Origin of the sequence: Sphingomonas baiyangensis, assembly GCF_005144715.1 — a bacterium.
Lineage (GTDB): Bacteria > Pseudomonadota > Alphaproteobacteria > Sphingomonadales > Sphingomonadaceae > Sphingomonas > Sphingomonas baiyangensis.
The window spans coordinates 1998355-2055371 of record NZ_SWKR01000002.1; the positions used below are offsets into that span (position 1 = coordinate 1998355).

55 protein-coding genes and 4 pseudogenes (2 of these 59 only partly in view) are annotated in these 57017 nt (G+C 64.5%); 36 read left to right on the forward strand and 23 right to left on the reverse strand.

Annotation, left to right across the window (positions count from 1 at the left end; genetic code table 11):
* The 11 genes and pseudogenes from FBR43_RS12975 to FBR43_RS13025 all read left to right on the forward strand — a co-directional run.
* On the forward strand, positions 1–651 hold the 3' portion of the coding sequence (locus FBR43_RS12975) for a 2-hydroxyacyl-CoA dehydratase subunit D (protein ID WP_169542606.1). It extends 495 nt beyond the left edge of the window; only the last 651 of its 1146 coding nucleotides appear in the window; its start codon lies off the left edge, out of view; its stop codon occupies positions 649–651.
* Positions 648–1928, forward strand: a complete 1281-nt coding sequence (locus FBR43_RS12980; protein ID WP_136943504.1) for a 2-hydroxyacyl-CoA dehydratase family protein — start codon at positions 648–650, stop codon at positions 1926–1928. Before FBR43_RS12975 ends, FBR43_RS12980 begins: the two co-directional genes overlap by 4 nt.
* A gap of 5 nt (positions 1929–1933) precedes the next feature.
* Complete coding sequence (locus tag FBR43_RS12985; protein WP_212611927.1) at positions 1934–2431, forward strand: MarR family winged helix-turn-helix transcriptional regulator; 498 nt, start codon at positions 1934–1936, stop codon at positions 2429–2431.
* Positions 2432–2443: 12 nt separating this feature from the next.
* Entirely contained in the window at positions 2444–3421 is a 978-nt protein-coding gene (locus tag FBR43_RS12990; protein ID WP_136943506.1) for a ketopantoate reductase family protein, read from the forward strand.
* 45 nt (positions 3422–3466) lie between these two features.
* A pseudogene (locus tag FBR43_RS16670) lies at positions 3467–4053 on the forward strand (IS6 family transposase); the annotation flags it as partial.
* A gap of 168 nt (positions 4054–4221) precedes the next feature.
* Entirely contained in the window at positions 4222–5010 is a 789-nt protein-coding gene (locus FBR43_RS13000; protein ID WP_136944216.1) for a phytanoyl-CoA dioxygenase family protein, read from the forward strand.
* A gap of 107 nt (positions 5011–5117) precedes the next feature.
* On the forward strand, positions 5118–6323 hold the full coding sequence (locus tag FBR43_RS13005) for a 2OG-Fe(II) oxygenase family protein (RefSeq protein ID WP_136943507.1): 1206 nt from the start codon (positions 5118–5120) through the stop codon (positions 6321–6323).
* Positions 6320–7225 (forward strand): hypothetical protein, encoded by a 906-nt coding sequence (locus FBR43_RS13010; protein WP_136943508.1) that lies wholly within the window; start codon positions 6320–6322, stop codon positions 7223–7225. The genes FBR43_RS13005 and FBR43_RS13010 overlap by 4 nt, the downstream gene beginning before the upstream one ends.
* Positions 7174–7443 (forward strand): PqqD family protein, encoded by a 270-nt coding sequence (locus tag FBR43_RS13015; protein ID WP_136943509.1) that lies wholly within the window; start codon positions 7174–7176, stop codon positions 7441–7443. The genes FBR43_RS13010 and FBR43_RS13015 overlap by 52 nt, the downstream gene beginning before the upstream one ends.
* Entirely contained in the window at positions 7444–8349 is a 906-nt protein-coding gene (locus tag FBR43_RS13020; RefSeq protein WP_136943510.1) for a phosphoenolpyruvate carboxykinase (ATP), read from the forward strand.
* A complete protein-coding gene (locus FBR43_RS13025; protein WP_136943511.1) occupies positions 8346–9257 on the forward strand; it encodes a hypothetical protein in 912 nt (303 codons plus the stop codon). Before FBR43_RS13020 ends, FBR43_RS13025 begins: the two co-directional genes overlap by 4 nt.
* Here FBR43_RS13025 and FBR43_RS13030 read toward each other — a convergent pair.
* The gene (locus FBR43_RS13030) at positions 9252–9887 is read right to left on the reverse strand and encodes a class I SAM-dependent methyltransferase (protein WP_169542608.1); all 636 of its coding nucleotides are present in this window, start codon (positions 9885–9887) and stop codon (positions 9252–9254) included. The two genes, FBR43_RS13025 and FBR43_RS13030, sit on opposite strands and share 6 nt — an antisense overlap.
* An 86-nt stretch (positions 9888–9973) precedes the next feature.
* A complete protein-coding gene (locus FBR43_RS13035) occupies positions 9974–10993 on the reverse strand; it encodes an SAM-dependent methyltransferase (protein WP_136943513.1) in 1020 nt (339 codons plus the stop codon).
* Positions 10994–11209: 216 nt separating this feature from the next.
* Between FBR43_RS13035 and FBR43_RS16230 the strand changes: the two genes are divergently transcribed.
* Positions 11210–11356, forward strand: coding sequence for a hypothetical protein (locus FBR43_RS16230; RefSeq protein WP_169542609.1), 147 nt, complete (start codon positions 11210–11212; stop codon positions 11354–11356).
* Positions 11357–11360: 4 nt separating this feature from the next.
* On the opposite strand, the gene FBR43_RS13040 is transcribed toward FBR43_RS16230, so the two are convergent.
* Both FBR43_RS13040 and FBR43_RS13045 read right to left on the reverse strand, forming a co-directional pair.
* Complete coding sequence (locus FBR43_RS13040) at positions 11361–13124, reverse strand: asparagine synthase-related protein (protein ID WP_136943514.1); 1764 nt, start codon at positions 13122–13124, stop codon at positions 11361–11363.
* On the reverse strand, positions 13121–13720 hold the full coding sequence (locus FBR43_RS13045) for a 2OG-Fe(II) oxygenase (protein ID WP_136943515.1): 600 nt from the start codon (positions 13718–13720) through the stop codon (positions 13121–13123). Before FBR43_RS13045 ends, FBR43_RS13040 begins: the two co-directional genes overlap by 4 nt.
* Positions 13721–14288: 568 nt before the next feature.
* Between FBR43_RS13045 and FBR43_RS13050 the strand changes: the two genes are divergently transcribed.
* Complete coding sequence (locus FBR43_RS13050; protein ID WP_169542610.1) at positions 14289–15965, forward strand: ATP-binding cassette domain-containing protein; 1677 nt, start codon at positions 14289–14291, stop codon at positions 15963–15965.
* A 138-nt stretch (positions 15966–16103) separates the two neighbouring features.
* A pseudogene (locus FBR43_RS16630) lies at positions 16104–16226 on the forward strand (IS6 family transposase); the annotation flags it as partial.
* Positions 16227–16351: 125 nt separating this feature from the next.
* Here FBR43_RS16630 and FBR43_RS13060 read toward each other — a convergent pair.
* A pseudogene (locus FBR43_RS13060) lies at positions 16352–16528 on the reverse strand (transposase); the annotation flags it as partial.
* Between the two features lie 216 nt (positions 16529–16744).
* Between FBR43_RS13060 and FBR43_RS13065 the strand changes: the two are divergent.
* Genes FBR43_RS13065 through FBR43_RS13125 form a run of 13 tightly spaced genes read left to right on the forward strand, consistent with a single transcriptional unit; the run spans position 16745 to position 28565 of the window.
* Positions 16745–18277 (forward strand): globin-coupled sensor protein, encoded by a 1533-nt coding sequence (locus FBR43_RS13065; RefSeq protein WP_136943518.1) that lies wholly within the window; start codon positions 16745–16747, stop codon positions 18275–18277.
* A 23-nt stretch (positions 18278–18300) separates the two neighbouring features.
* The gene (locus tag FBR43_RS13070; RefSeq protein WP_136943519.1) at positions 18301–18597 is read left to right on the forward strand and encodes an STAS domain-containing protein; all 297 of its coding nucleotides are present in this window, start codon (positions 18301–18303) and stop codon (positions 18595–18597) included.
* Positions 18594–20645 carry a chemotaxis protein CheA gene (locus tag FBR43_RS13075; protein ID WP_136943520.1) on the forward strand — a complete coding sequence of 684 codons (2052 nt, stop codon included), beginning with the start codon at positions 18594–18596 and terminating at the stop codon, positions 20643–20645. The genes FBR43_RS13070 and FBR43_RS13075 overlap by 4 nt, the downstream gene beginning before the upstream one ends.
* Complete coding sequence (locus tag FBR43_RS13080; RefSeq protein WP_136943521.1) at positions 20642–21496, forward strand: CheR family methyltransferase; 855 nt, start codon at positions 20642–20644, stop codon at positions 21494–21496. Before FBR43_RS13075 ends, FBR43_RS13080 begins: the two co-directional genes overlap by 4 nt.
* The gene (locus FBR43_RS13085; RefSeq protein ID WP_169542611.1) at positions 21493–22515 is read left to right on the forward strand and encodes a protein-glutamate methylesterase/protein-glutamine glutaminase; all 1023 of its coding nucleotides are present in this window, start codon (positions 21493–21495) and stop codon (positions 22513–22515) included. The genes FBR43_RS13080 and FBR43_RS13085 overlap by 4 nt, the downstream gene beginning before the upstream one ends.
* Entirely contained in the window at positions 22515–23063 is a 549-nt protein-coding gene (locus FBR43_RS13090; protein WP_136943523.1) for a chemotaxis protein CheD, read from the forward strand. The genes FBR43_RS13085 and FBR43_RS13090 overlap by 1 nt, the downstream gene beginning before the upstream one ends.
* Before the next feature lie 15 nt (positions 23064–23078).
* Positions 23079–23444 carry a response regulator gene (locus FBR43_RS13095; RefSeq protein WP_136943524.1) on the forward strand — a complete coding sequence of 122 codons (366 nt, stop codon included), beginning with the start codon at positions 23079–23081 and terminating at the stop codon, positions 23442–23444.
* 20 nt (positions 23445–23464) lie between these two features.
* Positions 23465–23917, forward strand: coding sequence for a chemotaxis protein CheW (locus tag FBR43_RS13100; protein WP_136943525.1), 453 nt, complete (start codon positions 23465–23467; stop codon positions 23915–23917).
* Positions 23918–23950: 33 nt separating this feature from the next.
* Positions 23951–24991, forward strand: a complete 1041-nt coding sequence (locus FBR43_RS13105) for a chemotaxis protein CheB (RefSeq protein WP_249276591.1) — start codon at positions 23951–23953, stop codon at positions 24989–24991.
* Positions 24988–25272 carry a hypothetical protein gene (locus tag FBR43_RS13110; RefSeq protein WP_136943526.1) on the forward strand — a complete coding sequence of 95 codons (285 nt, stop codon included), beginning with the start codon at positions 24988–24990 and terminating at the stop codon, positions 25270–25272. Before FBR43_RS13105 ends, FBR43_RS13110 begins: the two co-directional genes overlap by 4 nt.
* On the forward strand, positions 25259–25690 hold the full coding sequence (locus FBR43_RS13115) for a response regulator (protein ID WP_136943527.1): 432 nt from the start codon (positions 25259–25261) through the stop codon (positions 25688–25690). Before FBR43_RS13110 ends, FBR43_RS13115 begins: the two co-directional genes overlap by 14 nt.
* A complete protein-coding gene (locus FBR43_RS13120) occupies positions 25684–27912 on the forward strand; it encodes an ATP-binding protein (RefSeq protein WP_136943528.1) in 2229 nt (742 codons plus the stop codon). The genes FBR43_RS13115 and FBR43_RS13120 overlap by 7 nt, the downstream gene beginning before the upstream one ends.
* Positions 27909–28565: a response regulator transcription factor gene (locus FBR43_RS13125; RefSeq protein WP_136943529.1), complete on the forward strand. Its 657-nt coding sequence runs from the start codon at positions 27909–27911 to the stop codon at positions 28563–28565. Before FBR43_RS13120 ends, FBR43_RS13125 begins: the two co-directional genes overlap by 4 nt.
* 9 nt (positions 28566–28574) lie before the next feature.
* Here FBR43_RS13125 and FBR43_RS13130 read toward each other — a convergent pair whose 3' ends face one another.
* Positions 28575–30464: a putative bifunctional diguanylate cyclase/phosphodiesterase gene (locus FBR43_RS13130; RefSeq protein WP_249276592.1), complete on the reverse strand. Its 1890-nt coding sequence runs from the start codon at positions 30462–30464 to the stop codon at positions 28575–28577.
* 52 nt (positions 30465–30516) lie between these two features.
* On the opposite strand from FBR43_RS13130, the gene FBR43_RS13135 reads away from it, so the two are divergent.
* A complete protein-coding gene (locus tag FBR43_RS13135) occupies positions 30517–31053 on the forward strand; it encodes a PilZ domain-containing protein (RefSeq protein WP_136943530.1) in 537 nt (178 codons plus the stop codon).
* A 74-nt stretch (positions 31054–31127) separates the two neighbouring features.
* Here the strand turns inward: FBR43_RS13135 and FBR43_RS13140 are convergent, their stop codons facing one another.
* Genes FBR43_RS13140 through ectA form a run of 7 tightly spaced genes read right to left on the reverse strand, consistent with a single transcriptional unit; the run spans position 31128 to position 38492 of the window.
* On the reverse strand, positions 31128–32528 hold the full coding sequence (locus FBR43_RS13140) for an MFS transporter (protein WP_136943531.1): 1401 nt from the start codon (positions 32526–32528) through the stop codon (positions 31128–31130).
* On the reverse strand, positions 32525–33766 hold the full coding sequence (locus FBR43_RS13145; RefSeq protein ID WP_136943532.1) for an MFS transporter: 1242 nt from the start codon (positions 33764–33766) through the stop codon (positions 32525–32527). Before FBR43_RS13145 ends, FBR43_RS13140 begins: the two co-directional genes overlap by 4 nt.
* Before the next feature lie 34 nt (positions 33767–33800).
* Positions 33801–35240: an aspartate kinase gene (locus FBR43_RS13150; RefSeq protein ID WP_136943533.1), complete on the reverse strand. Its 1440-nt coding sequence runs from the start codon at positions 35238–35240 to the stop codon at positions 33801–33803.
* Positions 35237–36154: an ectoine hydroxylase gene (gene thpD, locus FBR43_RS13155; protein WP_136943534.1), complete on the reverse strand. Its 918-nt coding sequence runs from the start codon at positions 36152–36154 to the stop codon at positions 35237–35239. Before thpD ends, FBR43_RS13150 begins: the two co-directional genes overlap by 4 nt.
* 16 nt (positions 36155–36170) lie before the next feature.
* Positions 36171–36578 carry an ectoine synthase gene (locus FBR43_RS13160; protein WP_136943535.1) on the reverse strand — a complete coding sequence of 136 codons (408 nt, stop codon included), beginning with the start codon at positions 36576–36578 and terminating at the stop codon, positions 36171–36173.
* A 22-nt stretch (positions 36579–36600) separates the two neighbouring features.
* A complete protein-coding gene (ectB, locus tag FBR43_RS13165; RefSeq protein WP_136943536.1) occupies positions 36601–37902 on the reverse strand; it encodes a diaminobutyrate--2-oxoglutarate transaminase in 1302 nt (433 codons plus the stop codon).
* Positions 37899–38492, reverse strand: coding sequence for a diaminobutyrate acetyltransferase (gene ectA, locus FBR43_RS13170; RefSeq protein ID WP_317128328.1), 594 nt, complete (start codon positions 38490–38492; stop codon positions 37899–37901). The genes ectB and ectA overlap by 4 nt, the downstream gene beginning before the upstream one ends.
* A 194-nt stretch (positions 38493–38686) precedes the next feature.
* Between ectA and FBR43_RS13175 the strand changes: the two genes are divergently transcribed.
* Entirely contained in the window at positions 38687–39166 is a 480-nt protein-coding gene (locus FBR43_RS13175) for a MarR family winged helix-turn-helix transcriptional regulator (RefSeq protein ID WP_136943537.1), read from the forward strand.
* Positions 39167–39369: 203 nt separating this feature from the next.
* Here the strand turns inward: FBR43_RS13175 and FBR43_RS13180 are convergent, their stop codons facing one another.
* From FBR43_RS13180 to FBR43_RS13190, 3 genes are read right to left on the reverse strand one after another with little or no spacing between them, the layout of a single operon-like run.
* Complete coding sequence (locus FBR43_RS13180) at positions 39370–39687, reverse strand: hypothetical protein (protein WP_136943538.1); 318 nt, start codon at positions 39685–39687, stop codon at positions 39370–39372.
* Positions 39684–42140: a cytochrome c oxidase subunit I gene (gene ctaD, locus FBR43_RS13185; RefSeq protein ID WP_136943539.1), complete on the reverse strand. Its 2457-nt coding sequence runs from the start codon at positions 42138–42140 to the stop codon at positions 39684–39686. Before ctaD ends, FBR43_RS13180 begins: the two co-directional genes overlap by 4 nt.
* Positions 42137–42688 (reverse strand): cytochrome c oxidase subunit II, encoded by a 552-nt coding sequence (locus tag FBR43_RS13190; RefSeq protein ID WP_212611929.1) that lies wholly within the window; start codon positions 42686–42688, stop codon positions 42137–42139. Before FBR43_RS13190 ends, ctaD begins: the two co-directional genes overlap by 4 nt.
* Before the next feature lie 135 nt (positions 42689–42823).
* Between FBR43_RS13190 and FBR43_RS13195 the strand changes: the two genes are divergently transcribed.
* Entirely contained in the window at positions 42824–43339 is a 516-nt protein-coding gene (locus FBR43_RS13195) for a DUF2231 domain-containing protein (protein ID WP_249276593.1), read from the forward strand.
* Here FBR43_RS13195 and FBR43_RS13200 read toward each other — a convergent pair.
* The 5 genes and pseudogenes from FBR43_RS13200 to FBR43_RS13220 form a co-directional block, all read right to left on the reverse strand.
* The gene (locus tag FBR43_RS13200) at positions 43306–43836 is read right to left on the reverse strand and encodes a CopD family protein (RefSeq protein WP_249276594.1); all 531 of its coding nucleotides are present in this window, start codon (positions 43834–43836) and stop codon (positions 43306–43308) included. The two genes, FBR43_RS13195 and FBR43_RS13200, sit on opposite strands and share 34 nt — an antisense overlap.
* A complete protein-coding gene (locus FBR43_RS13205) occupies positions 43803–44564 on the reverse strand; it encodes a cytochrome c oxidase assembly protein (protein WP_249276595.1) in 762 nt (253 codons plus the stop codon). The genes FBR43_RS13200 and FBR43_RS13205 overlap by 34 nt, the downstream gene beginning before the upstream one ends.
* 165 nt (positions 44565–44729) lie before the next feature.
* A pseudogene (locus FBR43_RS13210) lies at positions 44730–45851 on the reverse strand (NAD-dependent epimerase/dehydratase family protein); the annotation flags it as partial.
* On the reverse strand, positions 45847–46866 hold the full coding sequence (locus FBR43_RS13215) for an SDR family oxidoreductase (RefSeq protein ID WP_136943543.1): 1020 nt from the start codon (positions 46864–46866) through the stop codon (positions 45847–45849). The gene FBR43_RS13215 and the pseudogene FBR43_RS13210, both read right to left, overlap by 5 nt.
* Positions 46867–47247: 381 nt before the next feature.
* Complete coding sequence (locus FBR43_RS13220; protein ID WP_136943544.1) at positions 47248–49020, reverse strand: DUF885 domain-containing protein; 1773 nt, start codon at positions 49018–49020, stop codon at positions 47248–47250.
* 105 nt (positions 49021–49125) lie between these two features.
* Between FBR43_RS13220 and FBR43_RS13225 the strand changes: the two genes are divergently transcribed.
* Complete coding sequence (locus FBR43_RS13225) at positions 49126–50142, forward strand: Ldh family oxidoreductase (RefSeq protein WP_394344036.1); 1017 nt, start codon at positions 49126–49128, stop codon at positions 50140–50142.
* A gap of 62 nt (positions 50143–50204) precedes the next feature.
* Here FBR43_RS13225 and FBR43_RS13230 read toward each other — a convergent pair whose 3' ends face one another.
* Positions 50205–51470 (reverse strand): NAD(P)/FAD-dependent oxidoreductase, encoded by a 1266-nt coding sequence (locus FBR43_RS13230; RefSeq protein ID WP_249276596.1) that lies wholly within the window; start codon positions 51468–51470, stop codon positions 50205–50207.
* A gap of 61 nt (positions 51471–51531) precedes the next feature.
* Between FBR43_RS13230 and FBR43_RS13235 the strand changes: the two genes are divergently transcribed.
* The 5 genes from FBR43_RS13235 to FBR43_RS13255 all read left to right on the forward strand — a co-directional run bounded on the left by FBR43_RS13235 (position 51532) and on the right by FBR43_RS13255 (position 56544).
* Positions 51532–52434: a dihydrodipicolinate synthase family protein gene (locus FBR43_RS13235; protein WP_394344053.1), complete on the forward strand. Its 903-nt coding sequence runs from the start codon at positions 51532–51534 to the stop codon at positions 52432–52434.
* An 11-nt stretch (positions 52435–52445) separates the two neighbouring features.
* On the forward strand, positions 52446–53444 hold the full coding sequence (locus FBR43_RS13240; RefSeq protein WP_136943547.1) for a 4-hydroxyproline epimerase: 999 nt from the start codon (positions 52446–52448) through the stop codon (positions 53442–53444).
* Positions 53445–53487: 43 nt separating this feature from the next.
* Complete coding sequence (locus tag FBR43_RS13245; RefSeq protein ID WP_136943548.1) at positions 53488–54138, forward strand: GntR family transcriptional regulator; 651 nt, start codon at positions 53488–53490, stop codon at positions 54136–54138.
* 51 nt (positions 54139–54189) lie between these two features.
* Positions 54190–55629 carry an amino acid permease gene (locus FBR43_RS13250; protein WP_136943549.1) on the forward strand — a complete coding sequence of 480 codons (1440 nt, stop codon included), beginning with the start codon at positions 54190–54192 and terminating at the stop codon, positions 55627–55629.
* Positions 55630–55845: 216 nt separating this feature from the next.
* Positions 55846–56544, forward strand: a complete 699-nt coding sequence (locus FBR43_RS13255; protein ID WP_136943550.1) for a glutathione S-transferase family protein — start codon at positions 55846–55848, stop codon at positions 56542–56544.
* A gap of 66 nt (positions 56545–56610) precedes the next feature.
* Here FBR43_RS13255 and FBR43_RS13260 read toward each other — a convergent pair whose 3' ends face one another.
* A protein-coding gene (locus FBR43_RS13260; RefSeq protein WP_136943551.1) for a xanthine dehydrogenase family protein molybdopterin-binding subunit crosses the window boundary here: on the reverse strand, positions 56611–57017 show its end. Its footprint extends 1750 nt past the window's final position; only the last 407 of its 2157 coding nucleotides appear in the window; its start codon lies beyond the right edge, outside the window; the stop codon is at positions 56611–56613.

Genomic DNA, 57017 nt, shown 5'->3' on the forward strand with positions numbered 1-57017 from the left:
CTGGCAGGCGGCATCGCGCTCGCCAATCGCCTTCGCGCTGCGGTGACGGCGGCGAGCACACTTTGGCACGGCGAAGCTCCGCGACTGAGCGGGGCCGATGCACTGCACGTCATCGCCGCCGCGCAGATCCTGCACCCCGACGAAGCCATCGCCGTGCTTGAGGCACTGGTCGGCAATCCCCCCGCGCCGATCCAGCGCAGCGGCCCCCGGCTGATGGTGAAGGGCAGCCCGCAGCATCATACGCGCTTCACCATGCTGGTGGAGGATTGCGGCGCCCGCGTCGTCGCGCACGATCATATCGCGGGCGATCGAATCTTCGAGCGGCCCGTCCGCGAGAGCGGCGATCCGTGGGAAGCGCTGGCGCTCCATTATCAGCGTGAGATACCGGGGCCTCGCGCCTATCCGCAAGCGCGCGAGGACGCGCGGTTCCTTGCCTTGGCCGAGGCAGCGGCGGTCGATGGGGTCGTCATCATCCACGACGAGTGGGACGACACGCTCGGCTGGGAATATCCCGACCAGAAGCGGGCGATGGATGCACGCGGATTGCCGTCGCTGTTCCTCAAGCGCCAGTCTTGGTTCGCCCCGCCCGAGGCCGCGCAGCGCGCCGCGATCGGCGGCTTCATCGACCAGATCGAACGGGGCCGCGCATGACCGATCCGCAGGATAAGATGGTCGCGACGGTCGCGGCGCAGGCGCACCAGAAGGCGACGCAGGCGCGGTTCCGCGAGGAAGTGATCGAAGGCGGCGGCGACTATGTGATCGCCGACGCCGTGACGCCGCACGAGATATTCCACACGATGGACATCCCGGTGATCTCGCTCGCCTGGTATTCGGCGGTGATCGCGGCGAAGCGGCTTTCGCCCTATTATTTCGATCTGATGGACCGGCTCGGCTATCATGACGGCCTGCCGCGCTACGGCAGCCTTCCCTTCATGACCACGCTCGACGGCGATCCCGAGCGCGCGCCCTATGGCGGGCTGCCGCGACCGATGCTCATCCTGGAGCGGCTGCGCGGCGATGTCGGGCAAAAGATCGGCGAGCAATGGGCCGGCGCGTTCGACGGCGTGCCATTGGTCGCGCTCGACAGCTCGTCGGTGAGCGAGCTTCGTTCCGGCTGGCACAAGCGCGCGCAGCACGACTGGGAGGAACTCTACGAAACGCCGCGCCTCGATTTCCAGACCGAGCAGCTGCGCGACCTGATCGCCGTCACCGAGACATTGTCGCACCGCACGTTTGATGCGGCCGAGTTCCGCGCGGTGATGCACCGCGTGAACCGCGCGGGCGAACTCGTCGACCGCGCCAAGCGGATCATCGCACGCACGCGCCCGGCGCCGGTCGCGCTGCCCGAACAGCTCACCAACATCATGGCGGCCACCTGGTCGCGCGGCAGCCAGTGGGCGATCGACCATCTCGAAGCCTATTGCGCGGAGCTCGAAGCGCGCGCGGCCGCCGGCGTGGCGGCGTGCCCCAACGAGCGCGTGCGGCTGCTGTGGGTGAACAACGGCCTGTGGTTCAACACCGGCTTCTACCGCGCGTTCGAGGAGCGCTATGGCGCGGTGTTCGTGTGGTCGATGTATTCGAACTTCTTCTCCGACGGATACCGTAAGTATTTCGATGACGGCGTCGATCCGCTGCGCGCGCTCGCGGCGCGGCATATCTCGATGAACGAGCAATTGCATCTGCCCGGCTGGATGTCCGAATGGATCATCGAGCAGGCGCGCGACTATCAGTGCGACGCCGCGGTCATGCTGGTGCCGGTGGGCGACCGGCTGGCAGCGTTCGGCACCAAGCTATGCGCCATGGCGCTGGAGCGGGCGGGTATTCCGGTGCTGACGCTGACCGCCAGCATGGTCGACGCGCGGCTGTGGGACAATGATGCAATGATTGCTAAGGTCGGCCAGTTTCTGGAGGACCGCGTACTCACATGACACGAATGCCGCCGCGCGATGTGCAACCCGAAATCTCGCCCCCCAGCGCATCGGTTCGGGGTGTCGCGGGCAATTTTTCGATGGGGGTCCTCGACGATCTGCTCAATTTCCGGTTGCGGCGCATCCGCAACCATTTGACCGAAAAGTATCGCCTCGAGACTCTAAAGCTCGGACAGCGCGCAGGCGCCTTCAGTGTTCTGGCCTTGATCGACGCCAATCCCGGCATCTCGCAGATCGATCTCGCGCGGTTCGGGGGATATGACCAGACTGCGCTGGTTGGCATCATCGACGACATGGAAAAGCGCGGCTGGGCAACGCGTGCGCGCGATCCCTCTGACCGACGGCGCCATATGGTCAACATCACCGACCAAGGGCGGGAAGCACTGGCCGAGTTGTTCGCCGCTGCGCAGGAGAATGAGCGCGAAGCACGCGAGGCGCTAACGCCTGAGGAACTGGAGGTATTCCGCGTCTGGCTCGACAAGATCTATCGTCAGTTGCTGTGAGCGGCTGACATCATGCGCATCTGCATGTTCGGAGCGGGCGCAGTCGGCGGCAACCTCGGGGTTCGTCTGGCCGCTGCAGGATACCCGCTCTCCGTAGTTGCTCGTGGTCCCACGCTCGATGCAATTCGGCAGCACGGATGGCGCCTGATTGCGGGGGATCAGCAACTGACGGCCCGCGTAGCTGCGTCGGATGATCCTGCCGAACTTGGCGTTCATGACGTGGTTATTGTAACGGTGAAGGCCCATCAGCTAGACAGCTTTGCCGCGATTGCACCGCCGCTGCTCGGGCCGGCCACATTGGTGGTGTTCGCGCAGAACGGCATCCCATGGTGGTATTCCGCAGACACGGCAGGCAGCATTCTCGATCCTGATGGCGTGATCGAACACACCGTTGGGCGGGCGCGTAGCATCGGTGCGGTCGTTTACTCGGCCAATAGTGTGGAAGCACCAGGCTTGGTCCGAAACGATTCGGTCGGGCGAAACCGGTTATTGTTAGGCGCAATAGGCTTTGGCGCGTCTGAAAGGCTAACCGCGCTCCAAGCAGCGCTAGCGACAGCAAGCATCGAATCCCCCGCAACAGCGGATTTGCGTGCGGCAGTTTGGCGCAAACTGATTGCCAATGTGACCGTTTCGGTTCCCGCGCTTTTGGCTGGTCGAAGTTCACGTGAGGTCTTTGACGATCCGGTTCTTGGCCCTGAGGGCGCTGCTATTGCGGCCGAGCTGGTGCAGGTCGCACAGGCCGACGGCGTCACCATAGACGCCTCTCGTCCGCGACCAGCGGCAGGCCATTCGAGCTCGTTGTTGCAGGATGCGCGCGCTGGTCGGCCGCTTGAAACCGCCGCGCTGCTCGACGCGCCGCAAGCCATCGCGCGCGCGCGCGGTATTTCTACCCCGCGCTTCGATCAGTTGTGTGAGCGAGTTCGACAACGCGTTCAAGCGAATGCGCGAGGGACGAGTTCACCGGCGGGGACGCTGTCAGAGGCTCTGTGAAACCAAACGCACCCCTCCTTAGCGGCCAATCGATAGTGTGGTTGCATGCCCCGTCTGCGCAAACCTGATAGCCCGTTCCGGTATTTCAATTCATCGCCGTGAGGTAATCCGTCTGGTGGTCGTTATGTACGTCCGCTTCCCATTGTGGCTGCGGAATATCGAAGACCTGCTGTTCGAGCGCGGATCGATATCAGCCATGAGACGGTGGGGGTGTGGTGGAACCGGTTCGGGCCGATGTTCGCCGGCGATATCCGGCGGCAGCGGGTATCAGTGATGCGAGGGTTCCGTCACTGGCGATAGTATCTCGATGAGATGTACGTGAAGCTCAATGCCGAGATGGTCTACCTGTGGCGCGCGGTCGTCAAAAAAGGCGATATCCTCGAAAGCTACGCCACCAGGAGCCAAGACAAGGACGCAGCGCTGCGCTTCATGAAGCGGGCGCTCGAGCGACACGGTGCCACTGAAGCCATCACCACCGACGGCCTGCGCTCCTACCGCGCGGCAATGAACGAGCTCGGGAACGCCGGGAAGCAGGAGATTGGCCGCTGGGTCAATAACCGGGTGGAGAACAGCCACCTGCCCTTCGACGACGAGAGCGAGCAATTCTACGGTTCCAGCGGACTCGCAAGCTAGACTCCAGCCCTCAAAGACCGAGTGCTTTCCTGGGAGGGGCGGTTCGCATTAGACTGAGAGCACCCCCGCCAGCTTCATCTTCGCACGGCACGATTTGCAAATGCCAGTTGTGCGGGCAATGTGCACGAGGCGCGGAGTCTGCGCCATCTGCCGGGCAAGGGGTTGCGATGCACGATCATAATCGCGTTTCCTTCGCGTCGACAGCCGACCATGGGTGCGCGGTGGCGGCTGCGGTGGCCCACCTCCGCCGCGATGGCGTCGTGGTGCTCGACGATCTGATCGACCGAAATCTTCTTGCCGAATGCAGCGAGATGGTGACAGCGCGCCACCCTGACATGGCTCTTCCTGACCGCGCGCAGTATTTCGGCCCCTATGTCGGGCGCCACACCATTCCATTGCAGATCGATGGCGCGTTGGCCGATCCCGCCGTCCTGTTGCCAAAGCCGGTTGCTCGCATTGCCGCCACGTTGCTGGACGACACGTTCAAGATCGATTCGGTCGGACTACTGGTTGCGGTTCCTGGCGCTCCCGATCAGACCGCGCACCGTGATGCCTGGCTCTACCCAAGGCAGGGGGTCGACCATCTACTACCTGCGTTCGCGCTAGCCTTCGCGGTGCCGCTGGTCAGAATGGACGAGGCCAGTGGGCGCACCGCCTTCTGGCGTGGGAGTCATCGCACACCTGGCGCCACGCCGGCTACCTTACATGATCTTGCGCCGACACTCGATCCCGGTTCGGCCATCATGTGGGACTACCGAATTCACCATCGCGGACTGGCGAACAACCGCGATGTGCCTAGACCGGTTATCTTCAGCGCGCTGTCGCGCGAGTGGTGGGTCGAGATCGACCCACCAGAAGCAAAGCACTATCGGAAGCTGAAGATTTCCCGCAGTGCTTTCGAAGCGTTCGGTTCAAGGTGGCAGGCGCGGCTGAGCCGTGCAAGCATCGAGAACTGACTTGCTGCAGCCGACCAAGCCGCGCCCACCATACAGGGCACAAGGCGACGTGTTTGGAGATTGCCGGGGCAATTTGAACAGGGCGTTGTTATGAGTTCACGGGAGCAATGACAAACTATCAACGCATCCTCGTCGAGCACGCGGCTCCGATAACCCGTGCGCAGGAACGCGCATTGTTGCGAACCGCGTTCGCCACGAATCCTGGTTCTTTGGTAATACGTCGCAAGCTCGCATTCATGGGAATGGCAGCCGATGCGTTCGACGAAGTGATTCAATTGCTGAGCGCGATTGCGCTCGATGAACGGCAGTACAACGATAATCTCATCCTTGCCGAGGCTCATCTCGCGCGAGAGGAATTCGACGATACCCGCCTCGCTGCTGCCGCCGCCAGTTTGGCGATTGCGATAGCTGGGGATCGCCACGAACGTGCGGCCGCGCTCGCTACACGTGGCAGGGCCGAAGTCAGGCTGGGCGATATCGAGGCGGCGCGCACCACGTTCGAAGAAGCGCTGGAGTTGGACCCGGCCAACAAGAATGCATGCAAACGGCTGGTATCGCTGCATCTAAAGGCCGGGGACTGTCGCGGCGTGCTCGAGCTTATCGATGATCTGGCGAAGCGCGGGTCGCTACATTCGCGCGCGCTGGCCGCGCGCACGCTTGCGCTCGCGCGCCTTGGCGACATCGAAGCAGCTCGAACGAGCGTGAACCACGCGGTATTTCGCCATCGTCAGCAATTGCCCACCCCACCGGGCTGGCCGAGCCTTGCAGCCTTCAACGCGGCGCTAGCGCTAGAACTGCTGGACCATCCTGGCTTGACCTATGACCGCTACGGGACCGCATCCGAACGCACATGGCGCATCGACGAGCCGCTGGCGGGCGGGCGCCCCCTGGTGAAAGTGCTCGTATCGTTGCTGGCCAAGGCGGTCGACGCATACATCGATCGATTGCCGCGGATAGATCATCCTTGGATCTCCGCACGGCCCGAACGGGGCATCCTGCACAGCTGGTGCGTGATTACAGAGAGCGCCGGGTTTGAAACCTGGCATGTCCACCAATTCGGCTGGATGAGCGGCGTATATTATGTCGATGTGCCTTCTTCGATCACGAAAGGCAGCGGACCGGCGGGATGCTTGGCTTTCGGCATTCCGGAAGACGAAGCAGGCCAAGAGGCAGCGGAGGCGTTCGGTTACGAACTCGTCCGCCCTCAATCGGGATCGATGCTTCTATTCCCTTCACACGCCTACCACCGTACCTTCCCGCACGGGGCAACGGAACGGCGCATCTGTCTGGCGTTCGATATCTGGCCGGCATGAAGCGCTGCATCGCGTACGGCCTTGTCACGGAAACCGACATCGCAGTGCGAGGCGCAGACCCGTTGTCATGCGGCGCGAGTGCGCTCGTTGCCGAACTTCGAATCGAGATAGGCGCGCCTTTCAACGCAACAGACGCCAATAGCCCCATCTATTGGCTGGAGAACGGGTATCTCCACTTCGCACCGGCGGGCGTGGGCCGCTATCGGTGTGCGCCCAACGGAATCGAGATCAACGTCGCGCCCGCAGCCGATCCTGAACTGGTCGAGGGACTGCTGATCGCAACCGCCTTGCCTGCTTTATTGTGGATGCGCGGCGCGTTCGTGTTGCATGCTGCCGCAGCACTATTGCCCGGCAGCGACAGGGCCGTAATCTTTGCAGGCCCATCGGGTATCGGAAAGTCGACGATCATCGCACAACTGACTGGGCATGGCGCACGGCTGATCGCAGATGACAGCGTATGCCTTGCGCTGTCAGCGAATGCGGTATCGGTCAGCGGGCTTTGTGAGGGCTACTTCCTGAGCGAAGCCGCCGCGTTGCCTCGCCGTTTCCGCTCCGTGCCAGCCGCTGCTCGCTGTCAGGAGGCCCAGCTCGGCGCGATCTGCTTCGTGACGCGCAACGAGAGCCGTGCTCCGTTCGAGCGCATATCGGGCGTCGGCGCAATCGAGCAGCTTCTCGTCAACCGCCACCGGCCGAAGGTACCCGATCTGCTGGGACTTCACGGCAGTCGATTGCACGATTGCGCGCAAATAGCGCATCGCGTACCCGCGTATTTCTGGCATCGCGGCGAATCCAGACCGGCGCTTTCATCCGTAGAGCACGAGACTCTGGCCAAGCTGGCTCGGGGGGAAGAATGGACGAGACTGTCTGGCACCGCAACGACGAGTGGATCGGCGCGAACATAGAAGATGCGCTCGTGATGATCAGCGTCGAGCGTGGTAATTATCTTTCATTGAACGCTACCGCGGCCGCGGCATGGGAAATCCTGGAAACTCCCACGACAGCTAAGGCGCTCTCCGAACAATTGAGCGCACGCTTCGCGGTAGCGCCCGATCACTGCGCAAAGTCGGTCGCGGCCATGCTCGACCGTTTCGAGAAGCTCGGCCTCGCTATTGCGCGCTGATTGCGGGTGAATGCTTCGCATAGCTTTTGCGCATCTGCGTTTGGGCTGACCTGGCGCGCAGATCTCCCGCTCACGCCGTTCGATGCGGTCGCGACACGCGCCTACGACGTAGACATCGAGCACACCGATCGTCTGGCGGACCGCGCATTCCCATGCGCGGTCAACACTGGCGAAATCTACCCCGACGGATGCCGGGTAAAGTGGCGCGACGAAATGGTGTTCGACATGGTGGGGGGCGTGCGCATCCAGTATTTTCCGGGCCCGGGATGGACGGGTGAGCTGCCTGCGAGCTTGTTCGGTACGGTGGCTGCGCTCACATTGGCCTGGCGAGGCGCCTTGCCACTGCATGCGTGCGCAATCGAACTCGACGGCGACGCATTCCTGATCGCAGGCAGGTCCGGAAGCGGCAAATCGGTACTTACCGCCGACCTACTTTCGCTCGGCGCGCGGTTCGTGAGTGACGATCTGTCGGTGCTGCACATCGGCGCTAACGGTCTGAGCATTTATCCCGGACGGACGACGATGCGCCTCGATCCCGCGCTGGCCGACGAGATCGAGGCGTTAGAGCGGCAGCCAGTCAAGGGCGACGCGCGCGGAAAATGGCAATTGCGCCCCCTCGGTCGCACCGCACATCAAAGCATGCCAATCGCCGGAATGCTGCTACTCGGCGAAAGCACGGCGCCCGTTACGCCAGTGGAGCGTCCGGGCTTGCTTTTGCAGCAACTTTTTCGGCCAAAGTGGCTTGCAGCGTTCCCCAACCACCGGACGCGGCTTGCGCAAATTCTGCGCCATGGCGGCTCATTGCCGATCATCCGCTTTCCGGCAATTTGCGCCGCGACCGTGCGCGACCGCAGGCAACGGGCTGCGGACGCGCTGGAGGCGATCGCTTTGATCCACCGGCCGTGAGCCAGTTCAGCGCTTCTAATACCGTACCCAGCCTGCGAGCGGTGCGCGGCGCGCTGGCAGCGCATGCCTATCGTACCGACAAGATTCGCGTGATCGATCGATGTGTCACTGGCTACTCATGCCTCGTCGCGTCGCGTCAGGGGCTGTTCGCCGTCGCTCCCGCCGCCGCCAAGCTCGTCGCTTTCGGCCTGTTCTTCGGCCTGCGTCGCCACGACGACATGCTTTATCTCTTCGAGACGTGCGATCCCTCAAGAGGCCCGTCGCGGATGGGACGTTTGTTGCAGATGCGGATTGATCGCGGACGCCTGTGCGACGAGCAGGTCATCGCGACCGGACTCGACAATCAGTGTCACCAGCTCGCAGTGATCGGCACGGAAGTCTGTATCGTCGACACCGCCAACCAAGCGATCGTGCTTATAGCCGGTGACGGATCGACAAGCGCCACGCTTTTCCCGTTCGGGAACCCGGTCGTCGACGGCTATCATCATATCAATTCGATCGCACAGGCAGACGGCCATACGCTGGTGTTGCTGCACAATGCCGCGGGCGGCCGCATTGGCCCGAGCGAACTTGCCTGGCTCGACAGGGACTGGCGGGTCGTGCGGCGCGAAACGCTGCCGGCCACCGGATGTCATGACATCGTTCAGGATGAGGACGGACTGTTATGGCATTGTGCCTCGATGGACGGGGCCCTGATGAATTCCGCCGGCCTGCACTGCAGGGTAAGCGCCGAAATGACCCGGGGGCTCGCCTTTACCGAAGAAGCGGTCATCGTCGGCACATCGCAGTTCGCTCGCCGAGAGGGGCGGACAAGAATCGGCGGACACGTACTTTTCCTTGATCGCGCGATGCAGCGCTTGGCGCAGGTCGAACTGTCCGGCGCACCGACCGAGATCGCCGCGCTATAGCCCGTCGTTCGGCGCGTCGGATCGCTTGCGAAACACGAACTCGGCCGTGTCTGCCGCATCGGCGCGTCGGTCGTTGGCGGTGTAGAACGGGCCGCAGTGCGGTTTGCATCCGGGAGTCGGAATGGTGGCATAGCGGCTGGCGAGATCGGTATCGCAAAGCCGGAAATTGCTGCCCCACATCACCAGATATCCGCCGGGCTTCAGCAGATCGTCGAGCTGGTGCATCAGAAGCTGCGCGCGCGCGAACGGCAGGATCGCTGCGCAACTTTCCGGGAGCTCGCTCTCAAGACGCGCGTGGCGCAGCACCGAAAGACAGAAGACCGCATCGAACCTCTCAATTAGTGCTGGGTCTGGCGGCGCGCCTGCGCAAACAAATGTCACCCGTTCGACCGCGAGACGGGCTGCAAGTCTTCGCGCAAGCCTGATCGAGCGCGGATTGATGTCGATCGCGGTGACATGCGCATTCGGCAGCACTTCGTAAAGCGAGAGGGCCTCTTCCCCGGTCGAGCAGCCATAGGAAAGCAATCGTGGTTCGACGACGCCCGCCAACAGATCCCTCACGGCGGCGAACAGCGCTGGATGCCGGTGCCACCCGGTCGTCGGATGGGGCTGGCACAGCAGGTGCCCCATGTGGCGCTCGAGATTGCGAATACTGCGCGCCTCGGGCCACACGCGTCGATATGCCCTGCCGCATAGGCGTCGCACCGCATGTGCGATCATTGTCGGGCACGGCTGCCTGGTCGAACTGCCGCATCCACCAGCAGCCGCATGTCCTTGTGCGAGAGCGTGACATCCACAATGTCGCCTCGCGCCGTCTCGACCGGCGTGACCAGATCGAACAGCGACGCCCCCCAGGAGTTCGCTCCTTCGCTGTCGAACGGGTCGTTTTCCAGTATGTCACCATTGCCGAAATCAAGGCGGAGCCATTGCATGATCCCATCGATCCGCCCGCCCTCCGACATGAGCGAAATCGTCTCGGATCGGGGCCCGAAGGGCGCCGGCGTCTCGTAATTCATGCGCAGTGCCCCGGTGGGCGCCGAACAATAGGTAACGTCACGCTTCCTGCGCAGCGGTTTCTGCCGGCCCGGGACGTTGAATAGGTTGAACAGCGACATGTCGAAGCCTTCGACCGTGCCGACCCGCCGAGGCGGCTCGTTCGACCGGGCAAGCGCACATCGAATTTCGGCTACGGGGGGAAGCGCCGGCGCTCCTGCTACAAGCAATCGCGCACGTGCATCGCGCAGCGCGGCTGTCACGCCTTCATCGAACAGACGAGCCCCAAAAATCTCGTGGACGATGAGCTCGGCGGGCGCAGCCATGTCATCGGGTATCCGCAGCTCGTTCGATCGCTTCGCTATCACGCGAATGCGATCCGAAAGGCCGTTCCGATCGATGATTGCGCGGGCCATAGCGGCGATGGTCGGCTGCTCCTCGCAAGTCGTCACAAAGGCCCCTGCCTTGGCGCATAGCATTGCCAGCAGGCCGCCCCCCGTTCCGATTTCCAATACGCGCATCCCCGGTTTAACCATGCGCTCGATTGCGCGCGCATAGGCCTGGTTCCTGGCGCCATCGAGCAGCATCGGCACGTGGAAGCTCTGCACCCCGACGGCAAAGGCATGACCGATCATGTCGCGCACGGCCATATTCTCGGGCGCCGCCTCTATCGCCGCTACGGCCAGCGCCACAGCATCGTCCTGTACTCCCTTCGCGTGCAGGAGTACGCTGAGCATCGCCATTGCGCGGGCGTTCCCGCGAACCTTGGGGAAGCGTGACAGTATATCCTCGGCCAATCGCTCTCTCCGGCGTAGACTGCTCGCTCCGGTAGCGCTGCTTTGATCTGCAATGCGAACTGCGACGCCAAATTGCAAAGGTAATGCGATTGCGGTATCGGGGCGCCAACACGATCAGTCGGCGTAACGTGTTTTCAGGCAGATCTCATAGGGAGGCGACGCATGACGGACGGTAAGGGCAGCGAGATGGCAACCGATCTCGCCGAATGGATCGAGCCAGAAGTGGTCGAGCTGAGCGTTTCGGAGACCCAAGGTTTCCCAGGTCGCGGCGGCGACGGCGGTCGCTTTATTGATTGCACGCTGTCCTAAGCGCTCAGCGGGGCGCTGCCAGCGCTTCGCTTTGCCACCATCGAAAGAATTCAACCGCCGCAGCGGTCATTTGCACTTGCGTGGCGAACGCGTTCGAGATCGGTCCGCCTTTTTCGATATGTAGCAGTGCGTTCCGCAACCATGCAGTATCGAGCCATCTCGTCGCCGCGTCCACGGGATCGTCCGTCATGCGGGCGATCGCTTGTCCGGCATGCTGACGCATCAGCAAGGCATGGGTCGGTGAAAAGCTGAGCTTGCTGGTCCGCTGGACAATCGCATCCGGAAGCAGGTCGCGCATCATGTGCCGGATCGGCGCGCGATTTTGATTTCCGTAGCTGGCAAACGCGGCCGGGTAGCCGGCCATCAGGCGAATCAGCCTGCGATCGCGAAACGGATACACGCAGCGCAGCGCGGGAATGCTGCAATTAGAGGGCTGGCCGGCCGCCTTTGCTGCCCCATGCAATACACCAAACGTCCCATCATCGACTCTGTCAGAGCCCTCGGCAACCGGCTCAACCAACGCAAGCGGATGAGCTGGTCGCGCATCGGGGGACAAGCGAACGAGAAATTGATCGTCCAGATCGCTTTGCGTGCGCTGCCCCATCGCGTCTCGAATAGCTGCCGCCCAGCGTCGCAGTGTCCGATGGCGAGGATTTGCGCCCTCGATTGCCGGAACGTTCGACACGGTAAGCTCGCCGAACAGGCCATCAATCAGCAGGTCGCAGCCGTGATCGTGCGCCGCATCCTCCAGCGCTTCATACAGATAGTGTCGAGGCGACTGCAGCGGCGTCTCGAACGCGCTGAACGTCCGGTTCGTGGGCCTGTAGATGTCGCGCGTAGCGTTGACCCGAACGGGAAGCATTGGCACGTCCAGGTGGGCGCTTACTAAAGAGGCCCATTTGGTCTCATCCGCAACGCTGCTGTCGATCGGCGCGGCCGAGGTAAGACATAGCATTCGCGCCTCCGGGGGAAGCGCGAGTGTGCCCAGAGCGGAGAGCAGCGACGAATCAAGCCCGCCGCTGAGCATAAATGCCGCAGCGCCCCCTCGGCGCAGTTGCTGCGTCATGATGCCCAGCATGGTCTCGCGCAGCTCGATTATCGCGTCGGTGAACGCTATACGTCGTTTCGGGGGCGGCGCGGCTGGTGTCGCTAATCTGCGCTGAACGCCATGGGCATCGACGATAATTTCCTCACCGGAGCGCAGTTCGAAGACATCCTTGATGATCGTCCTGCCGCACATTCCTTCGCGAAGATTGTACGTGCCCATCGATCTGAGCATCATTTCGGGATCGAACTCGCCACTGACCCATGAAAGCTGCGTCAGCCTTGATAGGTTTGGCGATAGGGCCACGCGCGCGCCGTCAGTTGTGAAGTAACAATGGTCGCGGATGCATTCGCCCATCACCAGCGTCATCCGGCGCGCGGCGATATGCCACCGCATCATCAGCCATTCGCCCAACAGCTTCGTGGCCATATCCGCGCCCCAGCGGACATGTGCCATAGCAGCGAGCGTGGCGCTTCCGGCATTGCGGTCCAGCCCGAGCCGATCGGCAACCTCGTGCGGCTCATCAAGGTGGCCTAGTAGCGCGCACGGCCCATCCGGCATCTGCGCGAAATGAATCGCCGAGTTCTGACCGTCCCGTATGTCGATCGCGCAGCCGTGCTCGAAAAATAGCTGAGGGCGGGGTCCAAAAGAGAGGCTACGCAAGTCGCTTGGGTCCAGAGGCGCATTGTCGAGCGAAGCCAGCGCGTAGACCCCGTTCTTCATCCGACGAACCAGCCAGCATAGACAAGGCGGGGTCCACCGCTGATGAGTGGCGCAACGCGATGTTCCAGGCGGCCGGAAATCTCGAATATGACGGCCGTGCCCAACCTGTCATGCTTGAAGGAGAACAGCGGATCGGAGCTACCGACGTTGCGCAGTTCGAACAGCCCGCCTTCGTACTCGAGTTCGTCGAGAGCAATGGTGATCGCAAGGCGGCGCGACGAGCTTTCCGGCGTGTTGAGATCATCATGCCAATCGAGGTGGTCTTCTGAATTAGGCCAGGTACGGGCTATCGCGCCTCCCACTCGCATGATGGATTCACAGCCGGTGGTATGCTCTAGCCACCTGAACAGCGACGATCGCGATAGAAGCAGGTCGATCGCCTTTCCCGCGACCGGCGGGCTTTCGATCTCGCGGTGGCCGAGACCGTCGATTCGGTTCGATACAAAGTGACTCCGCCCGATCAGCATAGTCAGCTTGCGCATTAAATCGACTGGGATGGCGTCGCGGAGAACCAGCGCACGCTGTTTTGCAAACGCCGCGCGCCAAGCCGTTGAGTCGGCGGGAAGCAGTGTTTCGCTTTGACCGATCTCCAGCATCGTGTCCCGGTTGTTCCCGAAGTCTTAGGCCGCCTCCTCGGCATAGTCGATCGCATCTCGGTTTCCACCACTTGTTACGACCAGCGCGATGGCGCATTTCCAACTGCGACGCCCATCTAGCGGGAAAGGCTGCGGTTGCGGCAACGTGTTTTGCCCGGTGGCGTCGCATAGCGCATCTGCGCATCGAACCTTGGCATGGCAGAGTCGCAGATAGGCATCCCGCCGGTAGCGGCGCGTTGACAACGCGACCGGGCAACCCATAGCGCTGCCAGAACAAGCGCGGACCGGGACTATCGCTGCCAATAGGGCAAACGAAAGGAAAATCGTGCTGTGCGAGTGATGGAAACTCTCCGCCCGTGCGATCGCTTGCACTCGTCGCGAGGCTGCGCAGCAGCCCGCGTTGTTCGCCTCTATGCGACCGGGGCGAGCACCAGCGTTGATGCGAATGCCGCGCGGGGGGCATCGGAGTGAAGGCGACCGACCCTTGCGCCTTGTGATCTTGGCTTCCTTCCGACGCCTCGGCGAAGCCCTGTTTGCTTTCGCGGGAGGTCGCCGCGTAGCGTTGACGATGACGCTGATGCTGTTGGGCGCGATACTTGAGGGCGTGGGCCTTGCGATGCTTGTACCTCTAGTTGCGGTGCTGGCAGATGCCGAGGGTCGGGCAAGCGGAACGATTGCGTCGCTTCTGGCGCAGGTCGGTATCAGTTCGCCGTTCGGTCAGCTTGCCGGTCTGCTCGGCTTTTTCGTCGTCATCATATTGCTGCGGGCGATCGTTCTGATGGCGCGCGAGCGCGCCCTCGCCCGGCTCCAGATCGAGTTTATTGAGCACGAGCGATTGTGCATCATCACCGCCGTAGCACGCGCCGACTGGTCGCAGCTATCCGGCCTTCGTCACGCCAGAGTAGTCAACGCGCTAACAGTCAATATCCAGCGCGTGGGCGGAACCGTACAACTGTTGATGCAGATCGTCGTCTCGCTGCTCATGTTCGCCGCGCAGTTGATTGTAGTCCTCGCGCTCGTTCCCGGAGTCGGCATCGCCATTTTAGTGTTCACCCTCATAGGCGCAGCTCGGCTGTGGTTCGGCATCCAACGAGGTCTGCGACAAGGCGTGAAAATCGGCAGAGCGCAGCTTGGCCTGACCGAAACGACCGAACGCCTCTTGAACGGCCTGAAAGTGGCGACTGCCGAGAACGCGCAAATGGCCTTCGTACAGGTGCTTGCGGATACCTCGACTGAAATGAGCGCAGGACAGATTGCGTATCAACGCGAGTTGAGCCGCTTTCGCGCAACCGTTTCGGCGGGGATAGGGCTTGCCGGCGCAGCGATGCTGCTAGTTGGGTTCTGGACGCAGGGCGGTACGCCCACGTTGCTGGCAGCATTGCTCATCATCAGCCGCATGGCCGGCCCGGCGCTCGGCATCTACCAAAATGTCGAGGTCTTCGCTACGTTGCTGCCTGCGCATACCGAGATTCGTCAGCTCGAGCAGGAGCTTCGAACGATGCAGGTGCGCGCGCATGACGGGGCCGTCGATCTGCGCGGGACCGTCCGCCTCGATAAGGCTACTTATCTGCATGCCGATGGCGGCGGGATTCACGACGTGACCTTGACCATCGAACCTGGCGAGATCGTCGCCATCACGGGTGCTTCGGGATCGGGCAAGACGACGCTGATCGACCTGCTGGCCAGCCTGTTGTGTCCGCAGTCGGGCTCGATGCACGTCAACGACCTACCGCTTGATGGCGCGCTGGCTCCGTGCTGGCGCGAACACATCGCGTATGTAGGGCAGGACGCGTTCCTGATGAACGACACGATCCGTACGAACCTGACCTGGGGCTGCCGTCTACAAGACGATGCCTCGCTTTGGCGAGCGCTCGAGCAGGTCGAGATCGCGCAGACGGTGCGCGCGATGCCGATGGGATTGGACACCATGCTCAACGAGCACGGCGCCAGGCTGTCGGGCGGGGAACGTCAGCGAATCGCTCTGGCCCGTGCATTGATGCGCCGGCCGTTCATGCTGATCCTCGACGAGGCGAGTAACGCCATCGACATCGAGACCGAGAACAAGATCATGATGCGGCTGGCGGCCGTTCGGCCACGGCCCATCATTCTGATCGTTGCGCATCGAACCGAAACCCTACGTGCGTGCACACGACAAATTAGCGTGATGGGGGGCCGCGTAATCGAGGACAGGGTGCGCCTGCCAGATGGTCTATGTTGCCAGCCGATTCGGGTTAAAGAGGTATAAGCTCGCAAGGCTCTGTCAGACCAAATGCACCGCCCGTTTGCGGCCAGTTGCTAATCAGTTTGCATGCCCCGCCCGCGCAACCCCGCCAGCCCGTTCCGGTACGTCAACTCGTCGCCGGAAGTGATCCGGCCGCTCGTGATGATGTACGTCAGCTTCCCGCTGTCGCTGCGGAATGTCGAGGACCTGCTGTTCGAGCGCGGGATCGATATCAGCCATGAGACGGTGCGGCCGTGGTGGAACCGGTTCGGCCCGATGTTCGCCAGCGATATCTGGCGGCAGCGGGTATCAGCGATCCGAGGATTGGCCTCGGGCGTTACCCTTTTTGATGCCAGGTCCTTCGGCATCGCATCGTCCAGCATCGCCTCGGCCAGTCGCTTCTTCAGTCACGAATTTTCCTCCTCAAGCGATCGAAGCCGCCGGACCTCGCACACACCAAGACCGCCGAACTTCGATTTCCATTTGTAGAAGGTCGCATCGCTGATGCCGTGCCTCCGACACAGCTCGGTGGCCTTCACGCCAGCCTCGCGCTCGCGCAGCACGCCTATGATCCAATTCTCGGTCAACGGTCTGGCCGCATCGCTCGTCCCCGTCTGCGAACTAACTTGGAAATGGCATGTTTTCCGGGAAACACGTCACGTCCGCTGCGTGGCATACCCGGGCACACGCGGCGCCTACAGCCCAGTCTGCTGAGCCTGCGGACACGCCGTATTTCTACGGTAAAAAATACTTTGTTTACCGACCGACCACTTGATGGGAGCGCGCCCAAGCGGAGAAGGTCTATGGAAAATACTTCCGCCAATCTTGGCAGGATACAGTTCTTCGGAGTCGATGATAACGACTACAAAAGCTTTCCCAAGATTCTTAGGTTGCTGAAAAAGCACGCACCGGGTGCGCTCGACGACTTCTACACGAAGATGTCCGCAACGCCGGAAGCAGCTAGATTCTTCAATTCGCGTCAGTCGATGGACCATGCTCGCGACAAGCAGTTCAATCACTGGGTCCAGCTTTTCTCACGTGAGATCGGTGACACGTATTTCGCGAAGGCCGAGCAAATCGGTAATGTTCACGCACGGATCGGCCTGGCCCCTACCTGGTACATCGGTGGCTACGCGATGGTCCTGGAGCGGCTGATCTGCGGCATCGTGGCGGAATCGCCGATCGCCCGGGTCGCCGGCAATCGGCTGGGCCACCTCATAGGGTCGATGGTCAAGTGCGCACTTCTCGACATGGACGTCGCGCTATCGAGTTATTTTCGCGCCGAAGAAGCGCAGCGGCTCGCCGTAATCGCGCGCGTCGGAGAAGCGCTGGAGGCGCTGGCCAAAGGCGACTTCACGATCAAGCTCGATGGTCTGCCGGATACCTTCGGAAAGGTCGAACAGGACTTCGAGTTCATGCGCAGCCGGATCAGCGAGACGCTGATGCAGGTGTCGGAAACCGCCGAAAGCATCAACACCGGCTCGATCGAGATCAGCCAGGCCTCCGATGACCTTTCCGCGCGTACCGAGCAGCAGGCGGCCTCGCTCGAGCAGACCGCGGCCGCGATGGACCAGTTGACCGGCGGTATCCGGGAAACAGCCGATGGCGCCGCCCACGTAAACCGCTCGGTCGCGGAGGCGCATGGCGACGCAACGCGGGGCGGCACCGTCGTCAAGGAAGCGGTCGCGGCGATGGACGATATCGAACGCTCGGCGCAGGAGATTGCGCAGATCATCAACGTGATCGACGGCATCGCTTTCCAGACCAACCTCCTCGCGCTCAACGCGGGCGTCGAGGCGGCGCGTGCGGGGGATGCGGGCAAGGGTTTTGCAGTGGTTGCGAACGAAGTGCGCGCCCTCGCACAGCGCTCGGCCGACGCCGCCAAGCACATCAAGGAACTGATCGGCGAAAGCTCCAAGCAGGTTAGTCGCGGCGTAGATCTCGTCGGTCAATCGGGTGCCGCGCTCGACCGGATCGTCGGGAAGGTAGCGGAAATCGCCGGCCTTGCCGCTAACATCTCCGAACTCGCCGCCTCGCAGTCGAACAGCCTGCAACAGGTCAATGCCGCAGTCGGCGAGATGGACAAGATGACGCAGCAGAACGCCGCGATGGTCGAGCAATCGACTGCTGCGGCGCGCAGCCTCGCGGGCGAGGCCGACCAACTGACCGGCCTGGTTTCGCGCTTCACGTTGTCGAGCGAGGGGCATTCGGCGATCGCTCCCGTCCGGGCGGTACCGCAACCCACGCGCAAGAAGGCCGTCGTCCGCTCAGCCTCCCGTCCGGTGACACGCGGCAACCTTGCCGTCGCCCACGCCGAGGATTGGTCCGAGTTCTGAGCATCTGAAGGGGAGACGGAGCAATGCGCCGCCTGACCATGCTGCCGGTGCTGGACCGATCAGGCGTCCGGCTCATGGCAAACGAACTGCGCGACATGCTCGATCTGGGCGGTGCGATCGGCATCGACGCCGCGAAGGTGGAGCGGATCGGACTGGCTGGGATCCAGCTTCTGCTCAGCGCACTGCGCACAGGGGCGGAGGGGACGACCGAAATCCGCCTGATCGCAGCCTCGCGGGCAGTTGAGGAGGCCGCACGGGTCTGCGGTGTCACCGAACGGCTGCTTGGCGACCTGCTGGCCGCTGCGGAGGTGACGGGATGAGCCCCGACGACATCCAGTCGATCTTCTTTCAGGAATGCGAGGAAGGCCTTGCCAGCGCCGAAACCGCTTTGCTGGCAATCAAGGCCGGTGAGCATGATGGCGAAACAATCAACACGATCTTTCGCGCGGTCCACTCGATCAAGGGCGGGGCCGGAGCGTTCGGCTTCCATCCGCTTCAGTCCTTCACCCACCTTTTCGAAACGTTGCTCGACAAGGTGCGTGACGGCGAGCTTTCGCTCGACCCGCCATTGGTCGAGCTGCTGATGGGCGCGTTCGATGTGCTTGCGGACCATGTGACCGCGATCCGTGGCGAGGGGGAACAGCCCGACGATGCGGTCATGAAGCGGGCGCTGCGCGATGCGTTGAGCGCCGCGCCCGCGAGTGCCCCGGGTCTCGCGTCCCAAGAGCTTGGGCTGTCGTTCGACATTGACGCGATGATGGCCGAGCTCACCGTGCGTAGCGATATCCCCGCCCAGGACTGGCGCGTCACGTTCATGCCCGCCGCGGGCGATCTCGCGCACGGCGGCGAACCCTTGCTGCTGCTGCGCGAGCTGGCGGCACTAGGCGGACAGGTGGTCTCCGCCGATCCCGATCGCGTGCCGACGCTCGACGCGTTCGACCCCGACGCGGCCTATATGGGTTGGACGCTGCGCCTGCCAGCAACAGCTGAACGAGCGACGATAGAAGAAGTGTTCGATTTCGTGTCCGACCCCGGCTCGGTCACGATTGAGCGGACTCAATTCGACGATGCGATGAGATCCGCGCGCGAGGTCATCCTTCAATCCCGGCCGGTCGCTCCACTGGCGACGCCGGCAGCCGAGCCGCCTGTCGCCCAGGCGCCGCTGGCTGCGAAACAGCCGAAGGTCGCGGTGGGCGCCACGATCCGCGTCGACCTCGACAAGCTCGACCGGCTTGTCGATCTGGTTGGCGAGCTTGTCATTACCCAGTCGATGCTGTCGCAGCGCCTTGCCTCCAACGGCCTGGCCGCGGTGGAGGAACTTGCCGACCTCGACCAGCTGACGCGCGAGCTTCAGGACAGCGCGATGGCGATCCGCGCGCAGCCGGTGAAGTCGGTTTTCAGCCGCGTCCCACGCATCGTCCGCGAACTCGAGGCCTCGACTGGTAAGCGCGTCCAGATCGAGGTGGAGGGTGAAGCCACCGAACTTGACAAGACGGTGATCGAGCGCATCGGCGAGCCGCTGACCCACCTCGTCCGCAACTGCGTCGATCACGGTATCGAACTTCCCGCCCAACGGCTTGCCAAGGGCAAGCCTGCTGAGGGGCTGCTGCGTCTGTCGGCCGAGCACAAGGGAAGCCGCATTGTCATATCGGTGAGCGACGACGGCGCGGGTATCGATCGCGAGCGGGTGCTGGCGATAGCCACTGACCGCGGCATCGTAGCCGCCGACGCGCGCCTGTCGGACGAGGAGATCGAGCAGCTCATCTTTGCCCCGGGCTTTTCCACCGCGCGTGAGGTTTCCAACATTTCCGGCCGCGGGGTCGGCATGGATGTAGTGCGGCAGAACGTTCAGGCGCTGGGCGGTCGCATCACCATCCAGTCGCGGCCGGGCGAGGGGTCGAGCTTTGCGCTGGCGCTGCCGCTCACGCTCGCGATTGTCGACGGCATGGTCGTGTCGGTAGGCGATCAGACCTATATCATCCCCCTCACCCATATCGTCGAAAGCCTGCGGCCCGACCGGGATCAGGTGCAGTCGACCGGCCTCGGCAATCGCGTGCTGAACGTCCGCGGTGCGTTTCTGCCGGTACTGGGCATCGGCGATCAGCTCGGCCTGACGGGGGCGGTGAGCGAACCGTCGGAAGCGGTCCTGATCGTGGTCGAGACCGAAAGCGCGGGGAGCGCGATCCTGATGGTCGATGCGATCATCGACCAGCGCCAGGTCGTCATCAAAAGCCTGGAGACGCATTACCAGCAGGTCGAAGGGGTCGCAGGTGCGACGATCCTGGGGGACGGGCGCGTCGCGCTGATACTTGATGTCGAGGGACTGGTGGATCTGCGCGCGCCAGTGCCGCTCAGGTGCGCGTCGTGACCCCCGCCGCGATCGCTGCGCCCGATGCGCGCGATCTGTCGGCGGATGATTTCGCCGCCGTCGCACGGATGGCGCATGCCCATGCCGGCATCGTCCTGCATCCCGGCAAGCGCATTCTCGTCTCCTCGCGTCTCGCCAAGCTGGTGCGCGCGCACGGCTGCCGCGACATCGCCGAATATATCCAGCACATCAGTCATGATCCGAAAGCGCGGACCGCCGCGATCGAGGCGCTGACCACCAACCACACGCGCTTTTTTCGTGAGGACCATCATTTTCGCCATTTCGACGAGATACTGCGGCCCGAAATCATCGCCGCGCTCGACAAGGGTCGGCGGGTGCGGATGTGGTCCGCAGGATCATCCTCGGGCGAGGAAGTCTATTCGCTGGCGATGACCCTGCTTGGCTCGAACGAGCGCGAGGGGCGGCGCATCCTGTCGCGCGACATTGCGATGCTGGCGACCGACCTTAACGGCCAGGTGCTCGATGCGGGGCGCGCGGGGCGCTACGCCGCCGAAGCCACCGATGCGATCTCGGAACCGCTTGGACGGCTATGGACCGAACGTTCCGCCGACGCTCTGACGATCAGACGGGAAGTCCGCGATATCGTCCGTTTCCGCCAGCTCAATCTGCTCGGCGAATGGCCGATAGCGGGGCAGTTTCAGGCAATTTTCTGCCGTAACACGATGATCTATTTCGATGCCGCGACGAACGAGCGGCTGCAATGCCGGCTCGCCGAAAAACTGCTGCCCGGCGGCTATCTCTATATCGGTCATTCGGAGAGACTGCTCGGCGCGGCAGCGGGGAAGCTCCGGCCCGTGGGGCAGACCGTGTTCCGGAGGCCGGTGTCGTGACGGTTCGCGCGCTCGTCATCGACGATTCGCCGACGATGCGAGGCATCGTCGCAGCACTGCTGCGGCGCGATCCCGAGGTCGAGGTGGTCGGCACCGCCGCCACCCCGGCAGCGGCACGGTCGATGATCCGCGAGCTCGATCCCGATGTCATCACGCTCGATCTCGAGATGCCGGGAATGGACGGCCTTGCATTTCTCGAGAAGATCATGCGGCTGCGCCCGACGCCGGTCGTGATGGTGTCGGCGCATACCACCCGGGGAGCCGAGGCGACGGTGCGCGCGCTCGAACTGGGCGCGATCGATTGCTACGCCAAGCCCGCGGGCGGATTAGGCGCGCTACGGGATCTGGATGACGGCGGACTCGCCGCGATGGTCAAGCTGGCTGCCGGATGCCGCGACCGCCTGCAGCAACCGCGCCGCGCCGCGCGGTTCGCCGAGCGCTTCCGCTGGAACGGCAGGATCGCCGCGATCGCCGCATCGACGGGCGGGGTGGAAGCGCTGGGCGCGCTTCTCGCTGGCTATCCCGACAACGGTCCCCCGACCATCGTCGTTCAGCACATGCCCGCCGGCTTCACCCGGATGTTCGCCGCCCGCCTCGATGCCAGGGTCGCACCGCGCGTGGTCGAGGCCGAAGATGGAATGCCGGTCGAGCAGGGCCATGTCTATATCGCGCCCGGCGGCACGCGACATCTGACGGTCAGCGGGCGCAAGCAGCTCGTCTGCCGCCTGAACGAAGGGGCACCGGTTTCGGGGCATCGCCCCTCGGCCGACGCGACGTTCCACTCGCTCGCGAGGCACCCTGCCGAGCGCATCGTCGGTGCGATCCTGACCGGCATGGGAGAGGATGGAGCCGACGGGCTAGCCGCGCTGCGCAAGCTCGGCATGCCGACGATCGGTCAGGATGAGGCGAGCGCGCTCATCTACGGTATGCCCCGCGCCGCCGCCGAACGCGGGGCGCTGGCCGAGATCCTGCCCGTCGACCGTATCGCCGCGCGCATCATGGAGCTTTGCCGATGCTGATGGCCCCGATCACGGCCGCGCCCCGGCAGCAGCGTCACAACGTCCTTCAGGGCGAATTCGAGGTTTCGAGCGATCCGCACCTCGTCCTGACGACCGTTCTGGGCAGCTGCATCGCCTGTTGCCTGTTCGATCCCGTCGCGGGCTTGGGCGGCATGAACCATTTCCTGCTGCCCACGCCGCCTGAGCATGTTCGTTCGGAGCCGAGCGAGGAAGCACGTCGCTACGGCCTTTATGCGATGGAGATGCTGGTCAACGGCATGTTGAAGCGGGGCGCGACGCGATCGACAATGCGCGCGCACCTCTATGGAGGTGCCAACCTCCATTCGGGAATGCGCGCTATCGGGAGCGAGAACGCCGAGTTCGCGCGGCGCTTCCTTCGCGACGACGGTATCTCGCTTGCGCGAGCCGATACCGGGGGCACGCTTGCGCGCCGCCTCGACCTGCAACCCGCCAGCGGGCGGGTGCGCTGCCGCGAGGTGGCACAGGCCTTTCCACAACTTCAACGGCCCGCCCTCCCGCCGACGTCGGGCGACGTCGAACTGTTCTGATTTGAGAGGAGAATCATGCCGAAGCGTATTCTGGCGGTGGACGACAGCCTCAGCATGCGGATGCTGTTGCGCGCCTCGCTCACCAGTGCGGGCTATGACGTGGCCGAGGCCGAGGATGGTCGCGCCGCACTCGAATGGCTCGAGAACAACGAGCCAACGCTCGTCATCACCGACATCAACATGCCGCGTCTCGACGGGTTCGGCCTGATCGCAGAGCTGCGCGCTCAGGAACGGTTTCGCGACATGCCGATCCTGGTGCTGACGACCGAAAGCTCGCCCGAGAAGAAAGCCCGCGCGCGCGACGCCGGGGCGACCGGTTGGATCGTCAAACCTTTCGATCCCGAGAAGCTGACGGTCGCGGTTCGCCGCGTGATGCATTGAGCGAAGAGGAGATAAGGGTCGTGCCCGAACAGCTCATCACCTTCCAGATCGCCGACAAGCTGCTCGGCGTCGATATCATGGCGATCCGCGAGATCCGCGCCTGGACGCCCACGACCGCGATCCCGCACGCACCCTCTTTCGTGCGCGGCGTCGTCAACCTGCGCAGCACGGTGCTGCCGGTCATCGACCTGTCGGAGCGGTTGGGATGGGGCCGGATCGATCCAACCGGACGACACGTCATCATCGTTCTGCAGATCGGCAGCCAGCTTAACGGCCTGATCGTCGATTCGGTGAACGACATCGTCCGCGTCGAGCCGGCCGAGATGCAGCCGCCACCCGAATTGGGCCAGGCGGGCGCAGAACGCTTCCTCGAAGGGCTGGTCGCGGTCGAGGATCGGATGGCGATGGTACTCGACCTTCGCGCCATGGCGATCGGTGGCGTTGCCGCCTCGCCGCTTGCCGACGCCGCCTGACCGCCTTTGTTTCTGCTTGTCGGAGTATTGTAGATGCCACCCGTCCGTGTCCTGATCGTCGACGATTCCACCACGATGCGTGCGTTGTTCACCACCATCCTGGAGGAAGCGCCGGGCATTACGGTTATCGACCACGCCGCCAATGCCGATGAAGCGCGGCGCGTCATCGCCCGCGACCGGCCGGATGTGATGACGCTCGACGTCGAGATGCCCGGCACCAGCGGCCTCGAACTTCTGCGCGAGGTGATGGGCGATCGGCCGATGCCGATCATCATGCTTTCTTCCCTGACTCAGAAGGGGTCGTCCGCGACGCTCGAGGCGCTCGAACTCGGCGCCTATGACTGCTTCCCCAAGCCCAAGGCGGCGACGATGGAGGAGTTCCACAAGATCGGCCCGCGCCTCGCCAAGCTGGTCAAGGCGGCCGCGGCCGGCAAGGCGTTCAAGTCGAGGACCGCGAGCGGCGAGGTGCTGGTCGGCAACGACTATGTGCCCGGGGACGGCGTCATCGTGCTGGTCGGCAATACCGGCGGCGTCGAGATGGTGAGCACCATCGTCAATCGCCTGCCCGCCAACTGCCCGCCCGTAATCGTTCACCTCGGCGACGCACACAATGTTGCCGACGCGCTGGTCGAAAAGCTCGACAAGACCGCGCGACCGGCGGTGCGTGCGGCGCATGACGGCGTGCCGCTGGAGAGCGGCAACGTCTACATCCTTCGAGAGGCAGCGCGACATGCCGTCGTCGATCGCTGGCCCGATGCCGCCATCCGCCTGATCGACGGCGAGCCCATCGCCGGCCATCGTCCCTCGGCCAATCTCCTCCTTCAGTCAGTCGCCAAGACTGCGGGCGGCCGGGCAGCCGTGGGAATGCTGAGCGGAATCGGTGACGACGGGATCGCGGTCCTCGGTGCGCTGCGCGGGGCCGGAGCAACGACTTTGGCGGTTCTGCCCGACGAGGCAAAGGCGCGCGAGTTGCCGGAGCAGGCGGCGATGATCGGGGGGGCGGCGGCGCGGCCACTAGAAGGACTGGGCCGCGAGCTCCTGATGCACGGCGCCCTCACGGCGCTTGCCGCATGACCGGGCTCGGGCTGTCGCATCGGCTGCGCGCGCAGATCGCCGACGAGCTTGAATGCACGCGCGAGGAGATCGAACGGCTGGGCGCAATCCTGTGCTCGGACCCGGCGTTGGTCGAACGCCACGTGTCGGCGCTTCAGGCGCTCGACATGCTGGGGCAGCAGCAGCTGGCTCTCGCCGCGATCCTTCGGGCCGACGACCCACAGGCAGCGATCGGCGATACGCCGCTCGAACGGCTGCGCGTACGATTGGAGCGCGCGCTGGAGCACGATGGCGGATCGTAAGAAAGGATCAACCAAGTTGCGGCAGAGTAGCGATCCGATCATGCCGAGGATTCTCATCATCGAGGACGACGAGGCACTACGTGGTGAACTAGTCGAGCTGTTCGGCGCCCTCGGCGCGACGGCGATCGGAGTGCGCGACGGGGCCGGGGCCGAAGCCGCCTGCTGCGAGCAGGCCTTCGACCTCGTGCTTTGCGACTACAAGCTGGAGCGCGAGAATGGCCTCGATGTTCTGCGCGGACTGGCACGTTGCGCACCGCATGCGCTTGAGGCCGACATCTATCTGATGACCGGACATCTCGACCTTACGCGCGCTGCGCGCGAAGAAATCGCGTGTTCGACTAAAGGGTTATTGATGAAGCCCGTACGTGCGGCGATGCTTCGGCAACTCGTCGCAGCGTCTCTGGATCGTGCATGCTGAACCTGGTCCGCCCGCGCGAACATGCGACTGCACCGGCGTTCTGGCCGCTGGCAGGCGTCGCATTCGTGGTGGCTATCGCTCTCTCGAGCATGCGGCTGGTCGCCGCACCGGGCTTCGAATTCTATCTGGGCCCGCTGTTCTACCTGCTGGCCTATCGCTGGTTCGGATTGACCGCCGGGCTGACGGTGGCCGCGGCAACCATGGCGCCGTCGATACTGTGGTGGGGGCACCCCGTTTCGGTCCTGCTGGCGCTCGGCCATGTGCTGGTCATCCATCGCTTCGCACGCGGCCAGCAGAGCCTTGCTTCGCTCACCTTCGTCTATCAGGCGACGATCGGCGTCGCTGCCGCGCTCGCACTTGTCTGGGTGCATTCTGACACGCCGATCGAGGTCGCGGCGGTTGTCTCGTTGCGCAAGATTCTGTGCGAAATCCTGCTCGCGGCGGTTGCCGATCTCATCACACTCGGGCTGATCGTCGATCCCGTTCGCGGGACGGTGCGCCGTGCCCGTCAATTCGGGCTTCAGCGGTCGCTTGAGGCCGCAGTATCGATCGCGGTCGCAGGCGCGACGACGCTGTTCCTTCTTGGCGAACTGCGACACGTCGGCGACCGGCTGGCGATCCACGAACAGGAAGTTGCACAGGCGGTAGCCGAACGCGAGCGCAAGGAGCCTTTGCGACCCGGACAGCGTTCGACCTTGTTGCTGCCGGGGGCTCGGGCGGCCATGCCCTTCGTCGTCGATCGCACCGCGACGATCGGCGCCGCAGCGGGCCGGATCGGCTGCGCGCGAACCGATGCCGGACAGGCAGGGCCCGACGACCGCGATACCTTCGCCTACTGGCTGACCATGTGTTACGTCGTGCCGGCGGGCCCAGGGCTGTCGGCGGCCGTCGCGCCGCAGCCCCATGTGCTGGCCCTGTTCGGTGACGTCCTCCGCGGCGTCACGCCGATGATGATCTTCCTGGTGATTGCCGAGCTAGGCTTGCTGGCCTTCGGCCGCGCGATCCGGCGATCGATGCGCCTGTGGGAAGCGGCGCTGCGCGGCTTTGGGGCGCGCGAGACACTTGCGCTACCGCACGCCCCCTTTCACGAAACCGACGCGCTGCTCCGCGCTTTCGTATCGACGAACAACGAGTATGTGGTGGCGGAGCAGGAGCGTCAGCGCCTGTCGCGCGCCGTCGACGAACTGCGCTCGACGATCGAGCTCAAGCTGTTCAACGATGTCGGGTTCGACCCTGCAACCTGCGCACTCCATTTCGTCAAGATCGATCCGATCACGGGCGAGCGCGGGCTCAGTTTTCCCGTCCACGGCGCCGATGCCGGACAGTTCGCTGCGAGCGCCGGCAAGCATGATGTGATGATCGAGTTTCGCCGCGGGGACAGTGGCGACGATCAATGGTATCTTCTGCTGGCGCATGAATATGACGAGGCGCGCGGCCACTGGCGCTATGGCTGCCTCATCCGGCTGCGAACCGCCAAGGCGTTTCAATCGCGAATGCGTCATAATGCACGGCTGATGGAGCTTGGCGGCATGGCGAGTGCGCTAAGTCATGAACTGCGTCAGCCGCTTTTCACCATCTCTCTTGCTGCCGAGAACGGGAGCCTGATGCTCGACCCTTCCGATCCGTCTGCGGCAAAGGTCGCAGCGAAGTTCGAGCGGATCATCGAGCAGGTAGAGCGCGCGAGTTCAATCGTACAGCGGACGAGCAGCTATGCGCGGCTCGAACGCGACGAGCGCGAACCGACCAATCTCGTGCAGGCGACCCATGATGCGATCCGGTTCATGCGGCCAGTGATGACCGAACGGTCGATTCACCTGCGGACAAAGCTTCCCGCCCATGTGCCGATGCTGCTTCTGCCCCGCATCGGGATCGAGCAGATCGTCGTCAACGCGCTTCAGAATGCCGCCGATTCAATCGATGCCGCACGCGAGTGCGGGCGGGCGGATGCGGGGCGCATAGCGATCGCTTTGTGGCAGGCCGCCGACGCGATGACCGTGACGATCACCGACGACGGCGCCGGCATCAACGATGCGGTGGGTCCGCGCGCCTTCGATGCGTTCTGCACCAGCAAGCCGGCGGGCAAGGGCACTGGCCTTGGCTTGTTCGTCTGTCGCCAGATCATGGACGAGGTGGGTGGATCGATTGCCCTGACCGCGAACGACGGACGCCCAGGTGCTACCTTGACGCTGCGGTTTCTCATCGCCGAGGAGCCCGGACGATGACGATCGCCGAGGCGGAGCGGAACGTCTTCCTCGTCGACGACGATAATGACGTGCGCGATGAGCTCGCGACGGCATTGTCGATGCGTGGCTTCGCGGTCCGGGCGTTTGCTGACGGTGAGACGTTCCTCGCGGTGCAGAACGTGCTTCCCGGCGGCTGTGTCGTGCTCGACCTCAATATGCCGGGCCTGAACGGGATGGATGTCCAGGCCGCGCTAGCCGAGCGCGACAGCGCCCACAAAGTCGTGGTTCTGACCGGCTCCGGATCGGTTCCTGCCGCCGTTCGGGCGATGCACGCCGGCGCGATAGACTTCATCGAGAAGCCGTTCCGGATCGAGGATCTGGTTCGGGCGATCGGCCGCGCGCTGACGCATCAGCGACAGTCGCTGCGCGAGGCCAACAGACGGCGCGAGGCGCAGGCACAGATCGATCGATTGTCCGAGCGGGAACGTGATGTGCTGGCAGGGATGGTGCTGGGCCTGGCCAACAAGATCATCGCTTATCGTCTAGGTTTGTCGGTGCGGACGGTCGAAACCTATCGCGCGCACGTCATGGACAAGCTCGCCGTGCGAAGCCTTGCCGAGGCAGTACAGATCGCGATCGATGCGGAACTGTCTCCCAAGGGGGATATCCTGCGAGTCGACCCCGTCGGCTGAGAACATGCGTCATGCAGCGGCGGCGAGCCGATCGCTGGCGGTTCCATCGCGCACGAAAGCCGTCGCCAGCTGTTCAGTGAGGGCAGGCGCGACAAGGAAGCCCTGGATCGAATCACAATCGAGATCGCGCAGCATCTCCGCCTGGTCCTTTTCCTCGACCCCCTCGGCGACGACCTTGAGACCAAGGCGATGGGCAAGGTCGATGACGCTTTTGACAATCACCCGATCCTTGCCCCCCGCACAGATCGCTTCGATGAAACTGCGGTCGATCTTCACATGCCCGATCGGCAACTGGCGCAGATGGGTCAGCGACGCGAAGCCCGTGCCGAAATCATCGAAGGCGATGTCGATCCCGCAGGCATCGAGCCGCTCGACCGCGGCACGCACCGCACGGCCGCCGCGATCGAGCAGCATTCCCTCGGTAATCTCGACGCACAGCTGGTCGTGGCGGATGCGGCCGCTCTCGACCGCAGCGACGATCTGGTCGACGAACGACGGCGAGCGGAAGTCTCCCAGCGTCGCGTTGATGGCGATCCACTGGAACGGCACCTTTTCGGCCTGCCAGCGCTCGATCTGCGCCAGGACCTGGCCGAGGACGAAATTGCCGATATCGGCAGCGATCTGCTCGTCATCGAAGACCTCGCCGAACAACGCGGGGGTCTGAATGCTGCCGTCGGCACGGCGCCAGCGCAGCAGCGCCTCGAACGCCAAAGGCCGTTCGCACGACAAGTCGACGATCGGCTGATACAGGACGAACATCTCGTTTCTAGCCAGCGCCTGCTGAATGCTGGCGCGAAGGCCGGCACGCTGCTCGGCCGCCTCACGAAAACGCGGCTCGAACAGACGGGCGCACCCTCGTCCCGATTGCTTGGCGGCGTAGAGCGCCATGTCCGCGCATTTGAGCAGGTCGTGTTTGTTGGTGCCGTCGCGGGGAAAGAGCGCGGCGCCGACGCTTGCCTGCACCGTCCAGTCGCCCATCCCGTCAGACCGGCGGGCGCCAACCGCCGCGACGATCCGGTCGAGCCGGGCGGCGGCCTGCTCCACGCCATCTGCCGCCAGGATCAGCGCATATTCATCTCCGCCGAGCCGCGCGACGACCTCGCCTTCGTCGAGCTGGTCGCGCAATGTCTTCGCGACAGCGGTGAGCAAACGGTCGCCCGCGTCATGACCGTCGCTGTCGTTAACGTCCTTGAAATGGTCGAGGTCAAGGATCGCGGTAACGAAGGAACCGCTTTCCGCCGTCCGCTCGGAAAGCAATTCCATGAAGCGCCGCCGGTTTGGAAGCTCGGTCAGCGAGTCGATGTTCGCCAGCATCCATAACCGCTGCTCGGCTTCCTTCTGCGGCGTCACGTCGAAGCGGATCGCGGTATAGCCGGATCCGTCGCGGTGGGGCACGATCGTCGTGTCGACCCAATAAAGCCGGCCGGACTTGGCGCGATTGCAGATGACGTCGTGCCAAACTCGTCCGGCGCTAATCGTCCTGTAGAGGTTTTGGAAGAATGCCCGGTCGTGCACTCCCGAATGGACGATGCGGTGCGTCGCGCCGATCAATTCGGCTTCGGAATAGCCACTCAGTTCGCAGAACTTGGCATTGACCGACCGGATACGGCCGTGGCGGTCGGTGACGGCGACGATTGCGGCGGCGTCTATTGCCTCGCGCTGGAAGTCGGCAAGCGCGGCCAAGGCTTTCAGTCGGCCCTGCTGGGAACGCGTACGGCTCTCGAGCGCGGCGATCTCACGGTCGAGGTTGACGATCGTTTCCTCGACGACGCTGTCAGGGCCGATGATGCGTTGGTGTAGCGACATGATAGCTTTCCGCCGTGAAGCTTTGTAGAGGAAGCATTGTCGGTTAACGCAAATTAAAATAGCGGGTTTATACTGAGGTCGTATAAGTACCAATACGCAAAGGGAGGTGAGTGCGCTATCTGGCCTCGAAAGTTAGGGGCAGGCGATGATTAACCGGGAGCCGAGAAAGTCGACGTTCATCCAGGCCCGGATGCTGACCGATGCGGGTTGGTGCGATGCCACGATCCGCAACCTGTCGAGCGGAGGGATGATGCTCGAGATGGCGGGTGGCGCACCGCGGCGCGGCAGTTATGTCGAACTCCGCCGCACGACATCGGTGCTCGTTGGCCGGGTGGCGTGGTCGGCTGCCAATCGCTGCGGTATCAGTACGCGCGAGCGGATCGACATCGCAGCACTCGAACGCGGCAAGGGGGCGGATGCTGTCGTCGCAGGAAGCGATCGACGCCTAGTGCCACGACGCAACGGTGCATCACCTTACGACGCGGCAACGATCGGCCGACTTATCGAGGCCGCGGTGCTCGGAATCGCGCTGGTCATCGCATCGCTGGCCTTGGCCTTCGCCGTCTATCACTTTCTCGAGCGCGTCTCGAACCAGATCATCGATGCTTCAGGCCCAAGCGCTGACGCAGCGCCGCCTGCCCTGGAGACCCAAGCGCCATCGCGGGGCAGCGGTTCGCAATAGACCGACAGCTATCGGCCGGACGAATGCATCCGGGATCGCAGCACCATTCTGCCGACATCGAGAAGCCAGACCGATCACACAGGCGACAGATTTTGTTCCGACGCCCCTTCACTCCCGCGTCCGGGTAAACCGGAGCCCCGCAGCGATCGGCCCGCCGTCTCTGGTGTACGCGACAACGCCACCGCGCCTATCGCGCAGGCAACCATCATCACGAGCGCAGGTACCAGCTCGTTGCCGGTACGGTCGATCAACCAGCTGTTGAAGGCCGGGGCGGTGCCGCCGAACAGCGAGGTGGAGACGTTGTAGGCGATGGCGAACCCGGCAAACCGCACCTGTGTGGGGAACATCGCCGGGAACATCGCCGAAATGGTTGCCAGCTGGGGTACATAGAGCAGGCCGAGAAGAGCAAACCCGAGCACGGCCCCGACCAAGCCGCTATTCATCAACAAGTAGAGCGGCACCACCGCGACGAACAGCCCGCCGAGCGAGAACCACCACAGCGGCTTGCGGCCCACCCGATCGGACAGCGCGCCAGCGAACGGCACCAGCACCATCATGAAGAGCATCCCGACGATCGGAACGAGCAGCGCATCGTCGGCGCTCAGCCCGAGGCGACGCTGAAGGTATGTCGGCATGTAGCTAAGCAGCGTGTAGTTCACGACGTTGAGTGCGACGACCAGGCCGCCCATCGTCAGCAATTGCCGCCAGTAGCCGGTTATCAGGTGGCGCAGCTCGACCGATGCCGCGGGTTCGGTTTGATGCTGCGCTTCGAGTTCGCGGAACACCGGCGTGTCTTCCATGCGGCCGCGCAGGTACAGCCCGATCAGGCCCATCGGGGCAGCGACGAAGAACGGCACGCGCCATCCCCAGTCGTACATCGCCGCTTCGCCCAGCAGGACCGAGAAGCCGAGCATGAGCAAGGCCCCGAACGAGAAGCCGGCAAGCGTGCCGAACTCGAGAAAACTGCCATAGAAGCCGCGCCGGTGGTCGGGCGAATATTCGGCCATGAAGGTGGCCGCCCCACCATATTCACCACCGGTGGAGAAGCCCTGCACCATGCGCAGCAGGACCAGCAACACTGGGGCCATGAACCCGATCCTGTCATAGGAGGGGATCAGCCCGACGCAGACCGTGGCCGCGGACATCAGGACGATGGTCAGCGCCAGCACCGTCTTGCGCCCGTACCGATCGCCGAGCGGCCCCCAGAACAGTCCACCCAGCGGACGCACGAGAAACGATATCGCGAAGGTTCCAAGCGCGAACAGCGTTGCCTCGGCAAGGTCGGCAGGAAACAGCGCCGCCGAGATATAGACCACGCCATAGGCATAGATGCCATAGTCGAACCACTCGGTAGCATTGCCGAGCGCCGATGCGGCGATCGCCTTGCGGATCACCGGCGCCGGCGTCGATTCAGGATGCCCGGGCGAGACGTTTTCTCCGACGAGCTGTGGCTGGTTCGGGCGATGGTCGGTCATGGCGGGTCCCTTCCGGTCTCGGATCCCGCGGAATCCAGCGCGGCTGTCATCGGAGTGGTGCGGGGCAGGACCTGATACTGGCCCTGTTCGTCGGCGGGAACGGGTTCGGCCCTCGCCTGTCGCCAAAGCGCGAACATCAGCGCCGCTCCGGCACATGCGGCGACGAACAGGAACAGGCCCGATGTGCCCGCGACCGTCATCGTCGATGCCGCGCCGAGCGGGCCGGCGGCCGCACCGCACGAGTAGATCAGCACCAGCGTTCCACTCGCCGACACGCGCTGCTGGCCGGGTAGCCGATCATTGGCATGCGCCACGCAGAGCGGATAAAGTGCGAAACTCAGGCCGCCGAACAAGGCACCCAGCGCGAACAACGGCCAGCCGACGGTATCGATCATCGCGATCGCGAGGCTGGTGGCGAGCGTGCCTGCAAGCGCCAGGACGATCACCCGGCGCCGGTCGAACCGGTCGGAGAGCATGCCCAGCGGCCACTGCAGCGCGACGCCGCCAAGGATCACCGTGCTCATGAACAGGGCGACCATCGACAGATCCATGCCCAGCCGGCGGCCGTAAACCGATCCGAGCGCATAGAATCCGCCGAGCATCAGCCCGGTAATCATCGCCCCCGCGACACCCAGCGGCGAGACGGCGTACAGCGCAACGATGCCAAGCGGCTTTCCGCTTGCCGGGGCGGGCGCCGCGATCCTGGTCAGCGCAACCGGAATCGCCGCGAGCGAGACGAGGATCGAGGCAATCAGGAACGGTAGCGACGGCAGCGGGCCGCCAAGGTTGAGCAGATACTGCCCGACGGCCTGCCCGACATAGAGCGCGATCATGTAGCCGGCGAGGATCGCGCCGCGCGTGCTGCCTTGCGCGCGTTCGTTGAGCCAGCTTTCGAGGCAGACATAAACCCCGGCCACGCAGAAGCCGTCGATCAGCCGCAAACCTCCCCAGAACAGCGGGTGGGGATGGATCGCATAGGCCAGCGTGCTGGCGGATAGCAGCGACACGAAGGCGGTGAAGGCGCGGATATGGCCGACCTGCCCCACCAACAGCCCCGCCTTCAGCGAGCCGCCGACAAGTCCCGCGAAATAGCCCGTCGCCACCGCGCCGACCACCAGCGCGCTGTTGCCCGCCTGTTCGAGCCGGACGGCCAGCAGCGAGCTCATGAAACCACTGCCCGCCATCAGCATGAAGATGGCAAGCAGCAGGCTTTGCACCGGGGCGATGGATTTTAGCACGATGGCTCGCGCAGCAGCTGTGGGAAGGCCGGGATCAGGCTGCGAACAGCCTGCCGCTTTGCGCCGCCGGCTCCTTTTCAACCAGTGCAGCGTGCAGCGCGCTCGTCGCGCGATCGAAATCGTCGCAGGCGATGATGAACTGGACATCGACGTTGCGAATCTGGTGCTGCATCGCGATCATCCGCACGCCGGCCTGCTCGAGCGCCATCAGCGCGCGCGGCACGAGGCCCGGCTCGGAAATGTCGCTGCCGATCACCGCCACCATCGCTACCGGCTGAAAGGAGACGGCGGCGCGCGGAAAGCGCTGTTCGAGATCATCGACGATGCCGGGCAGCGCGGCGGCCTGACCCGACAGATAATGGGTGATGGTATTCGCGTTGGAGGACTTGCTGACCACCCAGGCGCCGTGGCGCGTGAGGACCTCCAGAATGCCGCTGTCGAAGCCCTTTTCGCCCACCATGTCCTGTTCGAAGAATTCCAGCGCGTGCATTTCGCGCAGCCCCGTGACGATTTCGACGCGCGGTGCATCGGACATGTAATCGGCGCAGATCAGCGTGCCTTCGTCGTCGCGGTCGAAGGTGTTGCGCACGCAAAGCGGGATACCCGCCTGACGCAGGCCGCGTCCTGCGCGCGGATGGATCGCTTCCATACCCAGATTGGCGAGCTGATCGGCGACGTCGTAATTGGTCCGACCGATCTTGCGCGCACGGTCCGTTCCGATCAGTCGGGGATCGGCACTGGAGAGGTGGAATTCCTTGTGGATGATCGCGCGGCGCGCCTGCGTGAGCACCGCGATCCGTGAAAAGGTCATTTCCGAATAGCCCCGCGCATAGCGCCGCACCATGCCGCCCTCGCACCCCGCATAGCCGGTGACGATCGGCATCTGGCTCGACAGGTCGATCGGTTCGAGCGCGTCGAGGATGCGTTGATCGAGACTGCCCAGATCGTCGTCGGTCCACAGCGTGAGGTCGACGAAGACCGCATTGACGCCGCGGTCGCGCAACAGCAGCGCGGTCGAGTGCGCGCTGTGCGCCTCGCCCAGTCCGGCGAGCATTTCGCGCGCGGTGGTGAGCAGATCGCCCAGGCTGAAGCGGCGGTGCGCGCGCAACCGGTCGACATCGTCGAGACAGGCGCTGAGCGCCTCGATCCGCTGATGAACGAAGCGATCGGCATGGGCGAGGCTTTCGCTGTGCGCGAACATTTCGGCATTGCGCTCGCACATGGCCTGCCGCACGCGTTCGAGCGCGTCCCTCCATCCCGGCTCGCTTTGCGCGAGGCACGAATAGACGCCCGGTTCGCCCGACTTCTTGTTCTCGAGCAGGATGTCGGTCATCCCGGCATAGGCCGACACGACGAAGATACGCTGGTACAGTTCGTCGGCTACCCGATCGCCGATCAGGACGTTGTCGAACAGCGTGGCGGTAGCCGCCATCGACGTGCCGCCGACTTTCTCGACGCTATGCGGTGCGGTCATGCGGGGATGCGGTCCTGCAACGGTCCGGATTGCGGCGTGACCGGCGTGAATTCGCGTGCGGCAATGAACGCCGGACGCGGCTTTGCCGCGGCGAACGGCCGTTCAAGGCGGTTCGACACCGCGTTGAACACGAGAAAGGCGTTGGATCGGGGGAACGGCGTGATGTTGCCGTTCGAGCCGTGCATCATGTTGCAATCGAAGATGATGACGGTGCCCGGCTGCCCCACCGGTGCGACGATCCCGTGCTCATGCGCCAGCGTCGCTAGGCTCATCTCGTCGGGAACGCCATACTCCTGTTTTTTGAGCGACTGGCGATAATGATCGTCGGGCGTCTCGCCGACACAGGTGACGAAGCGCTTGTGCGAGCCGGGGATCAGCATCAGCGGGCCGTTATCGGGCGTATTTTCGGCCAGCAGCACCGACATCGACAGCGCCCGCATCCGCGGCATTCCATCCTCGGCGTGCCAGGTTTCGAAATCGGAGTGCCAGTAGAACTCCTTGCCCTTGAAGCCGGGTTTGTAATTGAGGCGCGACTGATGGACATAGACGTCGTCGCCGAGCAGAAACGCCGCGACCCCGGCCAGGCGCTGGTCGGCCGCCAGCCGCGCCATCATGGCGCTCTGGCGATGGATGGCGAAGATCGAACGCACTTCGCGGCTGCCCGGCTCGGTAATCACGGTTTCGTCCTGCAGCGCGGCCGGATCGGCCATCAACCTGCCGGTTTCGGCCTGCATCGCGGCCAGTTCGTCCGCGGCGAAGACGTCTTCGAGCACCAGATAGCCATGCTGGTCGAAATGATCGACCTGCTCGCGGCTCAGCGGTGCGCCCTCGTGCCAGCGCGACCAGGCCACCGGGTCCTGACGGTCCTGCATGGACGGCTCGGGCGCGCTTCGTGTGGGATAGATGTCGTGCATGTCCAGTTCCCCCACCTCAGGCGCTGCCGGCGGAGACGTGCGGACGCGCGGCGGGATAGGCGCCGTCTTCGCCATGCACTTCGGCTCCGGTGACGGGGGGATTGAAGACACACGCCGTCAGGATATCGGTTTCGCAGCGAACGATATGCTCGTCATTCTCGTTCAGCGCATAGAGTACGCCGGGCTTCAGATCGTGCGTCTCGCCGGTGGCCAGATCCTCGATCGTGCCGGTGCCCTTCAGCACCATCACCGACTCGAGATGGTTCTTGTAGTGCATTTTCAGTTCGCTGCCGGCGCGCATCGTGGTGACGTGGAACGAGAAGCCCATTGCGTCATCCTCGAGCAGAAGGCGGGCGCTTTCCCATCCCTTCGACTTTACGTTGCGGTCGCTCTGGCGGATTTCCTTGAGGGTGCGGATAATCATGGTGTTCGGTCTCCTTTGAGATTCAGGCAGCGATTTCGAGCGTAGACCCGAGTTCGGCGCGCACCGCGCCCTCGAGAATATCGAGGCCGGCGCTGAGCAGCTCGTCGTCGATCACCAGCGGGGCGAGCACCTTCACGATCTCGTCATGCGCGCCGCTCGTCTCGATGATGAGTCCCTTGTCGAAGCAGGCCTGCGTGATCGCGGACGCCGCTGCGCCGCTGCCCACGTCGATGCCGCGCATCATCCCGCGTCCGCGCGTGGTGAGGCCGTGCCGGGCGGCGATCCGATCGAGGCGAGCCTCGAGCAGCCCGCCGCGCCGCGCGATGTCGGCTTCGAAATCCTGGTTCGCCCAGAAGTGCCGCAGCGCCGCCGCGGCGGTGACGAAAGCGTGATTGTTGCCGCGGAAGGTGCCATTATGTTCGCCGGGCGACCACACATCGAGTTCGGGCCGGAACAGTGTAAGCGCCAGTGGCAGGCCATAGCCCGAGATCGACTTTGCCAGCGTGACGATGTCGGGCGTGAAGCCCATGCCCTCGAAACTGAAGAACGACCCCGTCCGCCCGCATCCAGCCTGGATATCGTCGACGATCAGCAGCGCGCCATGCTTGCGCGCGACTTCGGAAATGGCGCGCAGCCATTCGGGCGAGGCGGCGTTGAGCCCCCCCTCCCCCTGCACCGTTTCGAGCAGGATCGCGGCTGGCGCATCGAGCCCGCTCGACGGATCCGACAGGCGCTGGTCGAGCACCTGCACGGTATCAACGTCACCATCGAAATAGCCGTCATAGGGCTCATGCGCGACATGGCTGAGCGGCACGCCCGCCCCGCCGCGCTTGCCGGTATTGCCGGTGCACGCCAGCGCGCCGAGCGTCATGCCGTGGAAGCCGTTGGTGAAGGCGACCACCATTTCGCGCCCCGTCACCTTGCGCGCCAGCTTGATCGCGGCCTCGACCGCGTTGGTGCCGGTCGGCCCGGTGAACATGACACGGTAATCAAGGCCGCGCGGCTGCAGGATCAGTTCCTCGAACGCTTCGAGGAAGCGGGCCTTGGCATCGGTGTGCATGTCGAGGCCATGCGTGATCCCGTCGGCGGCGATATAGTCGAGCAGCGCCTGCTTCAGGATCGGGTGATTATGCCCGTAATTGAGCGACGAGCAGCCCGACAGGAAATCGAGATAGCGCCCGCCATTGTCGTCGTGAATCCAGACATGCTCGGCGCGGTTGAATTGGCGCGGCAGCGAGCGCGAATAGGTACGCACTGCCGACTCCCGGCGCTCGTAGATACCCGTATCGGGCAGGGTCGTGCTGGGTTTGGGCGAAAGGGTCATGGAAGATCGGCTCCGGTGTTGGATCGGGATTGCGGCAGGGGCGCGATCCGCGCCTGCCATTCGGTTTCGTGGGCGCCGCCGAAATGCGCATCGCGCTCGAAGCGCGGGGCGCGTTCGATTTTCGCGCCGTGGCGACGGGCAAAGGCTTCGAACAGCGCCCAGGAGGCAGCATTATCGTGCGTGATCGTCGTCACCATCTCGGTGGCGCCCGGCACCTCTGGGCGGTCGAGCAGGCTGGCGAGCATGCGCCCTGCCAGTCCGATGCCGCGAGCCTGTGGCGACACCGCGACCTGCCATATGAACAGCTGCTCGAGCCGGGCAGGCGGGCGATAGGCCGAAATCCAGCCGACCGGCTCGCCATCGCGTTCGGCGACGATGCAGGTGCCGGCGAAATCGGAACATTGCAGCAGGTTGCAATAGGCTGAGTTGCGATCGAGCGGTGGGCATTCGGCAATCAGCCGCGTGATGCGCGGCCCATCGCCAGGCACTGGCCGCCGCAACATCACGGTCTGGTCAGTCTGATCCGGCTGCGAGCCGGATTTTGCCCGCATGGACGCGTTCATGGCCGGAGCCTGCGTCTCCTCACTCAATAGATGCCCCTGTGTTACTACGATATTCGTTTTTATGACGACGGGTAGATAGCCCTATCTGCCCGTAAAACAACCCGTGGGCTAGAATTTGACCGCAAGGGAAATACGGGTTTCGGTATATTCGCTCCCGAGCCGAGCGGCATGTGGCCGGTATGGACTTGGCTGCCCCGCATGCCGGGTATAGCGAAAATCGCATGGACCAGCCGCTGACCATCGCGACCTTGCGAGCGCTTCGAACGATCATGCGCGCGACCGATCTCGGCAATCGCAAGCTTGCTGCGGCAACCGGCCTCACGCCCTCGCAATTGCTGATTCTGCGGGAAATCGGCGAGCAAGGGGAAACGACGCCGACCTGGCTGTCAACGGCGCTGCACTTCTCTCAGGCGACCGTCACAAGCATCTGCGACCGGCTCGAGGCAGCGGGGCTGATCACCCGAGAGCGCGAGGACCAAGACAAGCGGCGCATCAGGCTGACGGCCACCGAGGCGGGAAGGCAAGCCGTCGCACGGGCCCCGGATCTGCTGCAACAGCGCTTCGAGCAAGATTTCCCCGCCTTGCCCGCGTGGGAACAGGCTCTGGTACTCGCCGGGCTGGAGCGGCTCTGCGACGTCCTGGGCATCGCTGGCGGCGATGCCGCGCCGCTACTCGATCCGGGATTGATAGACCGGCCCTGAGCATTCGATCCCGCACCCCAATACCGCTTTCCCCGATCGCTGCGGAAAATCTCGGTTCGAGCGCGATATCGAGCCAGCCCGGCGAAGGCGCGACGATGACGTGGCGCACCATTGCCTTCCTTCCCGAACACCGTGATTTGGATTTCAGTGGTTCGGCAGAGCGCCTTGTGGCTTGAACGGTATCTACGGCGTGTTGCCGAGCGCTAGGAGCAGATCGACAGCCAGAACACCGGCAGGCCGGTGTAGATCGTGGAGAGGAGACCGATCACGCTGGAAGCGAACGCGAGAATGGCAAGAAAATCACGGGTGCCCGAGCTCGGTCGCAACCGCCAGCACAGCCATGCGAGAATCGTCACCGAAACGATATAGGTCGCGATCAGGATGCTCCGTGCAAGGCTTGGTCCGCCGAGTCCGATCGCGTCCCAGCCCAAGGCGCAGGAGAGCCCCTGTATCGCATAGATGGCGGAGAAGGCGACTGCCCACAGGATCAGCCCGGAAACCGAGCGCAGCAACGGGGTCACGCGAGCAAAGCCGGCATATGGGCGCCAATCAAAGCGGTCGCGCCGGTAGCCAGTGCGTAATCGATCCAGAGGCGAGCGATCCGCGGCTCGGCGCCGAGCGTCGCCGCGACATAGCCGGCGCCGCGCCGCCGCACGACGAACATTCCGATCAGGATCGCCAGTGCCACGTGCAACGCGCCATAGCCGAGGAGCACGGCCAGCACCGCGCCATAGGCGTGGCTGGTAGGTGAAGGCGCGAGCAGCCAGACCGTAGCGATCAGCGCCACGAACAATGCCGCCAGACCGGCCACCGGCCCCTTCAGCGCCCGTACGCGGCGGCCAAAGAGTGCTGCGACCGCCGCACCTGCGACGCCGATCGCCAGAATGGGGACCGATGGAGTGAGCAACTCGGGCGGCGGCCAATTCGGTGCGATCGTCCAGAGAAAGGCATAGCCGAACAGTAGTGATCCGAAAAAGGTACCGTTGGCTGACAGGAAGAACACATTGCCCCACCAGCCGGGCGAGCCCTGCACTTCGGCATGGACGCAGGCTTCGTCCCCGAAGCCGATCGGCAGCTTGCCGAATGGCTGCTTGCCGCCCTGCACCCAGGCCCAGCGCCAGCCTAGCGCCGCAACGCCGATCAGCGGCACCGGCGCCCAGGCGTACAGCCCAAGCAGCATCAGGACGAAAAACGCCCCCGTCACCAATGCAGTCCATAGCGGCAGCAGTGTATTGCCGGGCAGGACGACAATATGGTCGATCCGCCCGCTAGCCGTTTCAACCGCCAGCGTCTCACGCCAGTTATTGCGCGGTTCGGCTAGATAGCCTTCGCCGCGTGCGAGCGACAGCGCGAGATCGGGTGCCGCTTCCAGCGGCTCCCGATCATCGACCTGCGGCAGGCTGGCGATGTTGTACGACGGCGGAGGAAGCATCATCGCCCATTCGAGCGTGCCGGCCCCCCACGGGTTGCGGCGCGTGCGCGGTGCGTGGAAGAATTGCAGCAACAGGTCGATGACGAACAGTCCGAACCCGATCGCCGTCACGAACCCGCCCACCGACGACAGCAGATTATAGCCCGTCCAGCCGATATCGGCGGGGTAAGTGTCGATCCTGCGTGGCTGCCCGAGCAGGCCGACGATGTGCATGAGGAAGAAGGTCAGATGGAAGCCGATGAAGATCAGCCAGAACGCCGCCTTGCCCAGCGTATAGCTATATTGCCGCCCGGTGACGTGACCGAGCCAGTAATAGGTCGCGGCGAGCATCGGGAAGACAAAGCCGCCGAACAACACGTAATGAAGGTGCGCGGTAACGAAGGCGGTGTCGTGGGCCTGCCAGTCGAACGGCACGACCGCCACCATCACGCCGGTGAGGCCGCCCATCACGAAGGTGACGAAGAAACCGACCAGATACAGCATCGGCAGCTTCATCTGCGGGCGCCCCGCCCATAACGTACCCAGCCAGGCGAATATCTGGACACCCGTGGGGATCGCGACCAGCGTCGAGGCCGCCGAGAAGAAGGCGAGCGCCATGTGCGGGATGCCGACGGTGAACATGTGGTGGACCCACAAGCCGAAGCTCAGGAACCCGAGCGCGAGGATCGCGCCGACGATCCAGCCATAACCCAGAATGCGGGTGCGGGCCATGACCGGCAGGATCGTCGAGACGACGCCGGCTGCGGGCAGGAAGATGATGTAAACCTCGGGATGGCCGAACAGCCAGAACAGATGCTGCCAAAGCAGGGAATCGCCGCCGCGCTCGGCATCGAAGAACGGCCAGCCGAACGCGCGCTCGAGCTCGAGCAGGATCGATCCGAGAATGAGCGGCGGGAAGCCGATCAGCATCATCATCGCAGTCACCAGCATGTACCAGGCGAACAGCGGCATCCTGTCGAGCGACATTCCCGGGGCGCGCAGCTTGAGGATCGACACGACGATGTCGACCGCGGTCACGATCGCCGAAATCTCGACGAAGGTGATGCCCAGCAGCCAGAAGTCCGAATTGATGCCGGGCGAATAGGGCTTGGACGACAGCGGGGTGTACATGAACCAGCCTGCGTCGGGAGCCACCCCCAGCACCATCGCGATCAGCAGCAGCGACCCGCCGAACAGATAGCACCACCAGCCATAAGCAGTCATTCGCGGAAAGGCGAGATCGCGGGCGCCGAGCATCTTGGGCAGCATGTAGATCGCAAACCCTTCGAACATCGGGATGGCGAACAGGAACATCATGATGCTGCCGTGCATCGTGAACAGCTGGTTGTAGATGTCGGGCCCGGCAAAGGCGCTGCCGGGCGTCGCGAGTTGCGCGCGGATCAGCATCGCGAGCACGCCGCCGATCAGGAAGAAGGCGAAGGCAGTGACCATCAGCCGCACGCCAAGCGTACTGTGATTGACGGTCGAGAGCGTCCCGCGCCAGCCGCGCGGCGTGCCCCAGATCCGCTCGAACGCGCGGTGCAGCCGTAGTGCCTGCGTCATTCGCCACCCGCCTGAAACGATGCCCAGCCCGCGGCATCATGCGCGATCACGCGAAAGCCGTGCCCCGCATGACCGATGCCGCAATATTCGGCGCACAGGCCGTAATACATACCAGGCTGCCCGGCTTCGATCCGCAGCACGTTCCGATGACCCGGGATCGCGTCGAGCTTGCCTGCCAGCCGGGGCACCCAAAAGGCGTGGATCACGTCGAGCGTGCGAAGTTCGACATCGACGGGCCGCCCGGCAGGAATGTGGAGCACGCCGGGCGTGCGGATCATGCCGGCATTGCCCGGCTGCGCGAAGGTCCACTGCCAGCGGCTAGCTTCGGCAACAACGCGTATGGTGCGCGGATCCTCGCGCGGCAGCAACCGCTCGCCTACCACCAGGCCATAGGCGAGCAACACTGCCAATATGGCCGTCGGGAAGATCAGCCCGCCGCCGACGATCCAGCGCCGCACAGAAGTATCGCGCACCGCGCCACGCGGCCGGAACGCCAGCGCTAGCAGCGCGCATACGAGCACCAGGATCGCCGCCCCGCCCGCGAGCATCCCCCACCATAAGGGCGCGATCGCCCCGGCTGCTGGACCGGCGGGGGACAATGTCGAGTAGATACCGTCACAGCCAGTTGAAAGAAACGCCGCGCCGGGCGTTAGGCAGCGGACGAGGTAATGGCCCGAGGAGCGATGATGGTCAGCACGCAGGACCGCGAAGACCAGCTTATTGATCCGATCAGCGCGAATCCCGACTTCAACCGCGCCGAATCGAAAATCGCGGTTGCCGGGCACCCTATACATGCGATGCTGGTGTCCTTCCCGATCGGGCTCGCCGCCTGCGCGCTGGGTGCCGACCTGTTCTATTGGTGGACCGGCGACAGCTTCTGGGCACGGGCAGCCTTGTGGAGCACCGGCATGGCGTTTCTCATGGGCTTGCTTGCAGGGCTTTCGGGCACGGTCGAACTGCTGAGCGTGCCGGGCATTCGCGCACGAGCGGCAAGCTGGACCCATTTCATCATCGCCATCATGCTGTTGTCGATCCTGGGCGCTAACTGGGGCCATCGCCTGACGGGCTATGAGGCCGCGGTTTTGCCCTATGGCCTGCTGCTGTCGATCCTCTCGGCGATCTTCGTTGGCTTCACCGGCTGGCATGGCGGCAAGCTGGTGTTCGACTACCAAATCGGCACCTCTTCGACCGGAAGTTGACGATCAAGCGGCGTCATCAGCCAGTCAGGGAGGTCGATCGAGATCGCGGGTTTGGCCAGTACCAGATACAGAATGCCCAGACCCAGCGCGATCGCTATCGCCATGAGCGGCGCTACCGGCGACGGTTGCCGCCTGTTCGCATGCTCGCCCATCCGCACCACCAAATTGCCGATCCAGGCGTGGAGCGTCACCAGGCAAGCGATCAGCAGCAGCTTGGCGAACATCCACGGCACAAAGGCGCTGCGCAGAAATAGAAGCGCGATCCCGGCAGCGACCGCGATGACCGAAGCAGGCGTGAGCAGATGGGTATAGCCGTAATGCGTGAAACGCCGGATCTGCTGGTATTCCTGCTGACCATGGTCGAGCTTGTGATGCGCCAGCAGCAACGGCAGCGCGATAAGGCCTGCCGTCCAGAGCGTGATGCCGACGATATGTACGCCCTTGATGATGGCGATGGTAAGCGTCACGCCGGCCGCCGCGTCCAGCCGGCGCTCCACGTGCTGCGTGCGATCAGGCCGGCGATCAGCGCGTAGGGCAGCATCGCGGGCACCCACATGATGAGCCCGGCGAGCTGCTGGTCGCGCAGCGGATCGATTCCATAGGCGAACGGCGCTGCCATATGGTGGGGATACAGCGCGCGGGGCGCAAAGGTCAGCAACGCGCCCAGCAATCCCATCTGCCCTACCGCCGCAGCTATCGAAACCGCCGCCGCGGGCAGCGCCGACCGCGCCGAAAACACCGCACGCCAGAACCAGATCGCACTGCCGAGCAGTGACGACTGCATGATCCAGTAGAGGGCATCATGATTCAGCGCGGCGGTGTAGAACGAAGGCACGTGCCACAGCCACAAGGTCGAGGTCGAGACGGCAAAGGGGAGCCCGATCCCAATCTCGCGGTCCCGGCCCCCCAGCATGGCGAACAGCGGTGCAGCGCAGGCGACGAGCAGGATATGATGCACGGCCCGCGCGGAGAACAACGCGCTGGAAAGCGCACAGAGCGGCGATACGAACGCGATGACCAAAATGGTCATGCCGGCAGCAGCAAGGCGTCTTTGGCTATTCCTGGTGACGGCCGCGATCGCGCATCCGCCGAGCGCAAGCGCGGTTAAGAGCCATGGATCGAGGTTCCAATGTGACAACAGTTCGGCCGGATCGGGGGCCAGGCCGCAGTAAGGGATATCGATCGCGATGATTTCCTCCCCCGGGCGAGGCGAACGTACCATCATGCCTGATGGCATATGAGCCGCGCCAAGGCGAACGACGGCCGCGCTCGAGGGTTCCGGCCAATGTCCGGCGTCCTTGCGGTTTACCGATGCGGATCGGGTCGTCGGCATTTCCCGCGATGAAGATCGGGCGCATTCACGGCATCCGACATTTGCGCGCTCCAAAAATCATGCTTCGAAGTCCGGAGGCGCGATGCCGTTCGCCTTGTACCACGCGGCGGGATCATCCTTGAGCGCGGCTACGATCCTCGGCAACTCGTCCGCCAAGCTGTGCCGGGGCTGCCAGCCCAGCAAAGCTCGCGCCTTGCTTGTGTCGAGCGCGTAATGATCGCTCGCCATGCGTGTCATGAAGGGTTGGATAAACGGCCGCTCGCCCTTGTCGATCGCATCGGGAATAAGCGGCTCGGCCTTGTCCTGAACCCATGCGCCGACCGCGGCAACGAGCGAGGGCAGACGGATGGTCGTCCACTCCGCCTCGCCGTGGATCAGGCAACCCAGACGATCCTGCAAGTCGCCATAGCCGATCGCATCTTGCTCGCCGACTAGGAGAACGGTTTCGCTCGCCAGCGACCCGCGGCGCTCGACGGTTCGCAGGAAAGCGTCGATCAGGTCGTCGCGATGGACCATTGCCTGCCCTGCGCGCATGTCGCCCGAATAAAAGCGGCTCTGGAGATTGCGCTCATAGATGCGCGCGATCTGGTGAGCGAAGGTCGGCACCGACGTTTGTTCGTCATACAGACCCGCAAGATGCAGGAATACGACCGGCATCGCGCAACGCTCCTCGCGGATCGCCTGCTCGGCTGCCGCCTTGGATCGCGGATAGGCCCATTGCGGATCGATACGCGTAGTTTCGTCAATGCGCTGGCCCGGTTCGCCGGGGGCATGAACCAGCATGGTACCTGAATAAACGAACTGATCGACCTCGAACCCGGCTAGGCCACGTACCAGACGACGGCTGCCCTCTACGTTGACGGCATCATAAAGCGGGTTTTCTTCGCCGCTGAAGTCGAAGAACGCCGCCAGATGCAGCACACTGGCAATGCGGTTGCCGTGGTTCCGCCGAACTTCGGCAAGCGCATCCTCGACGCTTTCATCCTCCGTGAGATCAACTTCGATAACAGGAAAACCTAGATCCGGCGCCTGGGTGTCAAGGCCGACGACCGCGTAGGAATTGCCCAACGCCTTCCCCAGCGATCGCCCCAGATTACCCGCGGCGCCAGTAATTACGATCAGGGGTTTGTCAGGCATCCTGCGCGTTTCCTTCATAGCCGCTGCATGGGTTGGATCACGCGAGCGCGTGCTTTCCTCGCCTTGTCATTGCCCATCCGCCGGCGGCACCCAGCAGCATCACAGCGCCAACCGCCATCTTCGGATGCAGACGCACCTTCGTGAAAGTGCTGAAGCCGCGCCCCTTCTGTCTGCCCTCGATATGACCGCTATTGCCTTGCGGCGCATATAGATTGCCTTCGACGCGCCCGACCCGCTGGTCGGGTTCGACCAGCTTGTCCGCCATGGCGACAGCCAGCCGATCGAACAGCCACGGCAGCATCGTCGCGCCGAGCACCTGGAATTTTCCCGCCCCGCCAACCGTGACCGACCGGCGCGGACGCTGCGCTGAATCGAGGATCGCTCGCGCGACCAAATCGGGCGTGTAAAGCGGAGATGGCAAGCGCGCACGTCGACCGGTCAGGTTACGCCCATGCTGAGGGAAGGGAGTGCCGATCGCGCTCGGCTTTATCAACGTGACCGACACTGGCGCCTTTGCCTCGATCATCTCGATGCGCAACGCGTCGGTGAAGCCTTTGATGGCATGTTTGGAGGCGTTGTAGGCGGCGAGGACAGGTCCGCTCATGTCGCCATTGATCGAGCCGACGTTGATGACCGCGCCGCCGCCGGGCCTGGTTTTCAGGTGGCGCGTCGCTGCGATCGATCCATAGACGACCCCCCAATAATTGGTCTCGAACAATTGTCGATGATCCTCGGTGGGCATGTCGAGTATGCGGGCGTAGATACCGACACCGGCATTGTTCACCCAGGTGTCGAACCCGCCGAAGCGCTCGATCGTGCGCTCGGCGAGCCGCGCGACATCGGCCTCTTGGCTCACGTCGGTCACGACATGGTCCGCGGTTCCCCCATTGGCCCTGATCTCGTCGACAACGCTGCGGAGCGCAACTTCGTCGCGCGCGGCGAGCATCACCCGCGCACCGGCGGCAGCGGCCATTTGCGCCGTGCACAATCCATGACCGGACGTCGCACCCGTCACCACGACAACCTGATCGCACAGCGGTTTCAGCTCGGGGGACATCGTCCGCTCTCCTTCAATTCGAATTGGGTATCCTTTGCCAACGAGGCCGACGCGGAAAGGGTTCGAACACGGCACCTGTTTTTCCAACCGGCTGGCGCTCAATGATGAGCGCTGCAGCGTGGAGCTCGTGCACGAGTTGACCAGTCTGGTTGCAGAGCGCGGCAAGCCGCCCCGGCCACGCGGCAGTCCCTTGAGCTAGCCTCTGCGCTTACGGAGCAGCCCGCATCGAGGGGAGAGCGGTTCGCATTGGGGTGACAATATCGCCACTTGTTCGCATCACGCCGCTTCCCATCCGGCGAGAGGATGGCCCGGGTCGCGCATTCGTGCGTTTGCTGCACGAGGCCGTGCAACGATACCCGCTGCGCACGTACGCCCCGCGCATCAGTTCGCCGCGCGGGCGCTCGCCTTCTCAGCCGCGATGAAGCGCTCCATCTGATCCTCGAACGTGGGCAGCGGCACCGATCCCATGTCGAGGATTGCGCTGTGGAAGGGCGCGGGATCGAAGCGATCGCCAAGCTCCGCCTCGGCCTTGGCGCGCATTCGGCGCATCGACAATTCGCCCAGCTTGTAGGCCAGCGCCTGTGCCGGCCAGGCGATGTAGCGATCGACCTCGTTGGCGATGTCGAGCGGCGCGAGTGCGGTGTGCTTCGCGAAATAGTCGATCGCCTGCTGGCGCGTCCAGCCCCTGGTATGGATGCCGGTATCGACGACGAGGCGGGCGGCGCGCCACATCTCGAACGTCTGGCGGCCGAACTCCTCGTACGGCCCCTCATAGATGCCGAGTTCCTTGCCCAGCCATTCGGTATAGAGACCCCAACCCTCGCCATAGCCCGAGAAATAGGTTTCCTGCCGGAACGGGGGCCGTAACGGCGCCTCGAGCGCGACTGCCGCCTGGAAACTGTGGCCCGGATTGCATTCGTGCAGCGTCAACGCCGGGATCGAATAGAGCGGGCGCGACGGCAGCGCATAGGTGTTCATCAGACAGCTATCGAGCCCGCCACGGCCCGAGGTGTAGATCGGCGCGAGCTCGTCGGGCACGGGCAGGATCGTGAAGCGATAGCGCGGCAGCGTCTCGAAATTGTCCTTGAGCTTGCCGTCCATCTTTTTCACGACATAGGCCGACAGCGACAGCAGCTCCTTGGGCGACCGGGCATAGAATTGCGGATCGGTGCGCAGGAAGTTCAGGAACTCGGGAAAGCTCCCCTGAAATCCCGCCTCCTTCATCGTCGCCTGCATGTCGGCGTCGATGCGCGCCACTTCCTTCAGCCCGATCGCGTGGATCTGGTCGGCAGTCAGGTCGAGCGTCGTGAATTCGCGGATGCGGTCCTGATAGAAGGCACGCCCGTTCGGCAGCGAATAGGCATCGATCGTCGTGCGCGCGCCGGGCATGTATTCCTCGCGCATGAAGCGCAGCAGCCTGGTATAGGCGGGCGCCACGCTGTCGCGGATCACCGCCTCGGCCTCGGCCCGGAGCGCCTGCCGGCGGGCGGCGGGGATCGTCGCCGGCATCGCGTCGAACGCCTTGTGGAACGGATTAGAAGCGCCCGCTGCGGTGAACGGTTCGATCGTCTTGTCGCGATTCTCGATCGATACGCGCGGCACCGTATAGCCGCGCTTCAGCCCCGCGCGCATATTGGCGATCTGCTCGTCGAAATAGCGCGGAATGTCGCGCATCCGACCCAGATAGCGCTGATAGTCGTCGGCGCGCGCGAATGGCGAGCGGGGGTTCAGGCCGGTCCAGAAGAAGGTGTCCGAATTGAACGGCGCCTCGTAGGTCCGGTACTCGATATTGTTGATCTCTTGCCAAAGCCAGGTCCGGAACACCGCGTGGTTCATCCGATCCTCGTTCGACAGACCCTCGACCGGGATGGCGTCGACCTTGGCCAGCATGTCGGACCAATAGGCGGCGCGGCGCTGTTGCGCGGCCGGGGTCACGCTGGGCAGATGATCGCTGCCCGTCGCCTCGCCGCGCTGCGAACCGGGCAGCCGCGCGAACTCCCTTTCGCGAAACGCCCATTCGGCGTCGTAGAGCGCCTTGAGGCGTGGATCGGCGGCGGGGGCCGCGGCACCAGCGGCCGTCTGTTGCCCCGCTACCGCAATTGGCGACGTGCCGCCGAGCAGCAGGGCGGCGATCAGAAAGCGGGCGCGGATCATGCGAGGCTCCGGGCAAAGGCGGGGCGCGCAACAGCGGCGCCACGGACTTGATATCCAGATACCGTATACGATACGCGATGCTGTTCAAGTCTGAAGGGGATGGTCATGAAACGAACCGTCGACGGCGTACGATTGTCGCTCGACGAAGTGCGTGCGCTGACGACTGCGACGCTGCTGCGGCACGGCCTGCGCGCCGATCATGTCGCGGCGGTGGCGGAGACGATTGTCGCCGGCGAACGCGATCGTTGCGCGGCGCACGGCGTCTATCGCCTGACCAACTGCGTCCACTCGCTGAAGACGGGCAAGGTGAACCCCGTCGCCGAGCCGCGCCTTGAGCCATCCGCCGCCGGAATCGTGTGCGTCGACGCCGATGGCGGCTTCGCCCAGCTTGCCTTCCGAACGGGCCTTCCGCCGCTGGTCGAGGCAGCGCGCGCGAACGGCATCGCGGCGCTTGCGATCGGCCGCTGCGTCCATTTCGCGGCATTGTGGCCCGAGATCGAGGCGCTGACCGCCCACGGTCTAGTCGCCATCGCCTGCACCCCCAGCCATGCCTGGGTCGCGCCGGCCGGCGGGCGGATACCGGTGTTCGGCACCAACCCGCTCGCGTTCGGCTGGCCCCGGCCCGAGGCCGATCCGTTCGTGTTCGATTTCGCGACAAGTGCCGTGGCACGCGGCGAGATCGAACTGCATCGCCGGGCCGGCAAACCGATCCCGGAGGGTTGGGCGGTCGATCGTAACGGCGATCCCACCACCGATGCCGCCGCCGGGCTAGCCGGCGCATTGCTCACCTTCGGCGGGCACAAGGGCTCGGCATTGTCGACGATGATCGAGCTGATCGCGGGGCCGATGATCGGCAGCCTGACCAGCGCCGAATCGCTGGCGCACGACGCAGGCGCGCTGGCCTCGCCCTATGGTGGCGAGCTCGTGATCGCGATCGATCCCGCCGGCATTCTGGGTGACGCGGCAGCCGGACATATCGCGCGTGCCGAAGCGTTGTTCGACGCCATCGAGGGACAGGGCGCCCGCCTGCCGTCGGCGCGCCGCTTCGCGGCCCGGCGCGAGACGGTGCACGACGGTATCGTCGTTCCGACCGAACTCTACGACGCGCTGCTGGCGCTTTAGGCATGACCCTTCGGGCACGGGCTGCGCGTTGAAGCAGCGGCAGCAAGCCGTTCGGCGCCGCCCTATCCCAACCCGCGCCTTCCCCCGAACCGCGCCAGAGCGAACCGCGCATCGGCGCGTTCGCCGCGCAGCATCGCGGCAACGCGCTCGCCCGTTACCGCCGCCAGCGTCAGGCCCAGATGCTGGTGGCCGAAGGCATAGTAGAGCCCGGGGTGCCGTTCGCTGCGCCCAATCGCGGGCAGATAGTCGGGCAGCGTGGGGCGCGCGCCTACCCATCGCTCCGCATCCTCGCCGATCGGCAGGCCGAGCGCCGCGGCGTGGTCGTGCAGTCGCCGCCACTTGCGCGGATCGGGGCGCGCGTCGGCGCGCGTGAACTCGATGAAGCTGGCCGCGCGAAGCCCGCCGGCGAACCGCGTGACAATCATCGAACGATCCTCGAACACGATCGGCGGCGTCTCCGTCGGCCATGCGGACGCGGCGACGGGCGCCTGAAGGTGGTAGCCGCGCTCGGCAATGATCGGGACGCGGTAGCCCAGCGGCCGCAACAGTCCGCCGGACGCGACGCCGGCCGCGACGATGACGTTCCCGAACATCCCCACGGCGTCGACCGCGATGCCGCCGGGCTGCGGCACGAGCGAACGCGCCTTGTGCCGCACCAACGTGCCGCCGGCTGCGACGAACGCGGCGCGCAGGCGCTCGAGCAAAGCAGAAATGTCGGCGATCTGCGCGCTACCGTCGACCCGCACCGCGTCGATCACGCGGTCGCCGGTCAGCGCGCGGAGCAAACGGATATCGGCGCCGTCGGCGTCACGGACCCGCGCGGTGCCGGTATCGGCCTCCATCCACACGGCCCGCCCGATCGCGGCGGTCGCGGGACTTTCCCAGGCGATCAGATGCCCTTCGGCGCGCAGGAGATGCGGCGCATCGACCGCGTGCAGCAGCCGCTCCCATGCCGGGATCGCGTCGCCCAGCAGGTCGCCAAGTGCCGCCCGCCCGCTGGCGAAGCGCGCCGGGGTCGAGGCGCGGGCAAAGCGAAGCGCGAAAGGCAGCCAGTCGCGGATCGCGCGTGGCGGAAGCGACAGGGCGCCGCCGCGAACGAACAGGCGTTGCGCGGCGTTGCGCAGCGTCGCGACGGAGGCGAGCGGCGCGACCTGTTCGACCGCGATGTGCCCGGCATTCCCGTAGGATGCCCCCCGCGGCACGTCGTCCGCCTCGATCAGCGTAACCCGCCGGCCGCCTCGCTGCATCGCAAGCGCGATGGCGAAACCGATCACGCCGCCGCCAATGACCGCGTCGCCCGACGCGCTGTTTCCACTTGATCCTGCCACTCGCAGAATATACGGTATACGAACATTAAGCGCAATGGAGGCGTGAGTGGGTGTTGCCAACCTGACGTGGCGCGGAGTCTATCCCGCAGCGACGACGCAATTCGCGCCGGATCTCTCGGTCGATATCGATGCGAGCCAGAAGACGCTCGATGCGCTCGTCGTCGACGGCGTCGACGGATTGATCGCGCTCGGCACCTGCGGCGAGAACAACTCGCTCGAGCCGGAAGAGAAAAGGTCGCTGCTGGCCGCCGCGGTCGAGGTCGTCGCAGGGCGCGTGCCGATCTTGGTCGGCGTGTCCGAAATGACGACCCCCCGTGCCGCCGCGTTCGCCAGGGATGCCGAGCGGATCGGTGCCGATGGGCTGATGGTCCTGCCCGCGATGGTCTATGTGCCCACCGTCGGCGAACTGTGCACCCATTTCGAAACCGTGGCGCAGGCGACGTCGCTGCCCGTCATGCTCTATAACAATCCGCCCGCCTATCGCGTGAACATCGGTATCGAAGCGCTCGATCGGCTGTCGGCGACCGACAACATCGTCGCGATCAAGGAAAGCGCGCCCGATCCGCGCCGCTTCACCGACCTCATCAACGCGTTCGGCGACCGATATGTGTTGATGGCAGGGCTCGACGACGTGGCGCTCGAAGGGCTGCTGCTCGGCGCGCATGGCTGGATTTCGGGCCTGACGAGTGCCTTTCCGCGTGAATCGGTGGCGCTGGTCGCCGCGCTCGCCAGCGGCGACATCGCCGAGGCGGTGCGGATCTATCGCTGGTTCATGCCGCTGCTGCACCTCGATGCCGAGCATGATCTGGTCCAGTCGATCAAATTGGCCGAGGAGATCATGGGGCGCGGGTCGGAGCGCGTCCGCATGCCGCGCATGCCGCTCGAAGGGCAGCGCCGCGCCGACGTGATCCGCTGGGTCGAGACGTGCGCCGCGACCCAGCCCAGCCTGGCGATCGCCGCCTGAGCCGGCGGACGATGCGCAACCTGTTCTTCTGTATTGACGGCCATACGGCAGGCAATCCGGTTCGCCTGGTCGCGGGGGGTGCGCCCCTGCTGCGGGGCGCGTCGATGGCCGAGCGGCGCGCCGATTTCCTCGAGCGGTTCGACTGGATCCGCACCGGCCTGTGCTTCGAGCCGCGCGGGCACGACATGATGTCGGGCGGGTTTCTCTATCCGCCGACCCGCGCCGATGCCGATATCGGCATCCTGTTCATCGAGACGAGCGGCTGCCTGCCGATGTGCGGGCACGGGACGATCGGCATCGTGACCTTCGGCCTTCAGAACGGCCTGATCCGGCCCGCGACGCCGGGCCATTTGCGGATCGAGGTGCCGGCCGGGCTGATCGAAGTGGAGTACGGCGTCGAGGGCGACCGCGTTAGCTTCGTGCGCATCCGCAACGTCCCGGCCTATCTGGCGGAAGAGGGCATCGCGCTCGACGTGCCCGGTCTGGGGCCGATCGTCGTCGACATCGCCTATGGCGGCAATTTCTATGCGATCGTCGAGCCGCAAGGCGCCTATGCCGGTCTCGATGTGATGGACGCCGGACGCATCGTGGCGCTGAGCCGGACGATCCGCGCGATGCTGCGCGACGCGATCGAGCCCGTCCATCCGATAGACCCGGCTATCCGCGGTGTCAGTCACGTTCTGTGGGCCGACAAGCCGAGCCACGGCGACGCCGACGGCCGGAACGCCGTCTTCTATGGCGAAAAGGCGATCGACCGCAGCCCATGCGGCACCGGGACTTCCGCGCGGCTGGCCCATCTCCATGCAAAAGGCAGGCTGCGTGTCGGCGACCGGTTCGTGCACCAGAGCTATATCGAGAGCGAATTTGTCGGCCGGGTCGAGGCCGAAGCGAAGATCGGCGATCGTGCCGGCATCGTGCCCTCGATTGAAGGGCGCGCCTACGAGACGGGGCACAGCATCATCCATATCGATGACGCCGATCCCTTCGCTGCGGGATTCTCGGTGCTGTGATGCCTGATGGGTCCGCACGCGCGATCAGCGCCGGGCTTCGCACATGAACCTCGTCATCCGCAATCTGTCGGACCAGCTCGTCACCATCGTGCGCGAGCGGGTGCTGGCCGGCACGGTCCCGCCCGATCAACCCATTCGTCAGGACGCGCTGGCGGCCGAACTCGGCATCAGCAAGATTCCGCTGCGCGAGGCACTGGCGCGCCTCGAGCAGGAAGGGTTGTTGCGTTCGCAGGCCAATCGCGGCTTCTTCGTCCGCGCGCTCAGCCGCGAGGAAGCCGAAGAAGTCTACAGCGTCCGGATGCGGCTCGAGCCCGATACGATGGCGGCGGCATCCAGCCAGGCGACCGATGCCGAGCGCACGCTGGCGTCCGATCTGTACGACAAGCTCCATCAGGTGACCGACCAGGGCGGCGAGGGCGTGGGCGCGTTCAACCGCGCCTTCCACCTCGCCCTGCTGAAGCCCAGCCGCCTCGCGCTCACCGTCAGCATCCTCGAGCGCGTGCACGTGCTGTCCGAGCGCTATGTGCGCAAGCACCTCGAACCGCTGGGCCGCGACGATCGTGCGAACGAGGAGCATCGCGATATCCTCGAAGCGTGGCTGACGCGCGATCTCGACGGACTTCGCACGCTGACCGAACGCCATATCGGCAAGACGATGGACGATCTTCGGCAACAACTCGCCGCAGCAGGCTGACCGGCGCCAAACGGCTGCCGGGGATCGCGATCAGGAAGGGGACCGACGATTGTGAGCACCCGCATCTGGGGACCGATCAAGCCGATCGGCGGCGATCAGCACAGCTCCGAACACCGGCTGCGCGCGACGCTGTCGTGGCCGCACCTGATCGCACTGGGCATCGGTGCGATAGTCGGTACGGGCATCTATACGCTGACCGGCGTCGGTGCCGACCGTGCCGGTCCCGCGGTCATTCTCGCCTTCGCCATCGCCGGCGCGGTATGCGCCTGCGCGGCGCTCGCCTATGCCGAGATGGCTACGCTGATCCCCACCGCAGGCGGCGCCTATGCCTATACCTATTCGGTGGCGGGCGAGACGCTGGGCTGGATCGTGGGCTGGAGCCTCATTCTCGAATATTCGCTCGCATGCAGCACCGTGGCGGTCGGATGGTCGGGCTATCTGGTCGGATGGATCCAGTCCGCCGGTGTCGAGCTGCCCGCGCTCCTGCTCACCGGGCCGCATGCCGGCGGCCTCATCAACCTGCCGGCGGTGCTGGTATCGCTCGCGGTGGCGGGCCTGCTGATCCTCGGCACGCGCGAAAGCGCCACGCTGAACATCGTCCTCGTCGTCATCAAGCTGGTGGCACTCGCCGCCTTCGTCGCGCTGACGCTGCCCGCATACGACGCGGCGAACATGCAGCCCTTCATGCCCTATGGTTTCGCCAGCAGCGAAGTCGATGGAACGACGCGCGGGGTGATGGCGGCGGCGGCGATCGTGTTCTTCGCCTTTTACGGCTTCGACGCGGTGGCGACCTCGGCGGAAGAGGCGCGCAATCCCGGACGCGACCTGACGATCGGCATCATCGGGTCGATGCTGGCATGCACACTGATCTACATGGCCGTCGCGGTGTCGGCGGTCGGCGCGCTCGATCACCGCGCGCTCGCCAATTCGGCCGAGCCGCTGGCACTGGTGTTGCGCACGCTCGACCACCCGCTCGCCGCATGGGCGATCGCGCTGGCGGCGCTGATCGCGCTGCCGTCGGTCATTCTCGTCATGATGTACGGGCAGAGCCGGATCTTCTTCGTGATGGCACGCGACGGTCTGTTGCCGCGTGCCCTAGCAACGGTATCCACGCGAACCGGGGCACCGACGCGTATCACCGCGATCACCGGCGTTTTCGTGGCGATCTGCGCAGGGTTCTTCCGGCTCGACGAGATCGCCGAGCTTGCAAATGCGGGCACGCTCATCGCGTTCATCGCGGTGGCGGCGTGCATGATGATCCTGCGCCGCCGCGCGCCCGAGATGCCGCGCATCTTCGCATGTCCGGCGCCCAACCTCATCGGCACGCTGGCGATCGTCGGATGCCTCTATCTGCTGTTCAGCCTGCCGACGGCGACGCTGGTACGCTTCGCCGCCTGGAACGTGATCGGGGTAGCCTTCTACCTTGCCTATGGCCGCCGCCGCAGCAAGCTCCGGACCGAGCCTGGTCAGACCGAAGGCGCCGCCGGCTAGTCTGGGCTATGGCGTCGCAGGTCGCGTCTGCGCAACAAGGATTGCGGCGGCTGCACTGCATTCTGGAATGACATTCGGGTCGCCGGGAGCCATTACCCGAAGGCACTTCGTCGCGACCGTTCGGCAGGATTGATGCGCTCGCCGAGCCGTGCTCGGCCGGACCGACGACGGAGGCCAACACGTGGCGGTAAGGTACGCCGATCGGAGAAGACGCCAATGATCAGGTTCTTCTACAACATGGCGCCCAACCCGATGAAGGTGGCGCTTTTTCTCGAAGAACTGGGCCTGGAATATGAGGCGATCCCGGTCGATACCAAGATCGGCGAACAGCATAGTGAGTGGTTTCGCGCGATCAATCCGAACGGGAAGGTCCCGGCGCTGATCGATGGCGAGGCCGTGCTCTTCGATAGCAATGCAATCCTTCTCTATCTCGCCGACAAGCATCGTAAATTTGTGCCGGACGACTCCCCCCAGATGCGCGCGCAACTGCTCTCGTGGCTGATGTTCGTTGCCACCGGTGTCGGCCCCTATTCGGGCCAGTGTGTCCATTTTCGCCTCTTCGCTCCGGAACGGCTGCCGTACCCGATCAAGCGCTACGACTATGAGGCGCGCCGCCACTGGCGCATCGTCGACGAGCGGCTGGCGCAAACGGGCTACATGGTGGGCGCCGACTACTCGATCGTCGACATGGCCGTCTGGGGTTGGGCGGCGCGGATTCCTGCCATGCTGGCCGACGAGAACGCGATGGACGAGTTCCCCAATATCGCCCGTCTCATGAAGGAAGTGGACGCCCGCCCCGCGGCTGCAAGGGCGCGGGACATCGAGCGCAGACACAGCTTCAAGAGCGAGTTCGACGAACAGGCGATGCGCAACCTCTATCCGCAGATCTTCTCACCCGAGCCCCGCCAGGGCTAGAAGTTCGCGCGAGGCCAGGTACCCCGCTAATGGGCTCCCCGACCGCGCATCACCGCTGCGCTGATCCTACAGCAGATTCTCGATACGAAACGGCATCTCGCGCAGACGCTTGCCCGTCGCGTGATAGACGGCGTTGGCGACCGCGGCGGCGCAGCCGGTCATCGCCACCTCGCCCAGACCTTTCGCGCCGAGCGCATTGAACATGTTGTCGGGCTGGTCGACGAACGCGACGTCGATCTCGCCGATATCGGCATTCACCGCGACGACATAATCGGCAAGATCGTTGTTGAGCCATCCCCCATAGCGCGGGTCGACCTCGGTCGCCTCGCGCAGGCAGGCGCTGATCGCCCAGACGACGCCGCCGCGCACCTGGCTCGCGGCAGTGCGCGGCGAGATGACGCGGCCGCAATCGGCAACGCTGACCACGCGCGGCACGCGGATGCGGCGCGTGCGCGGCTCGACATGCACCTCGA

Coding starts and splice junctions, on each gene's coding strand:
- FBR43_RS13000 (WP_136944216.1), top strand. CDS start 4,222: ATGCACGATCATAATCGCGTTTCCTTCGCGTCGACAGCCGACCATGGG.
- FBR43_RS13050 (WP_169542610.1), top strand. CDS start 14,289: ATGACGCTGATGCTGTTGGGCGCGATACTTGAGGGCGTGGGCCTTGCG.
- ectB (WP_136943536.1), bottom strand. CDS start 37,902: ATGACCCTTTCGCCCAAACCCAGCACGACCCTGCCCGATACGGGTATC.
- FBR43_RS13045 (WP_136943515.1), bottom strand. CDS start 13,720: ATGCTGGAGATCGGTCAAAGCGAAACACTGCTTCCCGCCGACTCAACG.
- FBR43_RS13015 (WP_136943509.1), top strand. CDS start 7,174: ATGGACGAGACTGTCTGGCACCGCAACGACGAGTGGATCGGCGCGAAC.
- FBR43_RS13075 (WP_136943520.1), top strand. CDS start 18,594: ATGAGCCCCGACGACATCCAGTCGATCTTCTTTCAGGAATGCGAGGAA.
- FBR43_RS13120 (WP_136943528.1), top strand. CDS start 25,684: ATGCTGAACCTGGTCCGCCCGCGCGAACATGCGACTGCACCGGCGTTC.
- FBR43_RS13070 (WP_136943519.1), top strand. CDS start 18,301: ATGCGCCGCCTGACCATGCTGCCGGTGCTGGACCGATCAGGCGTCCGG.
- ctaD (WP_136943539.1), bottom strand. CDS start 42,140: ATGACGCAGGCACTACGGCTGCACCGCGCGTTCGAGCGGATCTGGGGC.
- FBR43_RS12980 (WP_136943504.1), top strand. CDS start 648: ATGACCGATCCGCAGGATAAGATGGTCGCGACGGTCGCGGCGCAGGCG.
- FBR43_RS13220 (WP_136943544.1), bottom strand. CDS start 49,020: ATGATCCGCGCCCGCTTTCTGATCGCCGCCCTGCTGCTCGGCGGCACG.
- FBR43_RS13065 (WP_136943518.1), top strand. CDS start 16,745: ATGGAAAATACTTCCGCCAATCTTGGCAGGATACAGTTCTTCGGAGTC.
- FBR43_RS13225 (WP_394344036.1), top strand. CDS start 49,126: ATGAAACGAACCGTCGACGGCGTACGATTGTCGCTCGACGAAGTGCGT.
- FBR43_RS13140 (WP_136943531.1), bottom strand. CDS start 32,528: ATGACCGACCATCGCCCGAACCAGCCACAGCTCGTCGGAGAAAACGTC.
- FBR43_RS13105 (WP_249276591.1), top strand. CDS start 23,951: ATGCCACCCGTCCGTGTCCTGATCGTCGACGATTCCACCACGATGCGT.
- FBR43_RS13040 (WP_136943514.1), bottom strand. CDS start 13,124: ATGAAGAACGGGGTCTACGCGCTGGCTTCGCTCGACAATGCGCCTCTG.
- FBR43_RS13095 (WP_136943524.1), top strand. CDS start 23,079: ATGCCGAAGCGTATTCTGGCGGTGGACGACAGCCTCAGCATGCGGATG.
- FBR43_RS13175 (WP_136943537.1), top strand. CDS start 38,687: ATGGACCAGCCGCTGACCATCGCGACCTTGCGAGCGCTTCGAACGATC.
- FBR43_RS13115 (WP_136943527.1), top strand. CDS start 25,259: ATGGCGGATCGTAAGAAAGGATCAACCAAGTTGCGGCAGAGTAGCGAT.
- FBR43_RS13150 (WP_136943533.1), bottom strand. CDS start 35,240: ATGACCGCACCGCATAGCGTCGAGAAAGTCGGCGGCACGTCGATGGCG.
- FBR43_RS13240 (WP_136943547.1), top strand. CDS start 52,446: ATGCGCAACCTGTTCTTCTGTATTGACGGCCATACGGCAGGCAATCCG.
- thpD (WP_136943534.1), bottom strand. CDS start 36,154: ATGCACGACATCTATCCCACACGAAGCGCGCCCGAGCCGTCCATGCAG.
- FBR43_RS13215 (WP_136943543.1), bottom strand. CDS start 46,866: ATGTCCCCCGAGCTGAAACCGCTGTGCGATCAGGTTGTCGTGGTGACG.
- FBR43_RS12990 (WP_136943506.1), top strand. CDS start 2,444: ATGCGCATCTGCATGTTCGGAGCGGGCGCAGTCGGCGGCAACCTCGGG.
- FBR43_RS13005 (WP_136943507.1), top strand. CDS start 5,118: ATGACAAACTATCAACGCATCCTCGTCGAGCACGCGGCTCCGATAACC.
- FBR43_RS16230 (WP_169542609.1), top strand. CDS start 11,210: ATGACGGACGGTAAGGGCAGCGAGATGGCAACCGATCTCGCCGAATGG.
- FBR43_RS13010 (WP_136943508.1), top strand. CDS start 6,320: ATGAAGCGCTGCATCGCGTACGGCCTTGTCACGGAAACCGACATCGCA.
- FBR43_RS13035 (WP_136943513.1), bottom strand. CDS start 10,993: ATGGCGATGCTCAGCGTACTCCTGCACGCGAAGGGAGTACAGGACGAT.
- FBR43_RS13205 (WP_249276595.1), bottom strand. CDS start 44,564: ATGATGGTACGTTCGCCTCGCCCGGGGGAGGAAATCATCGCGATCGAT.
- FBR43_RS13030 (WP_169542608.1), bottom strand. CDS start 9,887: ATGGGGCACCTGCTGTGCCAGCCCCATCCGACGACCGGGTGGCACCGG.
- FBR43_RS13125 (WP_136943529.1), top strand. CDS start 27,909: ATGACGATCGCCGAGGCGGAGCGGAACGTCTTCCTCGTCGACGACGAT.
- FBR43_RS12985 (WP_212611927.1), top strand. CDS start 1,934: ATGCCGCCGCGCGATGTGCAACCCGAAATCTCGCCCCCCAGCGCATCG.
- FBR43_RS13110 (WP_136943526.1), top strand. CDS start 24,988: ATGACCGGGCTCGGGCTGTCGCATCGGCTGCGCGCGCAGATCGCCGAC.
- FBR43_RS13190 (WP_212611929.1), bottom strand. CDS start 42,688: ATGCTCGCGGGCGGGGCGGCGATCCTGGTGCTCGTATGCGCGCTGCTA.
- FBR43_RS13195 (WP_249276593.1), top strand. CDS start 42,824: ATGATGGTCAGCACGCAGGACCGCGAAGACCAGCTTATTGATCCGATC.
- FBR43_RS13135 (WP_136943530.1), top strand. CDS start 30,517: ATGATTAACCGGGAGCCGAGAAAGTCGACGTTCATCCAGGCCCGGATG.
- FBR43_RS13090 (WP_136943523.1), top strand. CDS start 22,515: ATGGCCCCGATCACGGCCGCGCCCCGGCAGCAGCGTCACAACGTCCTT.
- FBR43_RS13160 (WP_136943535.1), bottom strand. CDS start 36,578: ATGATTATCCGCACCCTCAAGGAAATCCGCCAGAGCGACCGCAACGTA.
- FBR43_RS13255 (WP_136943550.1), top strand. CDS start 55,846: ATGATCAGGTTCTTCTACAACATGGCGCCCAACCCGATGAAGGTGGCG.
- FBR43_RS13245 (WP_136943548.1), top strand. CDS start 53,488: ATGAACCTCGTCATCCGCAATCTGTCGGACCAGCTCGTCACCATCGTG.